Annotated in this window: 53 protein-coding genes, 2 tRNA genes and 1 pseudogene (2 of these 56 only partly in view); 36 read left to right on the plus strand and 20 right to left on the minus strand. The window is 66.4% G+C overall.

The annotated features are described in order from the left end of the window. From LK540_RS00265 to LK540_RS00290, 6 genes are all read right to left on the minus strand, one after another. Positions 1-76: the start of a branched-chain amino acid ABC transporter permease gene (locus LK540_RS00265; protein WP_374041301.1), read on the minus strand. The gene continues 977 nt to the left of window position 1, outside the view; the window shows 76 of its 1,053 coding nt (coding positions 1-76); its start codon is at positions 74-76; the stop codon falls past the left edge of the window. A 10-nt stretch (positions 77-86) separates the two neighbouring features. Continuing rightward, positions 87-812 (minus strand): ABC transporter ATP-binding protein, encoded by a 726-nt coding sequence (locus LK540_RS00270; protein ID WP_229434886.1) that lies wholly within the window; start codon positions 810-812, stop codon positions 87-89. After that, positions 805-1,596: an ABC transporter ATP-binding protein gene (locus tag LK540_RS00275; RefSeq protein ID WP_229434888.1), complete on the minus strand. Its 792-nt coding sequence runs from the start codon at positions 1,594-1,596 to the stop codon at positions 805-807. The genes LK540_RS00270 and LK540_RS00275 overlap by 8 nt, the downstream gene beginning before the upstream one ends. A 1-nt stretch (position 1,597) precedes the next feature. After that, the gene (locus LK540_RS00280) at positions 1,598-2,797 is read right to left on the minus strand and encodes a substrate-binding domain-containing protein (protein WP_229434890.1); all 1,200 of its coding nucleotides are present in this window, start codon (positions 2,795-2,797) and stop codon (positions 1,598-1,600) included. Between the two features lie 34 nt (positions 2,798-2,831). After that, positions 2,832-3,716, minus strand: coding sequence for an alpha/beta hydrolase (locus tag LK540_RS00285; protein WP_229434892.1), 885 nt, complete (start codon positions 3,714-3,716; stop codon positions 2,832-2,834). Positions 3,717-3,809: 93 nt separating this feature from the next. Next, entirely contained in the window at positions 3,810-6,098 is a 2,289-nt protein-coding gene (locus LK540_RS00290; protein WP_229434894.1) for a TonB-dependent receptor, read from the minus strand. Positions 6,099-6,391: 293 nt separating this feature from the next. Here LK540_RS00290 and LK540_RS00295 point away from each other — a divergent pair, with 293 nt between their 5' ends. The 12 genes and pseudogenes from LK540_RS00295 (at position 6,392) to LK540_RS00350 (ending at position 17,470) form a co-directional block, all read left to right on the plus strand. Further along, positions 6,392-7,285: a LysR family transcriptional regulator gene (locus LK540_RS00295; RefSeq protein ID WP_229434896.1), complete on the plus strand. Its 894-nt coding sequence runs from the start codon at positions 6,392-6,394 to the stop codon at positions 7,283-7,285. Between the two features lie 15 nt (positions 7,286-7,300). Continuing rightward, on the plus strand, positions 7,301-8,227 hold the full coding sequence (locus LK540_RS00300; protein ID WP_229434898.1) for a LysR substrate-binding domain-containing protein: 927 nt from the start codon (positions 7,301-7,303) through the stop codon (positions 8,225-8,227). Positions 8,228-8,430: 203 nt separating this feature from the next. Then, positions 8,431-9,894, plus strand: coding sequence for an SLC13 family permease (locus LK540_RS00305; RefSeq protein ID WP_229434900.1), 1,464 nt, complete (start codon positions 8,431-8,433; stop codon positions 9,892-9,894). 18 nt (positions 9,895-9,912) lie between these two features. After that, complete coding sequence (mdcA, locus tag LK540_RS00310; protein WP_229434902.1) at positions 9,913-11,580, plus strand: malonate decarboxylase subunit alpha; 1,668 nt, start codon at positions 9,913-9,915, stop codon at positions 11,578-11,580. 20 nt (positions 11,581-11,600) lie between these two features. Next, positions 11,601-11,915 carry a malonate decarboxylase acyl carrier protein gene (mdcC, locus tag LK540_RS00315; protein ID WP_229434903.1) on the plus strand — a complete coding sequence of 105 codons (315 nt, stop codon included), beginning with the start codon at positions 11,601-11,603 and terminating at the stop codon, positions 11,913-11,915. Next, entirely contained in the window at positions 11,912-12,817 is a 906-nt protein-coding gene (locus LK540_RS00320) for a biotin-independent malonate decarboxylase subunit beta (protein ID WP_229434905.1), read from the plus strand. The genes mdcC and LK540_RS00320 overlap by 4 nt, the downstream gene beginning before the upstream one ends. Continuing rightward, positions 12,817-13,545, plus strand: a complete 729-nt coding sequence (locus LK540_RS00325) for a biotin-independent malonate decarboxylase subunit gamma (protein ID WP_229434906.1) — start codon at positions 12,817-12,819, stop codon at positions 13,543-13,545. Before LK540_RS00320 ends, LK540_RS00325 begins: the two co-directional genes overlap by 1 nt. After that, entirely contained in the window at positions 13,529-14,374 is an 846-nt protein-coding gene (mdcG, locus tag LK540_RS00330; RefSeq protein ID WP_229434907.1) for a malonate decarboxylase holo-[acyl-carrier-protein] synthase, read from the plus strand. The genes LK540_RS00325 and mdcG overlap by 17 nt, the downstream gene beginning before the upstream one ends. Positions 14,375-14,460: 86 nt before the next feature. Further along, a pseudogene (gene mdcB / locus LK540_RS00335) lies at positions 14,461-15,321 on the plus strand (triphosphoribosyl-dephospho-CoA synthase MdcB); the annotation flags it as partial. Positions 15,322-15,593: 272 nt separating this feature from the next. After that, positions 15,594-16,526, plus strand: coding sequence for an ACP S-malonyltransferase (locus LK540_RS00340; RefSeq protein ID WP_229434909.1), 933 nt, complete (start codon positions 15,594-15,596; stop codon positions 16,524-16,526). 125 nt (positions 16,527-16,651) lie between these two features. Beyond that, positions 16,652-16,792, plus strand: a complete 141-nt coding sequence (locus LK540_RS00345) for a hypothetical protein (RefSeq protein ID WP_229434910.1) — start codon at positions 16,652-16,654, stop codon at positions 16,790-16,792. Between the two features lie 81 nt (positions 16,793-16,873). Next, positions 16,874-17,470 (plus strand): hypothetical protein, encoded by a 597-nt coding sequence (locus LK540_RS00350; RefSeq protein ID WP_229434912.1) that lies wholly within the window; start codon positions 16,874-16,876, stop codon positions 17,468-17,470. Positions 17,471-17,493: 23 nt separating this feature from the next. Here LK540_RS00350 and LK540_RS00355 read toward each other — a convergent pair whose 3' ends face one another. Next, complete coding sequence (locus tag LK540_RS00355; protein WP_229434914.1) at positions 17,494-18,648, minus strand: GNAT family N-acetyltransferase; 1,155 nt, start codon at positions 18,646-18,648, stop codon at positions 17,494-17,496. Positions 18,649-18,742: 94 nt separating this feature from the next. Between LK540_RS00355 and LK540_RS00360 the strand changes: the two genes are divergently transcribed. Together LK540_RS00360 and LK540_RS00365 are read left to right on the plus strand one after the other, a co-directional pair. After that, complete coding sequence (locus LK540_RS00360; RefSeq protein WP_229434916.1) at positions 18,743-20,800, plus strand: NAD(+) synthase; 2,058 nt, start codon at positions 18,743-18,745, stop codon at positions 20,798-20,800. Positions 20,801-20,827: 27 nt separating this feature from the next. Next, positions 20,828-21,166: a P-II family nitrogen regulator gene (locus tag LK540_RS00365; protein ID WP_229434918.1), complete on the plus strand. Its 339-nt coding sequence runs from the start codon at positions 20,828-20,830 to the stop codon at positions 21,164-21,166. A 206-nt stretch (positions 21,167-21,372) separates the two neighbouring features. Here LK540_RS00365 and LK540_RS00370 read toward each other — a convergent pair whose 3' ends face one another. From LK540_RS00370 to trxB, 4 genes are all read right to left on the minus strand, one after another. Next, positions 21,373-21,981, minus strand: a complete 609-nt coding sequence (locus LK540_RS00370) for a trimeric intracellular cation channel family protein (protein WP_229434919.1) — start codon at positions 21,979-21,981, stop codon at positions 21,373-21,375. Between the two features lie 100 nt (positions 21,982-22,081). Continuing rightward, positions 22,082-24,265, minus strand: a complete 2,184-nt coding sequence (locus tag LK540_RS00375; protein WP_229434921.1) for an ATP-binding protein — start codon at positions 24,263-24,265, stop codon at positions 22,082-22,084. A 182-nt stretch (positions 24,266-24,447) separates the two neighbouring features. Beyond that, positions 24,448-25,116, minus strand: a complete 669-nt coding sequence (locus LK540_RS00380) for a Smr/MutS family protein (RefSeq protein ID WP_229434923.1) — start codon at positions 25,114-25,116, stop codon at positions 24,448-24,450. Between the two features lie 123 nt (positions 25,117-25,239). Further along, positions 25,240-26,196 (minus strand): thioredoxin-disulfide reductase, encoded by a 957-nt coding sequence (trxB, locus tag LK540_RS00385; RefSeq protein ID WP_229434925.1) that lies wholly within the window; start codon positions 26,194-26,196, stop codon positions 25,240-25,242. A 195-nt stretch (positions 26,197-26,391) separates the two neighbouring features. Between trxB and LK540_RS00390 the strand changes: the two genes are divergently transcribed. The 6 genes from LK540_RS00390 to LK540_RS00415 all read left to right on the plus strand — a co-directional run bounded on the left by LK540_RS00390 (position 26,392) and on the right by LK540_RS00415 (position 33,130). Next, entirely contained in the window at positions 26,392-28,944 is a 2,553-nt protein-coding gene (locus LK540_RS00390) for a DNA translocase FtsK (RefSeq protein WP_229434927.1), read from the plus strand. A 132-nt stretch (positions 28,945-29,076) separates the two neighbouring features. Beyond that, a complete protein-coding gene (gene lolA / locus LK540_RS00395) occupies positions 29,077-29,715 on the plus strand; it encodes an outer membrane lipoprotein chaperone LolA (RefSeq protein ID WP_229434929.1) in 639 nt (212 codons plus the stop codon). Between the two features lie 200 nt (positions 29,716-29,915). Beyond that, a complete protein-coding gene (locus LK540_RS00400) occupies positions 29,916-31,226 on the plus strand; it encodes a replication-associated recombination protein A (RefSeq protein WP_229434931.1) in 1,311 nt (436 codons plus the stop codon). 121 nt (positions 31,227-31,347) lie between these two features. Further along, the gene (serS, locus tag LK540_RS00405) at positions 31,348-32,643 is read left to right on the plus strand and encodes a serine--tRNA ligase (protein ID WP_229434933.1); all 1,296 of its coding nucleotides are present in this window, start codon (positions 31,348-31,350) and stop codon (positions 32,641-32,643) included. Between the two features lie 108 nt (positions 32,644-32,751). Further along, positions 32,752-32,841: transfer RNA gene (locus LK540_RS00410), tRNA-Ser, on the plus strand. A 199-nt stretch (positions 32,842-33,040) separates the two neighbouring features. Beyond that, positions 33,041-33,130, plus strand: a tRNA-Ser gene (locus LK540_RS00415). A 71-nt stretch (positions 33,131-33,201) separates the two neighbouring features. On the opposite strand, the gene LK540_RS00420 is transcribed toward LK540_RS00415, so the two are convergent. Continuing rightward, positions 33,202-34,098, minus strand: coding sequence for a LysR family transcriptional regulator (locus LK540_RS00420; protein ID WP_229434934.1), 897 nt, complete (start codon positions 34,096-34,098; stop codon positions 33,202-33,204). A 160-nt stretch (positions 34,099-34,258) separates the two neighbouring features. Here LK540_RS00420 and LK540_RS00425 point away from each other — a divergent pair, with 160 nt between their 5' ends. The 3 genes from LK540_RS00425 (at position 34,259) to LK540_RS00435 (ending at position 38,382) form a co-directional block, all read left to right on the plus strand. Next, positions 34,259-35,035: a sulfite exporter TauE/SafE family protein gene (locus tag LK540_RS00425; RefSeq protein ID WP_229434936.1), complete on the plus strand. Its 777-nt coding sequence runs from the start codon at positions 34,259-34,261 to the stop codon at positions 35,033-35,035. A 133-nt stretch (positions 35,036-35,168) separates the two neighbouring features. Further along, positions 35,169-37,229, plus strand: coding sequence for a TonB-dependent receptor (locus LK540_RS00430; protein WP_229434938.1), 2,061 nt, complete (start codon positions 35,169-35,171; stop codon positions 37,227-37,229). 10 nt (positions 37,230-37,239) lie between these two features. Then, positions 37,240-38,382 (plus strand): DUF1624 domain-containing protein, encoded by a 1,143-nt coding sequence (locus tag LK540_RS00435; RefSeq protein ID WP_229434940.1) that lies wholly within the window; start codon positions 37,240-37,242, stop codon positions 38,380-38,382. 256 nt (positions 38,383-38,638) lie between these two features. Here LK540_RS00435 and LK540_RS00440 read toward each other — a convergent pair whose 3' ends face one another. Then, on the minus strand, positions 38,639-39,580 hold the full coding sequence (locus LK540_RS00440) for a class I SAM-dependent methyltransferase (RefSeq protein WP_229434942.1): 942 nt from the start codon (positions 39,578-39,580) through the stop codon (positions 38,639-38,641). 227 nt (positions 39,581-39,807) lie between these two features. Between LK540_RS00440 and LK540_RS00445 the strand changes: the two genes are divergently transcribed. The 5 genes from LK540_RS00445 (at position 39,808) to LK540_RS00465 (ending at position 44,950) form a co-directional block, all read left to right on the plus strand. Then, complete coding sequence (locus tag LK540_RS00445; RefSeq protein ID WP_229434944.1) at positions 39,808-39,984, plus strand: hypothetical protein; 177 nt, start codon at positions 39,808-39,810, stop codon at positions 39,982-39,984. Further along, positions 39,981-40,868, plus strand: a complete 888-nt coding sequence (locus tag LK540_RS00450) for a neutral zinc metallopeptidase (protein ID WP_229434946.1) — start codon at positions 39,981-39,983, stop codon at positions 40,866-40,868. The genes LK540_RS00445 and LK540_RS00450 overlap by 4 nt, the downstream gene beginning before the upstream one ends. Positions 40,869-41,067: 199 nt before the next feature. Continuing rightward, entirely contained in the window at positions 41,068-42,252 is a 1,185-nt protein-coding gene (locus LK540_RS00455; protein ID WP_229434947.1) for a zinc-dependent alcohol dehydrogenase, read from the plus strand. A gap of 9 nt (positions 42,253-42,261) precedes the next feature. Beyond that, the gene (locus tag LK540_RS00460) at positions 42,262-42,888 is read left to right on the plus strand and encodes a hypothetical protein (RefSeq protein WP_229434949.1); all 627 of its coding nucleotides are present in this window, start codon (positions 42,262-42,264) and stop codon (positions 42,886-42,888) included. A 244-nt stretch (positions 42,889-43,132) separates the two neighbouring features. Beyond that, entirely contained in the window at positions 43,133-44,950 is a 1,818-nt protein-coding gene (locus tag LK540_RS00465) for a M4 family metallopeptidase (protein WP_229434950.1), read from the plus strand. Positions 44,951-45,220: 270 nt separating this feature from the next. Here LK540_RS00465 and LK540_RS00470 read toward each other — a convergent pair whose 3' ends face one another. Together LK540_RS00470 and LK540_RS00475 are read right to left on the minus strand one after the other, a co-directional pair. Further along, the gene (locus LK540_RS00470) at positions 45,221-45,922 is read right to left on the minus strand and encodes a M23 family metallopeptidase (protein ID WP_229434951.1); all 702 of its coding nucleotides are present in this window, start codon (positions 45,920-45,922) and stop codon (positions 45,221-45,223) included. 67 nt (positions 45,923-45,989) lie between these two features. Beyond that, positions 45,990-47,027: a L,D-transpeptidase gene (locus LK540_RS00475; protein WP_229434953.1), complete on the minus strand. Its 1,038-nt coding sequence runs from the start codon at positions 47,025-47,027 to the stop codon at positions 45,990-45,992. A 124-nt stretch (positions 47,028-47,151) separates the two neighbouring features. On the opposite strand from LK540_RS00475, the gene LK540_RS00480 reads away from it, so the two are divergent. Further along, positions 47,152-47,469, plus strand: coding sequence for a 2Fe-2S iron-sulfur cluster binding domain-containing protein (locus LK540_RS00480; RefSeq protein ID WP_229434955.1), 318 nt, complete (start codon positions 47,152-47,154; stop codon positions 47,467-47,469). Here LK540_RS00480 and LK540_RS00485 read toward each other — a convergent pair. Beyond that, positions 47,435-48,367: an alpha/beta hydrolase gene (locus LK540_RS00485; RefSeq protein ID WP_229434956.1), complete on the minus strand. Its 933-nt coding sequence runs from the start codon at positions 48,365-48,367 to the stop codon at positions 47,435-47,437. The genes LK540_RS00480 and LK540_RS00485 overlap by 35 nt on opposite strands. A gap of 129 nt (positions 48,368-48,496) precedes the next feature. Between LK540_RS00485 and LK540_RS00490 the strand changes: the two genes are divergently transcribed. Then, the gene (locus tag LK540_RS00490) at positions 48,497-48,679 is read left to right on the plus strand and encodes a hypothetical protein (protein WP_229434958.1); all 183 of its coding nucleotides are present in this window, start codon (positions 48,497-48,499) and stop codon (positions 48,677-48,679) included. 7 nt (positions 48,680-48,686) lie between these two features. Next, positions 48,687-48,923: a hypothetical protein gene (locus LK540_RS00495; RefSeq protein ID WP_229434960.1), complete on the plus strand. Its 237-nt coding sequence runs from the start codon at positions 48,687-48,689 to the stop codon at positions 48,921-48,923. Positions 48,924-49,035: 112 nt separating this feature from the next. Here the strand turns inward: LK540_RS00495 and LK540_RS00500 are convergent, their stop codons facing one another. Further along, the gene (locus tag LK540_RS00500; protein ID WP_229434962.1) at positions 49,036-49,200 is read right to left on the minus strand and encodes a hypothetical protein; all 165 of its coding nucleotides are present in this window, start codon (positions 49,198-49,200) and stop codon (positions 49,036-49,038) included. A gap of 183 nt (positions 49,201-49,383) precedes the next feature. Here LK540_RS00500 and LK540_RS00505 point away from each other — a divergent pair, with 183 nt between their 5' ends. Then, positions 49,384-49,521: a hypothetical protein gene (locus LK540_RS00505; RefSeq protein ID WP_229434963.1), complete on the plus strand. Its 138-nt coding sequence runs from the start codon at positions 49,384-49,386 to the stop codon at positions 49,519-49,521. A 79-nt stretch (positions 49,522-49,600) separates the two neighbouring features. Next, positions 49,601-49,972 carry a hypothetical protein gene (locus LK540_RS00510; protein WP_229434965.1) on the plus strand — a complete coding sequence of 124 codons (372 nt, stop codon included), beginning with the start codon at positions 49,601-49,603 and terminating at the stop codon, positions 49,970-49,972. A 138-nt stretch (positions 49,973-50,110) separates the two neighbouring features. Here LK540_RS00510 and LK540_RS00515 read toward each other — a convergent pair whose 3' ends face one another. From LK540_RS00515 to LK540_RS00525, 3 genes are all read right to left on the minus strand, one after another. After that, a complete protein-coding gene (locus LK540_RS00515) occupies positions 50,111-50,314 on the minus strand; it encodes a hypothetical protein (RefSeq protein WP_229434967.1) in 204 nt (67 codons plus the stop codon). A gap of 86 nt (positions 50,315-50,400) precedes the next feature. Beyond that, positions 50,401-53,253: an EAL domain-containing protein gene (locus tag LK540_RS00520; RefSeq protein WP_229434969.1), complete on the minus strand. Its 2,853-nt coding sequence runs from the start codon at positions 53,251-53,253 to the stop codon at positions 50,401-50,403. A 124-nt stretch (positions 53,254-53,377) separates the two neighbouring features. Beyond that, on the minus strand, positions 53,378-54,163 hold the full coding sequence (locus LK540_RS00525; protein ID WP_229434971.1) for a fused MFS/spermidine synthase: 786 nt from the start codon (positions 54,161-54,163) through the stop codon (positions 53,378-53,380). A 123-nt stretch (positions 54,164-54,286) separates the two neighbouring features. On the opposite strand from LK540_RS00525, the gene LK540_RS00530 reads away from it, so the two are divergent. The 3 genes from LK540_RS00530 to LK540_RS00540 form a co-directional block, all read left to right on the plus strand. Beyond that, positions 54,287-54,562 (plus strand): hypothetical protein, encoded by a 276-nt coding sequence (locus tag LK540_RS00530; protein WP_229434972.1) that lies wholly within the window; start codon positions 54,287-54,289, stop codon positions 54,560-54,562. Between the two features lie 5 nt (positions 54,563-54,567). After that, positions 54,568-55,734 carry a diguanylate cyclase gene (locus tag LK540_RS00535; protein WP_229434973.1) on the plus strand — a complete coding sequence of 389 codons (1,167 nt, stop codon included), beginning with the start codon at positions 54,568-54,570 and terminating at the stop codon, positions 55,732-55,734. A gap of 278 nt (positions 55,735-56,012) precedes the next feature. Further along, a protein-coding gene (locus tag LK540_RS00540; RefSeq protein ID WP_229434974.1) for a hypothetical protein crosses the window boundary here: on the plus strand, positions 56,013-56,171 show its 5' end (the start). 840 nt of this gene lie beyond the right edge of the window; 159 of the gene's 999 nt are visible here — the first part of the coding sequence; its start codon is at positions 56,013-56,015; its stop codon lies beyond the right edge, outside the window.

The raw sequence follows: 56,171 nt of genomic DNA on the forward strand, positions 1-56,171 counted from the left end.
TCGGCAAGGGCGCATCGGCCTGCGGTGGCGGCATGGCAGCCGGTGCGGCCGGCGTGCGAGGGAGAGTAGCGCTCATGATAGAGGTCCTATTGGTGTGCGGCCAGCGACAGGCCGAGCAGGCGCTGTTGCAATGCGTCGTCGTTCGCCAGCGCCGCCATCGTGCCGGCGTGGGCCACGCGGCCGTCGTCCATCACGCTCACGGTGTCGCCGAGCGAGCGCACGAAGTTGAAGTTCTGCTCGACCAGCAGGATGGTGGTGTCGTGCTCCTTCAGCTCGCGGAAGGCGGCGATCAGGCTTTGCACGATGGCGGGTGCGAGGCCCTTGGTCGGCTCGTCCACCAGCAGCAGCTTGCGCGGCTCGACGATGGCGCGGGCGATCGCCACCATCTGCTTCTGGCCGCCCGAGAGGTTCCCCGCCGGGTAGTTCCAGAATTTTTTCAGGGCCGGGAAGAAGCCGAAGATCCACTCCACACGCGCCTCGTCCATCGGTCCGCTGCGCGCGGCCAGGTGCAGGTTCTCGCGCACGGTGAGGTCCGAGAACACGGCCATGCTTTCCGGGACGTAGGCGATGCCGAGGCGGGCGATGTCGGGCGTGGCCAGTTTACCGATGTCCTGGCCGTCGAAATGGATGCTGCCGGCGCTGGCCTTCCACAGGCCCATGATGGTGCGCAGGGTGGTGGTCTTGCCGGCGCCGTTACGGCCGAGCAGCACCGACAGGCCGCCGCGCGGGACCACCAGGTCCACGCCTTGCAGGATGTGGTACTGGCCGATGTGGGTGTGCACACCCGAGAGGCGCAACAGGGGTTCAGCCATGGGCAGCGGCGGGTTCGGTGTCGGGTGTTCCAAGATAGGCTTCCTGTACGATCTTCGATTGCATCACTTCATGCGGGTTGCCGTCCGCGACCAGGGTGCCGTTGTGCAGCACGATGATGCGGTCGGCCAGCTGGCGCACCACGTCCATCTTGTGCTCGACCAGCAGCACGGTTTTGGTGGTGTCGCGCTTGACCGACTGGATCAGTTCCAGCACCACCGGCACCTCGTCCACGCTCATGCCGGCGGTCGGCTCGTCGAACATCAGGATGCGCGGCTCCAGCGCCAGCAGGATCGCCACTTCCAGCTTGCGCTGGTCGCCGTGCGACAGCGAGCCGACGCGCGCCTCGCGCTTCGCCGACATCGCCACGCGCTCCAGGTAATGCTCGGCGCGCGCGATGAGTTCCTTGTGCCCGAACCACACCGAGAACATATTCATGCCCAGCCCGGCGCGGCTCTGTACCGCCAGGCGCACGTTTTCCATCACCGTCAGGTTCGGAAACAGATTCGTGAGCTGGAAGGCGCGCCCGATGCCCAGGCGCGTGCGGCGCGCGGCGCCGGCCTTGGTCACGTCGTGGCCGTCCAGCAGCACGCTGCCCGAGGTGGCCGGCAACTGGCCCGACACCAGGTTGAAATAGGTGGTCTTGCCGGCGCCGTTCGGGCCGACGATCACGGTCAGCGTGCCCGGATAAAAATCCGCCGTCACCGCGTTGACCGCGACGTGGCCGCCGAAGCGGATCGTCAGGTCGCGCGTCGACAGCGAAGGGGCTTGGTCGGTGGCCGCCATGTCAGCGCTTGTTCTTCACCGGCAGCGGCATGTCGGTGACCGGGATTTCGCGCACCAGTTCCAGCAAGTCCCACTCGTTGGCCTGGTTCTTCTTGATGCGGAAGTGGTACATCGATTGCAGCGCCTGGTGGTCTTCCTTGCGGAAGCTCATCTTGCCTTTCGGGGTGTCGAAGGACATGCCTTCCATCGCCGTCACCAGCTGTTCGCTGTTCCCGCTCGGGACCTTCGACAGGGCGGTGTAGACCGCGCTGGCCGCCGCGAAGCCGCCGGCCGTGAACATGTCGGGCGGGGCCTTGAAACGCTTCTGGTGCTCGGCCACCAGCCAGTCGTTCATCTTGTTCTTCGGGAAGGCGTAGTAGTAATAAATGGTGCCTTCGGTGCCGGCATAGTTCTTCCAGGTCTTCATCACCGGCAGGATGTTCCCGCCCGGCGCCAGGTGGATGCCATAGCGCTCGGGCTTCATGTCGGCCAGCTTGTTCATCGGGTTCGGGCCGGCCCAGACGATCTGCAGCACGCGCGGCTGCGGCTTGTCCTTCAGGGCGTCGAACAGGCGCTGGGTCGAGGCGGTGAAGTCGGTGGTGGTCATCGGCGCGTACTCTTCGTGCACCACTTTGGCCTTGCTGCCGGTAGCGGCCAGCGCTTCCTTGCCGGCCTTGATGGCGTCGCGCCCGAAGGCATAGTCTTGGGTCAGGAAACCGACGCTGCCCTGCTTCAGGGTGCTGGCCGCCGCCATCGCGTCCTGCATCGAGCTGCGCGCGGTGCGGAAGATGTACTTGTTCCACTTGTCGCCGGTAATCGCATCGGCCACGGCCGGCTCGATGATCAGCACCTTCTTGTATTCCTTGGCCACCGGCAGCATCGCCAGCGCCGAGCCCGACGAGGTGGTGCCGACCGCGATGTCGGCCTTGTCGTCGCCATAGGCCTCGGCCAGCAGGGTGCGGCCGAGGTCGGGTTTGCTCTGGTCGTCCTTGACGATGACCTTCAGCTTGCGGCCGTTGATTTCCATCTTGCCGCCGGTGAGGTATTCCAGGCCCATCATAAAGCCGGTCTCGGTTTCCTTGGCATAGGCCTCGAGGGCGCCGGTCTTGCCGGCGATGAGGGCGATCTTCAGGTCGGGGCCGGCGGCCAGCGCGCCGGGAACGGCGCTCACGGCAAAGGCGGCCACGATGGACATTGCGAGGGGTTTGATCAGGTGCTTCATGTTGTCTCCTGTCGATCTGATTTTCATTCTGTATTTATGGAAGCTGCGCCAAAAACCCGCGGATCGCGTCCAGCGCCGCCGGTTCGGTGAGCATCGGCGCATGGCCGACGTCCGGCACTTCAGCGTAGGCCATGGTGGGCGCGGCGCGGCGCATCCACGCCACCTGGTCGGGTTCGACCAGGTCGGACAGGGCGCCGCGCACCAGCAGGGTCGGACGGCGGTGCGCCAGGCGGCGGAAGGCCATGCGCGCCGCCAGCGAGGTCGGCTTGAGTTTACCCGTTTGCAAGGACAGCGCAATACGTGGGTCGTAACGCAGGGCCAGCGCGCCGGAGTCGTTGGCGGCAAAGGCGCGTTGTGCCCACTTGCCCCATTCCGCATCGGAGTTGCCGGGGAAGGCACAGGCGTTGATGTCCTTCAGGTAGCCGGCGGCGTCGTCCCAGGTCGAGAGTACGTTGCAGCGCCCCGCGTAGCCGGCGATGCGCGCCAGGCCTTTGGTGGACAGCACCGGGCCGACGTCGTTCAGCACGGCGCCGGCGATCAGGTCGAGGTGGCGCATGGCGAGCGTCATGGTGATCAGGCCGCCCATCGAGGTGCCGACGAACACGGCGCGCGCAATGCCGAGGTCGTGCATCAGCTTGACGACGTCGCCGGCATATACCACCGGGTTGTAGTTGGCCGGGTCGGGGTCGTAGGCCGAGTGGCCGCGTCCGCGCACGTCGAGCGCGATCACGCGCCGGCCCAGGAGCGCGATTTCCGGGGCCAGTTCGTCGAAGTCGGCCGAATTGCGGGTCAGGCCGTGGATGCAGATCACGGGCAGGCGTGCCGGAGCGGGTTCGGCCCCGGCCTGGGCGGCGTAGTCGCGTGCATACAGCGCCAGCCCGTCGCTGCTGTCAAAACGGAGAGGTGTGAAGTTCGGCACGCTGGCAAATCCTGTTGGTTCTTCGGGTGAGGGAAAAGAAGGCGTGGGCACCCGGGCCGGGCAGCGCCCGGATGCCCACGCAAGCGGAACGGTCTAGAAGCGGTACTCGAGGGTGGCCGAGACCGTGCGCGGGTTGCCGTAGAAGGCCGTCAGCGTGCCTTCGTTGCCGAGGGTCGGGAACAGGTAGCCGGCGGTCTTGTAGCGCTCGTCGTTCAGGTTCTTGCCGTGGATGCCGGCGCGGATCTTGCCGTCGGCGCGGGTCCAGACGATGCTCGCATCCCACAACTTGTACGAGTCCTGGTCGAGCAGGGACACGGTCTCGAACTGGTTGGTAGCGCCCTTGTACGACACGCTGCCAATCAGCGAGACCTTGCCGTTGTGGCCCATGATGGGCAGGGCGATGTCGTAGTTGGCGCGCAGGTTGGCCGAGTTCTTCGGCGTGTTCTGGAACACGCGCTGGTCGGCCACGTTCACGCCGGCGACGATGTATTCCTTGTAGTCGGCGTCGATGTAGCTGTACATGCCGGCAATCGTGAAGTCGCGCGTGATGTTGGCAATCGCTTCCAGCTCGACGCCCTTGATCTTGGCCTTGCCGGCGTTGGTGGTCACGCCGGCGAAGCTGTCGTCGCGGCCGTCGCCGTTGGTGTCGATCGCCACCGAACCCGGGATCTGCACGTCCTTGTAGTTGCTGTAGAACACGGCGGCGTTGGTGGTGATGCGCCCGCCATTGAAGGCCGACTTCAGGCCCAGCTCATAGGTTTCGATGGTTTCAGGCTCGTAGCCGGCGCGGGCCTGGGCTTCGGTCAGGCGGGTGCCGACCATGTTCAGGCGCGGATCGAAGCCGCCGCCCTTGAAGCCTTCGGAATACGAGGCGTAGACGTTGTGGTCGGCGTTGACCTTGTAGCCCAGAGCCACGCGTGGGGTGAATTTCTTGTCTTTGCGCTGCAGCGTACCGTTACGGAAATCGGTGTCGGTGCGGAACAGGATGGCGCCCGGGTTGCCCATCTCCGGCGAGCCGGCCAGGCCCAGGTAGATCTGGCGGTAGATCGAGGCGGTGCGCTCGTCGACCGTGTAGCGTCCGCCCAGCGACAGGCTGAAGGCGTCGGTGAAGTTGTAGCTGCCGTCGAAGTAGGCGGCCCATGCCTTGGTGTCGATGTCGCCGCTGGTGAAGGTCGAGGTTGGCGCGAGTCCGGCCAGCACGGTGTCGAACTTGTTGTAGGCGTTGGCGTCGATGTAGTACAGGCCGGCGACGCCCTGGATGCGCTCGCCGGTATAGGTGAGCTGGAATTCCTGGCTGAACTGCTTGTTGGTGTACAGGGCCGGCACTTCCATGTCGACCACGGGCAGGGCGTCGAAGTCGATCGGCGCGTACGACTTGTCCTTGCGGCTGGCCGTGATCGACTTGGCGCTGAACTGGTCGTTGAAGCGGTATTCCACCAGCGCCGAGACGCCGTGCGACTTGACTTCCTGGTCGTGGCCGAGGGCCTGGGTCAGGTTGGCGCGGGTATCGAATTCGTTCGACAGGATCGGCGCGCCGCTGGTGCGGCCGACCGTCAGGCGGTGACCGTTCTTCGGGTTCGAGTCGTCCTTCGTGCCGTCGCCGGCGATGCGGATGAAGAGTTCGGGCGTGGGCGTGAATTCGGCGGACAGGCGCAGCGCGGTGACGTCCTTGTCGTAGTTCTCGGCGCCGGTGTAAAGGTTGGTGCCGAAGCCGTCGCGCTTGAAGCGCGCCACCGTGCCGCCGATGCGGACGGTGTCGCTGATCGGGGTGCTGGCGGTGGCCACGCCGTCGAGCTGGCCGTAATTGCCGGCGGTGGCGCGCAGGCGCACGTCGGGTTTCGAGCCCAGTTTGCGGGTCACGTACTTGACCGCGCCGCCGATAGTGTTGCGGCCGTACAGCGTGCCTTGCGGGCCGCGCAGCACCTCGATGCGCTCGACGTCGTAGATGTCGGCCACGGCGGCCTGTGGGCGCGCCAGGTAGATGTCGTCGATGTAGATGCCGACGCCGGATTCGAAGCCGGCCAGCGGGTCGGCCTGGCCGACGCCGCGGATAAAGGCGGTGAGGGTGGAGTTGGTGGCGCGCGAGGCCTTCAGCGTGGTGTTCGGCAGCGCCAGGGCCAGGGCGGTCACGTCGGGTACGCCCTGCTTCGACAACTGGTCGGCGGAAAAGGCGGTGACCGAGACCGGCACGTCCTGCAGCGATTCCTCGCGGCGGCGCGCGGTGACGACCACCTTCTGGATGTCCGAGGCGGCTTCGCCGTCAGGTGCGGGTGCGCCCGAGGATTGCTGGGCGTGGGCAACGCCCAGTGCGCCGCTGGACAGGGCCAGCAGGGCGGCGGCGGAACGGTAGAGCAGCTTCTTTTTTCTATTTGTCAGACGCATCGTTGTCTCCTGTTTTTGGAATGGCGGCGCACGCTCGGCTCATTGCTCTTTCACGCACGGCTAGCAGTGTGCCTCGGTCCGGTTTGGCTGAAAAGATAACAATCCGCCCACCCTGTGTGCGAATTTGCACAAGGCCTCGCACCGGTCTGGTGCAGACCCGGCCTGCATGGCAGCGAGGGAAAATGCTGCAAGCGCACAATTTTCGTGCTCTGGCGGCGGATCGAGGGAAGTGATTGCAGGAGGAATGTGCACTGGTGCACAATAGGTCGTCTTGATATGAAATAAATATGCCGATGAACAGCCTGCCTGAGTGGACCGACCTCCGATTCTTCCTCGAGCTGGCGCGCGCCGGCACCTTATCCGGCGCGTCGCGCCGGCTGGACGTCGAGCACACCACGGTGGCGCGCCGCATCGACCGCCTGGAAAAGGAACTCGGCTCGACCCTGTTCGACCGCTCGCGCGAAGGCTACGAACTGACCGAGATGGGCCACGCGCTGCTGCCGCATGCCGAGGCGATGGAGGGCGCGGCGCTGGCCGCGGCCGAGCAGCTGGGCGGGGCCGAAGTGGCGGCGCACGGCGTGGTGCGCCTGGGCGTGCCGGAAGTCTTCGGCGTGAAGGTGGTGGCGCCGCTGCTGGCGGACCTGCTCGATGCCAACCCGGACCTGTCGATCGACCTGCTGGCGCTGCCCAGCTTTGCCAACCTCGCCAACCGCGAGGCCGACCTCGGCGTCATGCTCGACCCACCCACCACCGGGCGCTACATGGTCACGCGCCTGGCCTCGTTCCGCTTCTACCTGTACGCCTCGCCCGGCTACCTGGACCGGCATCCGCCGATCCGCCAGCAGTCCGACCTGGCCCAGCATTACTTCGTCGACTACGTGCAAGACCGCCTGGCCAGCCGCGAGCTGTCCTACATGGGCGAACTCGGTTTCACGCCGCGGCGGCGCCTGTGCTGCTCGGGCATGACGGCGCAGATCGAGGCGGCGTCGCTGGGCATGGGCCTGATGATGGCGCCGCCGTATGCCGTGCCCGACGACGGCAAGCTGGTGCAGGTGCTGCCGGGCTTCCATGCCGAGCGCTCGTTCTGGCTGGCCGCGCCGACCGACCTGTACCGGCTGCGCCGCGTGAAGGTGGTGTGGAACCTGCTGCGCGACTATGCCGACAGCCAGCCTTCGCTGTTCGTGTAGGTTGCGGGAGCGGCCATGCGCAGCCAGATCAGCGACGAGATCACCTTCCGCAAGCTCGAGATCCTGCTCGCCTACATGGAGGGCGGCAACCTGAACGCCGCCGCGGGCAAGCTCGACATCAGCGCCGTCAGCGTGCACCGCGCCCTGCATTCGCTGGAACAGGGCACCGGCTGCCAGCTGTTCGAGCTGAAGGGGCGCAACCTGGCGCCGACCGCGGCGGCCCAGGTGCTGGCCGAGGCCAGCCGCGAGGTCGTGGCCCTGATGGCCGAAGGCATCGCCGCCACCCGCCGCGCCGCCGGCTACTCGGCCGATTCCCTGAAAATCGGTTCGCTGTACTCGCTGACCACCAGCGCCGTGCCCGACGTCATCGTCGGCATCAAGCTACGCAAGCCGGAACTCGCGACCGAACTGGTGCTCGGCTCGAACGCCGACCTGCTGCACAAGCTCAGGCAAAACGCCATCGACGCCGCCCTGATCGCCGTGCCCGCACCCGAGCCGGACATCGAATCGATTCCGCTGTTCGAGGACGACGTGTTCTTTGCCGCGCCGGCGAATTCGCGCTATGCCGGGCTAACCGAGATCGACCTGCGCACCTGCGCGCGCGAGAAATTCGTCAGCCTGAGCGAGGGTTTCGCCACCTACCAGGGCTTCCAGGAAGCCTTCCGCATCGCCGGCTTCGAGCCGATCGTGACGATGCGCGTGGCCGACATCTTTTCGCTGATGAACCTGGTCAGCGCCGGCATCGGCTGCACCCTGCTGCCGGGGCGCATGCGCGGCGTGTTCGGCGACAAGGTGCAATTGATCCCGCTAACGCGCGACTACCCGGTGCGCCAGACCATCGGCCTGTCCTTCCTGCGGGTGCGCGAGCGCGATCCCAACCTGCTGGCGCTGGCAGCCGTCTGTCGCATGCTCAGGCACAAACCCGGCGCATCGGCCGGCTGAACTTCGCCGCCTGACGCCGCTCCAACACTTACGCCGACAGTAAACATCCTGCGCCGGCCGGAATTGATCCCGGCGGTATTCGGCGTTACCGTCACTGCTGACAAAAGAGCATGCCTTTCACAGGGGCTTCCCGTGGGGGCAATGCAATGGAGACGTTGGACCAAAGCGCCGCGCAGTCGGCGCGACACATGAAGGAGATGGCGGTGTCTTCTCATATGCTTTCCATTTATGCGCTGGCGCTCATGTTCGTGATCGCCACCATCCTGCCGATCAACATGGGCGTCATCGCCTTTGTCGGCGCCTTCCTGGTCGGCACCCTGGTGGCCGGCATGGGAACCAAGGCCATCATGGCCGGCTTCCCCACCGAACTCTTCCTCACCCTGGTCGGCATCACCTTCCTGTTCGCCCAGGCCCAGAACAACGGCACCATCGACTGGCTGGTGCGGCTGGCGGTGCGCGCGGTCGGCGGGCGCATCGCCGCCATTCCCTGGGTGATGTTCGCGATCGCGGCGGTGCTGACGGCGGTCGGCGCGGTGAGCCCGGCGGCGGTGGCCATCATCGCCCCGATCGCGCTCGGCTTCGCCGCCAAGTACGGCATCAACCCGCTGATGATGGGCCTGATGGTGATCCACGGCGCCCAGGGCGGCGGCTTTTCGCCGATCAGCATCTACGGCGGCATCACCAACAAGATCGTGCAAAAGGCGGGGCTGCCGATTTCCGAGCTGACCACGGCGTTCGTCAGCCTCGGGGTCAACTTCGGCGTGGCCCTGATCCTGTTCTTCGTGTTCGGCGGCCTGCGCCTGATGCGCCAGGCCCCGGCCGGCAAAGGCGGGGCCGGGCTGGGCATGCCGATTCCCGGCTATGGCACGCCGGTGGCGGTGGCGGCGCAGGGGCCGCAGATCTTCGACGAGGCCGAAGGCGAAGCCCTGACCGAGGAACGCCTGACGCGCAACCGCTCGCCGGAGTCGGTGAACGCGGTCAATCCCGGCGCGGGAGCAGGTGCAGCAGCAGGGGCGGGAGCCGCAGCGTCCGGAGCCGGTGCGGCCACCACCTCGGTCCTCACCGAAGACGTGCCGGTCACGGTGCAGCAGCTGGCCACGGTCGTCGGCCTGGCCGCGCTGGCGGTGCTGACCCTGGCCTACGAACTCGATATCGGCTTCGTGGCCATTACCATCGGCCTGCTGCTGTCGATGATGGCGCCGCAGGTGCAAAAGCGCGCCATCGGCCAGGTGTCGTGGCCGGAAATCATGCTCATCGTCGGCGTCAGCACCTATGTGGGCGTGATGCAGAAGATGGGCACGATCACCTTTGTCGGCGACAGCGTGGCCAGCCTGACCTCGCCGCTGGTGGTGGCGCTGCTGCTGTGCTTTGTGGGCGCCATCGTCTCGGCCTTTGCCTCGTCCACCGCCGTGCTGGGCTCGCTGATTCCGCTGGCCGTGCCCTTCCTGCAGGCCGGCACCGGGGTCGACCCGATCGGCTTCATCGCGGCCATGGCGGTGGCCTCGACCATCGTCGACGTCAGTCCGTTCTCGACCAACGGCGCGCTGGTGCTGGCGAATGCCCAAGGCATCGACCGCGACGTCTTCCTGCGCCAGCTGATGATCTACGGCGGCATCGTGACGCTGGTGGCGCCGCCCGTGGTGTGGTTGCTGTTCGTGGTGCTGTAACGATTCGAAAGGATGAAGATGGCTGACGTGGAAAACCGCTGGAACCGCCTGCAGGCCAATCGCAGCGCCCGATTGGCGCGGGCAGGCGAGGCCCTGGGCGACGGGCTGCAAGGCAAGCTCGTGCCGGCCGAACGCATCGCGGACCTGCTGCACGCGGTGCTGGAACCCGGCGACCGCGTCTGCCTGGAAGGGAACAACCAGAAGCAGGCCGACTTCCTCGGCAAGGCGCTGACGAAGCTCGACCCGGCGCGCATCCACGGCCTGCACATGCTGCTGTCGGTGCTGTCGCTGCCCGAGCACCTCGACGTGTTCGAGAAGGGCATCGCCGCGCGCCTGGACTTTTCCTTTTCCGGGCCGCAGGCGGGGCGCCTGGCCAAGCTCGCCGCATCGGGCAAGCTGAATATCGGCGCAATCCATACTTACCTTGAACTCTTCGGGCGCTACTTCGTCGACCTGACGCCGCGCGTGGCCCTGGTGGCGGCCGAGATGGCCGACCGCGAAGGCAACCTCTACACCGGGCCGAACACCGAGGATACGCCGGCCATCGTCGAAGCCACGGCCTTCAAGAGCGGCATCGTCATCGCCCAGGTCAACCAGGTGGTCGACAAGCTGCCGCGCGTGGACATCCCGGCCGGCTGGGTGGAATTCGTGGTGCAGTCGCCCCAGCCTTACTACATCGAACCGCTGTTCACGCGCGACCCGGCCCAGATTTCCGAAATCCAGGTCTTGATGGCGATGATGGCGATCAAGGGCATCTATGCAGAATACGAGGTCGAGCGCCTGAACCACGGCATCGGCTTCGATACCGCCGCCATCGAACTCATCCTGCCGACCTATGCGGCCAGCCTCGGCCTGAAGGGCAAGATCGCGCGCCACTGGGCGCTGAATCCGCACCCGGCGCTGATTCCGGCGATCGAGGCGGGCTTCGTCGAATCGGTACATTCCTTCGGTTCGGAACTGGGCATGGAAAACTATATCCGCGCGCGGCCCGACATCTTCTTTACCGGGCCGGACGGCTCGATGCGCAGCAACCGCGCCTTCTCGCAGGCGGCCGGGCACTACGCCTGCGACATGTTCATCGGCTCGACGCTGCAGATCGACTTGCAGGGCAATTCCTCGACCGCCACGCTGGGGCGTATCTCGGGCTTCGGCGGCGCGCCGAACATGGGGTCGGATGCGCGCGGGCGGCGCCACACGAGTCCAGCCTGGCTGAAGGCGGGGCGCCAGGCGCGCGAGGGACGCAACCTGGTGCCGCGCGGGCAGAAGCTGGTGGTGCAGATGGTCGAGACCTTCCGTGAGCACATGGCCCCGGCCTTCGTCGAACGGCTGGATGCCTGGCAGTTGGCCGAGCAAGCCAACATGGCGATCCCGCCGGTGATGATCTACGGCGAGGACGTGACCCACATCCTGACCGAGGAAGGCATCGCCAATTTGCTGCTGTGCCGCACCGAGGAAGAGCGCGAGCAGGCGATCCGGGGCGTAGCCGGCTACACGCCGGTGGGCATGGCGCGCGACAAGCGCATGGTGGAAAACCTGCGCGACCGGGGTATCGTCCAGCGGCCCGAAGACCTGGGCATCGACAAGCGCCTGGCCACGCGCGACCTGCTCGCCGAAAAGAACATGAAGGGCCTGGTGCGCGCATCCGGCGGGCTGTACGAGCCGCCGAAGCGCTTCCGGAACTGGTAAGCCGCATTCAAGGAAAACATATGGAGACGTTGCATTTTCGTTTCGACGCCGGCAGCAGGCCGCTGCCCGGCGCTCCCCAGCTGGTGGGCGTAGTCAGCTCGGGCAACCTCGAGGTGCTGATCGAAGCGGCGGCCCTGAACGGCGGCTGCGAGATCGAGGTGCGCACCGCGGCGAATGGCTTCGGCGCCACCTGGGAAGCCGTGATGCGCGACTTCCACGCGCGCTGGCAATTGATGGATACGCGCATCTGCATCAACGACATGGGCGCGACGCCGGCGGTGGTCAGCCTGCGCCTGGACCAGGCCGTGGAATCGGTGACCGGAGGCCCGCCGTGAGCAGCTATCTTGAACTGAGCGCGCGCGGGCGCATCCCGCATATCTTCGACGCCGGATCGTTCGAGGAATTCCTGCCGCCGGCGGCGCGCGTCGTTAGCCCGCACCTGGCCCAGCTCGACGCGCCGGTGTCGTTCGATGACGGCGTGGTGGTCGGGCGCGGCCTGCTCGATGGCCGGGTCGTGTTCGGTGCGGCCCAGGAGGGCGGCTTCATGGGCGGCGCGGTGGGCGAGGTCCACGGGGCCAAGCTGGTCGGCATGCTTGGGCGTGCGGTGAGCGAGGGCGCGCATGCCGTGCTGCTCCTGCTCGAATCGGGCGGGGTGCGCCTGCACGAGGCGAATGCCGGGCTGATTGCGGTGTCCGAAGTCATGCGCGCCATTCTCGACGTGCGCGCGGCCGGCATCCCGGTGATCGTGGCCGTTGGCGGCGCGAATGGCTGCTTCGGCGGCATGGGCATCGCCGCGCGCTGCGCGAACACCGTGATCATGTCGGAAGAGGGGCGGCTCGCGATGTCGGGGCCGGAGGTCATCGAAACCGCGAACGGCGTCGAGGAATTCGATTCGAAGGACCGGGCCCTGGTCTGGCGCACCACCGGGGGCAAGCACCGCTATCTGCTGGGCGACTGCCAGGTGCTGGTGGCGGACGATACCGATGCCTTCCGCGCGGCGGCCATTGCGGCCATCGCGGATGCGCGCGGCGGCGCGGCACTCACGCTGGCGGCGCTGGAGGCCGAGCAAACCATGCTGGAGCGGCGCATCCGCGACTTCGGCGATGCGGCCGACCCGCTGGAGGTCTGGCGCCGGCTCGGCGTACCCGAACCGGCGGCCGTGCCCATGCTCGAAGCCGACGCCTTTCTCGCAATCGCCGCGCGGCATCGCGCCGGCCCCGGCACAGGAGAAAACTGATGGATTGGCAGACCCTCGCAAACAACCTGTTCCCGGGCGGGCACGACATCGTCGAGCGCGACAACTTTTTATCCGGTACCGGCCAGGCCGGTGCGCCGGCAGGTTCGCAAACCGTGGCGGTGATCGGCACCACCGAACACGCGCCGATCGGCATCGAGATCGCCCTGGCCCAGGCCCAGGCCGTGCTGCGCACGGTGCGCGAGCATCCCGGGCGGCCCATCCTGATCCTGGTCGACACCCAGGGCCAGCGCCTGCGCCACCGCGATGAAATGTTGGGCATTAACAGCTACATGGCCCACCTCGGCAAGTGCATCGACTTCGCGCGGCGCCAGCGACACAAGGTGCTGGGGCTGGTGTACGACCAGGCCTTGTCGGGCGGCTTCATCACCAGCGGCCTGATTGCCGACGCCTGCTTCGCGCTGCCGCAGGCGACCATCCGCGTGATGGGCCTGCCGGCCATGGCGCGCATCACCAAGGTGCCGGAAGAGCGCCTGACCGAACTGGCCAGGGAGAATCCCGTGTTCGCACCCGGCGCCGCGAACTACCTGCGCATGGGCGGCTTGCAGGCGCTGTGGGAACACGAACTGGCTGCGGCGCTGGTGGAGGCGTTGGCCAGTGTCGACGCGGTCGACCGGCGCATGCTGCTCGGCCAGGAACGCGGCGGACGGCACATGGCGCAGGCGGTGGCGCAGGCGGTGCGGACGGGTGGCGATGTTCGCCCGGCATGACCTGGCCTGGCTGAATGCGGAGGGCTGGCGCCAGGTGCTGGCTGCTGCCGCAGCGGACCACGTGCAGGCAATCGCGGCATGGCAGCGCGCCGACTGGCCGCTAATCGTGCGCCGGGCGGACGTGGACCAGGCGCCCGGCGAGGTCGCACTCGGACTGGCGCTGCCGCCAAGACCGGAAGATGGGCGCAAGCTGCGCATTCCCTGCCGTGTGCACGCGTCGGGGGTGCGGCGCTGGGCAGCGCCGCTGCCGCTGGCGCAGCTTGTCGCGAACCTTGTCACGCAACCTGTCGGGCAACCTATCGGAAAGCCAGCCGGGCAACCTATCGGAAAGCCAGCCGGGCAACCTATCGCGCAACCTATCGCACAACCTATCGCACAACCTATCGAGCAGCCTGTCGCGCAGCTTGCCGCGCATCTTACTGCGCATTCGGCCAATATTCCGCCGCCCTGGCGCGGCGCTCTGGCCTCGCTGGCGGCGGACGCGGCCGGGCAGGGAATCGCGCTGCACGTCTATGGATCGGCTGCGCTGCAGGTGCTGACCGGCCAGGCCTATTTGCGCGATACATCGGACATCGATCTGCTCGTGCAGCCGCGCGACCGGGCACAGCTCGATGCCGCCCTGGCGCTGCTATGCTCCCACGCAAACGTCTTGCCGCTCGACGGCGAGATCGTCTTTCCCGGCGGTCGCGCGGTGGCATGGAAGGAGTGGGCCGCGGCGCGCCGGGGCGCACCCGGAACCCGCGTGCTGGTGAAGGAAATGGCACGCGTTTCGCTGGTCCAGCCGGACGTCCTGCTGGCGATGCTGAAGGAGGCGACATGCTTGAACTGAGCCTGGACGCACAGATCGACCCAAGGATCGGCCCGGGAAGCGATTCGCAACCTGGCGCGAGAGCGGTCCCGGTTCGCAGCCGCGCCATCGCCCAGGTTCCGGACCGCGCCGCCGCGCGCGCGCTGCCCGGCCAGGCCGCTTTTTGCCAGGCCATCGCCCGCCACGCCGTGCGCAGCCTGTACGCCGAACTGGCGCTTCATCCGAAACCTGGCCTGGTCTCCCTTGTCGACAACGGCAGCCACGACGACATGACGGCCGCCACCTTCATGCGCAGCCTGTTCGCCTTGCGCCACTATTTCGCCCACATCACCCGCGCCGGCATGCAGGATGCGCCGTTCGCAAGCTTGCGGCGCCTCGGCATCGATGCCGAGGCCAGGATGCTGCGCGCCACCGGCGGCATCAACACCCACCGCGGCGCGGTATTCTGCCTGGGCCTGCTGTGCGCCGCCATCGGCAATTGCCGCGCGCGCGGCATCGCACTCACACCCGGGGCCATCCGCGCCACTCTGCTGATGCGCTGGGCCGGCGCCCTGGCGGCCCACCTCGACCCCGGCACATCGGACTCGCACGGGACACAAGCGGCGCGGCGCCATGGCGTCGGCGGCGCGCGCCAGGAAGCGGCGCTAGGCCTGCCTTCGGTATTCGAGCTGGCCCTGCCGGTGCTGCGGTCCACGCTGGCGGCCGGACGCGGCCTGCGGCGCGCGCGCGTGGACGCGCTGTTCGCCCTGATGGCGCACATCAGCGACACCAACCTCTACCACCGCGGCGGTGAAGAGGGCGCCGCCAGCGTGCGCCGTCATGCCCAGGACTTCATGGCGCGTGGCGGCACGGCCAGCGATGACTGGGAAGCGCAGGCACTGGCCTGCCACCGCGCCTTCGTGGCGGCGCGCCTGTCGCCAGGCGGCGCGGCCGACCTGCTGGCCGCCGCCTGCCTGCTGCATGCCGTTTGCCCCGCGCCGGACGCCAGCCCGATGCGCGAACCCGGCAGCTTGGGCGACGCGCAGGTATCGCAGAAAGCTCTCCCCGCGCGCCACGCCTGCCTAGCGCAAGAAGCTGTGCCGAGATGCGATGTCTGCCTGGCGCAAGGAGCTGTGCCGAGATGCGACGCCTGCTTGGTGCAAGAGGCTGTGCCGACGTACGACGCCTGCCTGGCGCAAAAAGCCGTTCCGACACGCGATGCCCGCCTGGCGCACGAAGCCGGCGGCGAGGTCGCCTGAGCATGCGCAACCGGCTCGCCCTGCTGTGTCCCGGCCAGGGAGCACAAGGCCCGGCCATGTTCGACATGGCGCGCAGCGATGCCGCCACCGCCGCACGGCTCGATGGCTGGCTCGCGGGTGCCGGCCTGGATCAGCCGCTTGAGACCATCCTGGCCGACCCCGGCCTGCTGTTCGCCAACCGCATGGCCCAGCCGTTGATCGTGGCCGCCAGCCTGGCTACCTGGACCGCGCTGGGCAGCATCGCCGCGCAGCCGGCCATCGTCGCCGGCTACAGCATCGGCGAATTGACGGCCCATGCCGTGGCCGGGTCGCTGGCGCCGGGCGACGCCGTGCGCCTGGCGCGCCAGCGCGCCGGCCTGATGGACGCCTGCCTGCAGGGAGCGCCGCCCCAGGCGCTGGTGGCGCTCTCGGGCATCGCCGGCAGCAGCGCCGAGGCCATCGCCCGCGCGCATGGCTTTTATCCCGCCATCGACACCGCCGAAGACAGCCTGATCGTCGGCGGCCCGCTGGACGCACGCACGGCGCTGGTGCAGGCCGTCGCCACGGCCGGTGGCCGCGCCAGCGCCTTGCCGGTCGAAGTGGCCTCGCACACGCCCTTCATGGCGGGCGCCGTCGCGCCATTTGCCGGGCTGCTGCGCGCGCAGGGCTGGCGCGCGCCGCAGGCGCCGGTCATCTCGGGCATCGCCGCCGAGCCGCTCCACGCGGCCGACAAGGCCATCGACCATTTGTCGCGCCAGCTTGCCGAACCCATCCGCTGGCGCGAGGGGATGGACGCTTTGGCCGAGGGGGGCGTGACGGTGGCCCTGGAACTCGGCCCCGGCGCCGCGCTGGCGCGCATGCTGGGGGCACGCCACCCAGGCATCGCCTGCCGCTCGGTGGCCGACTTCCGCTCGCTCGACGGCGTGCGCACCTGGCTGGGAAAACATATCGAATAGCCTATTCACCTCACGGATACCTGACATTGCGAATCGGAATTGGATGTTCCGCCGCATCCCCCGTATAACGGTAGGATTGTCATCCAGGCGCCCGCGTTGCGGCTGCGCCGCCAGGGAACCGTGAAATGAAAACGCTGTTGAACACCATCGCCACCCGCCTGCTGGCCCAGGCCCATGCCCGCGCCGAACTCGTCATGCACAAGCAGGCCGCAGCGCGCGCGCCTTATCGCGAACACTACGCCGCGAACGCCGGCGGCTGGAACTGAAACTCGCCTCGGCGGCGAGTGATTGAAGTTGTAATAAATACATAATCATGGCAGGATCGTCTCCACTTCACTGGAGACGCCATGACGCTTGCCCAGCCCGCCGGCAGTACCCCTGATCCCGCCACCACGGCTGTCGCCCAGCGCGACATGCGCACCGGCTACCTGGGCGGCGCCCCCGGCGTGCTGGTTTCCGGTTCGGTCTGGGCCGTGGCCGCCTGCGTCGCCGCCTGGCTCTCGCCGCAGCGCGCCATCTGGGCGCTGTTTGTCGGCGGCATGTTCATCCATCCGATCGCGGTGCTGTGCACGCGCCTACTCGGCGCCCCGGGGCGGCACAGCCCCGGCAATCCGCTCGGCCCGCTGGCAATGGCCACCACGTTCTGGATGATCGCGATGCTGCCGCTTGCCTACGGCATTGCGCTCTGGCGCATCGAGCTGTTCTTTCCCGCGATGCTGCTCGTGATCGGCGGGCGCTATCTCTGTTTTCACACGCTCTACGGCAACCGCCTGTACTGGGTCCTTGGCGCCGTGCTCGGGCTGGCCGCGTATGGCCTGGCGGCCCTGCATGCGCCGCCGGCGCTGGGCGCGGCAGCCGGCGCGCTGATCGAGATCGTGTTCGCCTTCGTGCTGCTGGCCGACGCCTGGCGCGAAGCAGCCGCCCTGCGCACCGCCTCGGCCTAGCGCCGCCTCGGTCTAGCACCGCCTCAGCCGGCCGCGTTGCGGAAGGGGTTGCGCTCGTTCAGCTCGTCCATGTAGTCGTCGATCCCGCCCGCTTCGCGTTCGAGGAAACGTTCGATCGCATCTGCGAACGACGGGTGCGCCAGCCAGTGCGCCGAGAAGGTGCGGGTCGGCAGGAAGCCGCGCGCCATCTTGTGCTCGCCCTGGGCCCCGCCCTCGAACACCTTGATGCCTTGCTCGATGCAGAATTCCAGCGGCTGGTAATAGGCTGCCTCGAAGTGCAGGCAGGGCACGTGTTCGATCTCGCCCCAGTAGCGCCCGTACAGGGTGTCGGCCGTGTGGATCACGAGCGAGGCCGCGATCGGCCGCCCTTCGCGTTCGGCGATCACCAGCAGGATATTTTCCGGCATGGCGGCGCCGATGCGGCGGAAGAAGTCCAGGTTCAGGTAGGGCGTCGAGTAATGCGCCGCATAGGTGTGGCGGTAGCAGCGGTTGAAGAAACGCCATTCGTCATCCGTGATGTCGGCTCCGCGCACCCGGCGCATCAGAACGCCGGCTTCCTTCACCTTGCGCCGTTCGGCGCGGATGTTCTTGCGCTTCTTTTGTTCCAGCGTCGCCAGGAAGGCGTCGAAGTCGGCGTACTCATCGTTCAGCCAGTGGAACTGCACGCCGCTGCGCAGCAGGAAGCCGGCCTCCTGCAGCTGGCGCGCGTGCTCCTCGGGCGGGAACAGGATGTGGGTCGACGAAACCTCGGTGGCTTGCTGGGTCGCGCACAGCACCTCGATCAGGGCGGCGCGGGCATCGCTGTCGCGCGCCAGCAGGCGCGGTCCGGCCACCGGCGTGAACGGCACGGCCGACAGGAGCTTCGGGTAATACTCCAGGCCGTGGCGCTGGTAAGCGTCGGCCCAGGCCCAGTCGAACACGTACTCGCCGTAGGAATGTCCCTTCACGTACAGGGGCAGGGCGGCGGCCAGGTCCTCGCCATCGTACAGCGCGATGTACTGCGGCTGCCAGCCGGTCTCCGGGCAGGCGCTGCCGGATTCGTGCAGCGCGTGCAGGAAGGCATACGACAGGAAGGGATTGGCTTCGCCCTGCAGGGCCAGCAAGCCATCCCAGGCGGCCTGGCCGATTTCGGACAAGGATGAAACGATATGCGTGCGATAATTAAAAGTGGCGTTCAAGATGACGTCCAGACTGTTTCCATAACCAGGAGAGGGGTGGGCCGATGTGCCGGGCCGGGCCTTGCACACCGCTTGCCATGCGAAAGACTACGAGATGAACAAGCCATTCTATAACCTCTACTCGCACCAGTTCGCCCGCGTGGCGGTTGCCATCCCGCGTTGCCGCATCGCCGACCCGGCCTACAACGTCGAGCAAACCCTCGCGCTGGCGCGCCAGGCGGCCGATGAAGGCGCGGCGCTTGTCGCATTCCCCGAGCTGGGGCTGTCGGCCTACAGCTGCGAGGATTTGTTCCACCAGCGCGCGCTGCTCGACGCCTGCGAAGCGGCCCTGGCCGCCGTGGTCGAGGCGTCTAACGCTTTGCCCGTGGCGATGGTAGTGGGCCTGCCGCTACGGGTCAATCACCAGCTGTTCAATTGTGCGGCCGTGGTCGCGAACGGCCGCGTGCTCGGCCTGGTGCCGAAAAGCTTCCTGCCGAACTACGGCGAATTCTACGAATCGCGCCAGTTCTCGAATGCCGACAGCGCGAACGTCGATTGCGTCGAACTGTTCGGCGAGATGATTCCTTTTGGTGCGAACCAGGTGTTCGAGGTCGAGAATTTGCCGCTGCTGCGCTTCCACGTCGAGATCTGCGAAGACGTCTGGGTGCCGGTGCCGCCGTCCTCGTTCGCGGCGATGGCCGGCGCCACGGTGCTGGTCAATTTGTCGGCCTCGAACGTATTGGTGGGGAAAAGCACCTACCGCCACCAGCTGGTCAGCCAGCAGTCGGCGCGCTGCATGGCGGCCTACCTGTACACCTCGGCCGGGCGCGGCGAGTCGACCACCGACATGGCCTGGGATGGCCAGTCGCTGATCTACGAAAAGGGCGAATTGCTGGCCGAGTCGAAGCGCTTCCTCGACGAGTCGCACATCATCTTTGCCGACGTTGATTTGGAGCGCCTGTCGCAGGAGCGCATGCGCGCCACCACCTTTGCCCAGTCGGCGGCGCGCCATGGCGCCGAGGTGGCGAAGTTCCGCGTGCAGCGCTTCAGCCTGGCGCTGCCGCTGGAACGCACGCTGCCCTTGCAGCGCGAGATCGAGCGCTTCCCTTATGTGCCGGCCGACCGCGCCCTGCGCGACGAGCGCTGCACCGAGGTCTACAACATCCAGGTCCAGGCCCTGATCCAGCGCCTGTCATCGAGCGGCATCCAGAAGGTGGTGATCGGCGTCTCGGGCGGGCTGGACTCGACCCATGCGCTGCTGGTCTGCGCCGCCGCCATGGACCGCCTGGGCCTGCCGCGCACGAACATCCTGGCCTATACCATGCCGGGCTTCGCCACCAGCGGGCGCACCCTGAGGCAGGCGCACGACCTGATGCGCGTGGTCGGCTGCTCGGCCCAGGAAATCGACATCCGCCCGAGCTGCATCCAGATGCTGAAGGACCTGAACCACCCGTTCGCCGAAGGGAAGGAACAGTACGACGTCACGTTCGAGAACGTGCAGGCCGGCGAACGCACGAATCACCTGTTCCGGCTCGCGAACCACCTGGGCGCGATCGTGATCGGCACCGGCGACCTGTCCGAGCTGGCGCTGGGCTGGTGCACCTATGGCGTGGGCGACCACATGTCGCACTACAACGTGAACGCCAGCGTGCCCAAGACCCTGATTTCGCACCTGGTGCGCTGGGTGGCCGAGACCGAGTCGGTGGTGGCCGGCGGCACCGAGGTGCTGCTGAACATCCTCGGCACCGAGATCAGCCCCGAGCTGGTGCCGGGCAAGGAGGGAGCGGATGGTAATACACAGCCGGCCCAGGTGACCGAGAACGTGATCGGGCCCTACGAGCTGCAGGACTTCAACCTGTACTACATCCTGCGCTACGGCTTTGCGCCGACCAAGGTCGCCTTCCTCGCGTATTCCGCCTGGCGCGCGCGGCACGAAGGCCGCTGGCCGGACGAACACGGCGCGCGCAACGAGTACGACCTGGCCGCGATCAAACGCAACCTCGGCATCTTCCTATGGCGCTTCTTCAAGACCAGCCAGTTCAAGCGCACCTGCGTGCCGAACGGGCCGAAGGTCGGCAACGGCGGCTCGCTGTCGCCACGCGGCGACTGGCGCGCGCCGAGCGATTCCGAGGCCACGGTGTGGCTCGACGACCTGGCGAAGATTCCCGACTGAATACCCATTGTTGAACAAGGAGCAGACATGAAACAGATCACCTGCGTGATCAAACCCTTCAAACTCGACGAAGTGCGCGAGGCGCTGGCGGACGTGAACGTCACCGGCCTGACCGTCACCGAAGTGAAGGGTTTCGGGCGCCAGAAGGGGCATACCGAACTCTATCGCGGCGCGGAATACGTGGTCGACTTCCTGCCGAAGGTGAAGATCGAAGTCGTGGTCGACGATGCCATCACCGACCAGGTGGTGGACGCCATCATCAAGGCCGCGCGTACGGGCAAGATCGGCGACGGCAAGATCTTTGTGCAGGACGTGCAGCAGGTGATTCGTATCCGTACTGGCGAAACCGGGCCGGACGCCGTGTAAGGTGTTGTAGGGTGGGCTCTCGAGCCCACGCAGTGTCAGCGGTAAATACCATGCGGCGTCACCGGGTACGCCGCATGACCTGGCGTCCCGGAAGATGTTTCGGCACATTGTTGCCGTACCGCGTGGGCTCGAGAGCCCACCCTACAAAGGCGCGGTATCGAAGCGCCGCCCGTCAGGTCAAGTCATGCAAGAGCAAAATGCATGGTTCAGCGCCCCATCTGGATATCGAACTTCCAGGTAATCAAGCGCAGCGCACTGATGAACAGGGCGCTGGTCCACAGCGCGAAGTCGTGCGATACCTCGGTGTAGATACCCATCATCAAGAACATCCAGTTGCCCAGGAAGGCGCACAGGGCGTAGGGTTTGCCGTCCCTGAACACCATCGGCACTTCGTTGCAGACGATGTCGCGCAGCACGCCGCCGAAAATCCCCGTGATCACGCCCATCATCGAGGCGATGAAGATCGGCATGTTGGCGTCCAGCGCGGCCGAGGTGCCGGCAATCGAGAACAGGCCCAGTCCCACGGCATCGGCGATCACGATCAGGCGTTCCGACACGATGTGGCGCAGGGTGCGGATCAGCGGCGAGGCGATCAGGGCCAATACGAAGATGGCGATCGCGTATTCCTGGTGCGTGACCCAGAACAGTGGGCGGCGGTCGAGCAGGATGTCGCGCAGGGTGCCGCCGCCGAAGGCGGCGATGAAAGCGACGGTGAACACCCCCACCAGGTCCATGCGCTTGCGCCGTGCTTCGATGAATCCGGAAAAGGCGCCGACCAGGATTGCCACGATTTCGATGAACTTGATGAGGGTCATGCAAGGAGTGCGCAGTTGGACTGTTGCTAGCCTAACATGCAGCGGGCTCCTGCGGTAGGGAGCGCGTGCGGGGCCCGCCCTGCACGCGCACACCGGCGCCTCAGGTCGGCCCGGCCCGCTCCATCTCGGCCAGCGGCAGGCGCACGCCGAACACGACTTGCCCGTCCTGGTGGCGGTAGGCGATCTCGCCTTCGTGCTCGCGCACGATCTGGGCCGCGATGTACAGTCCCAGGCCCATGCCGGTGCGGTTGCGCGGGTTGTGCAGCGAGGTGCGCTTGAAGGGATTGAACATCGAGGCCGCCACTTCCGGTGCGATCGGCGCGCCGGCGTTGGCCACGGTCAGCTCGGCCCAGCCGTGGTCGACGGACAGGCTGGCCACGATCGGCCGCCCGACTTCGCCGTGGTGGCGCGCATTGCTCAGCAAATTGGTCAGCACCTGGGCCAGGCGGCCGCTGTCGGCGCGCACGAACACCGGCCCCGGATTGGCGAACACGTAGTCGATGGTCGGGTAGGCCAGGCGCGATTCGTCGATCACGTCCTCGGCCAGCGCGGCCAGGTCGAGCGGCGCCAGCACCATGCCCAGGCCCATGCCGCCGTCGATGCGGCTCATGTCGAGCACTTGCCCGATCAGGCGCTGCATGCGGTTGCTGGACGACTGGATGCGCCGCGCCAAAGTCGGCTGGGTGCTGCCGCGCTCGAGCAGGGTGCCGGCCATGTTAATCGAGTGCAGCGGGTCGCGCAGGTCGTGCCCGAGCATGGCGAGCAATTGGGCGCGCGTGGATTCGGTCTGGGCGCGCCGCGCGTTCGAGGCGCGCAGCAGTTCGGATTGCGTCAGGCGTGCATTCGACAGCACGGCCAGCTCCCAGGGGTGCGAGCGGCCGCGCACGGTTTCGTGCCAGGCGTCGAACGAGCCGCGCGGCGTCAGGCGCGCGCCGAGCGGGCCGATCTGGATCGTCTTTTCCGGACGGCCGCCCCAGGACACGTGTTCGATCTGCTCGGTGCGCAGCAGCAGGCACCAGCCGCCGCCGGGCGGATCGAAGGGCAGGGCCAGCATGCCGACCCACTTGCCCAGGCTGCCCTGCACTTGCGCCGGCCATTCGTCGAGCGCATCGAAGGTCACGATGTCGCTGGCTTCCTGCGGCAGGGCGCGCACGATGGCTTCGGCCGTCTCGCGCTCGATCGGGCCGTGGCTGAACACCTTGCCGTTGTGGACCGCCACCAGCGCCTGCGAACGGGTCGCAGACATCAGGTCCTGCGCGTGATGGGCCAGGGCGTCGAGCGGCTCTTCGTCGATCAGCAGCGACTCGACCAGGGCGGTGCGCACGCTGGCCGATTGCTCGACCAGTTCGGCGTCGGCGCGCGCCTCGATGCTTTGCACGGTCGAGGCCAGCACCTGGGCCAGCACGTCGGCCGCCATGCGCAGCGCATGCGGCACCTGCTTCGGCGTCATGTGGTGGCAGGCGAGCAGGCCCCAGAGGCGGCCATTGATGACGATCGAGACGCTCATCGAAGCCTGGATGCCCATGTTCTGCAGGTATTCCACATGGATCGGCGAAACGCTGCGCAGCACGCCGAAGCTCATGTCGAGCGGCGCGCCGCCGGGCGCACCCAGCAGCGGCACCGGCTGGTAGCCGATGTCGGCGATCATGCGCAGGGTGTTCAGTACATACAGGCGGCGCGCCTGGGCCGGGATGTCGCCTGCGGGATAGCGCTGGCCGAGGTAGGGGACCAGGTCGTCGTGGCGCGCCTCGGCCACCACGTCGCCGCTGTCGTCTTCGCGGAAGCGGTAGGCCATCACGCGGTCGAAGCCGGTGAAGTCGCGCACCTGGCGCACTGCCGTTTCCAGCAGGCCCTCGATGCTGCGCTGGCGCCGCACGCGCTCGATCGAGCTGTGCGCGCGCACGGCGAACAGGGCGACTTCGTCGGCCGGCACGTCGCGCGACTCGAATTCGGCCACGATGCGGCCGTTCGTGCCATGCACGATGGCGTCGAAACCGCGGCCGTCGACCATCACCGCCGCCACCATCGGCGCGCATTCGCCTTCACCTACGGCGTCGGCGCACTCGGCAATCAGTTCGGCGCAGGCGGCAGGCAAGGGGAGTTCGGTATAGGAGCGGCCAAGTTGCAGGGCGGCCAGCAGCCCGGCGGGCACGTTCGCGCTCCAGCCTTCGACAAGACCCTGCGTATCCATGAACACGAGGAAGCCGTGTGGTTGAATCGATCCCGGAACGTGGATGGGTTCTTCTGCGCAGTTCGCCAGGTCTGCCTGGGCGGGCACAGGCATCGGGACGGCCTGAATCGACTTCAATGTATTCCCTTCTATTTAGGGGGGCTGGACAGCTACGCTGGCATTCTACAACGCGACGTCGACGGGGAGCGCACCGGTTTGTTTCACGATAGTACTAAAAACGGAGAAGGCGCGCCGGATGAGGCTATTCTGACACAAGCTAGTGTCAATACGGAAATTCAGCGATCCAGCGCCGGCTTCAACAGCACGACCAGGGCGCCATGGCCGCCGTCGGCGCGGTTGGCCACGCAGAAGGCCACCACTTCGTCCTTTTGCACCAGCCAGCTGTGCACCACCGAGCGCAGCACCGGCTCGCCGTTCGGCGAACCGTAGCCGATGCCGTGGATGATGCGCACGCAGCGCACCCCGCGGCGCATGCTGCGGCGGATGAAGTCGCCCACCTGGCCGCGCGCGACGTCGCGCGTCATGCCGTGCAGGTCGAGCTCGTCCTGGATGGGCCAGTGGCGCTTGCGTAGTTTTTTTACAACATCCGGGCCGACGCCCTCGCGCGCATAGCTGAGGGTGGGGTCGTCGTCGAGCAGGCCGTCGACGTCGAACAGGTCCGACAGTGATTCCTGCAGCACCAGGGCGTCGTCTTCTTCCTGGCTCAGGCGGCGCTGCTCGGGCGTAGCGCGCAGCAGCGCTTCCTGCACCGGGCGGTAGACGTAGCGGTCCGATTCCGGCAGCTTCGTCACGCCGTCCATGGCGCCGCGAAATTCCACGGCGCGTTCGCGCGCGATGCGCTCGCGCCGCTCACGGGCGGCCTGTTCGATGGCGCGCACGCGTTCCTCTTCCTTGAGCTGGTCGCGCAAGGATTTCAGGTCGGCAAAGTCCTTCATGCCTGCCATCGTCAGTTTCGTCCTTCCATTAACGTGTGTGAAAAAGACGCCAGGGCAAGGCGCGTCGTCGAAGACAGTACGAATGTACGGCGAGACGATGCAACGCAGCCATGGCGTTTTTTTCGCGCACGTTTATTCGCCCAGGGCTTCCAGGTAGCGCTGCGCATCCAGCGCGGCCATGCAGCCGGTGCCCGAGCTGGTGATCGCCTGGCGGTAGATATGGTCCTGCACGTCGCCGGCGGCAAACACGCCCGGCACGCTGGTGGCCGTGGCCATGCCTTCGGTGCCGCTGCGGGTCTTGATGTAGCCGTTGTGCATGTCCAGCTGGCCCTCGAAGATCATGGTGTTCGGCTTGTGGCCGATGGCCACGAACAGGCCGTGCACGGTCAGTTCCTTGTCGGCGCCGTTGTCGGTCGACTTCAGTTTCAGGCCGGTCACGCCGCTGTTGTCGCCGACCACCTGGTCCAGGGTGTGGTTCAGTTCCAGTGCGATCTTGCCTTCGGCAACCTTGGCCATCAGGCGGTCGACCAGGATCGGTTCGGCGCGGAACTTGTCGCGGCGGTGGATCAGCGTCACTTTCGAGGCGATGCCGGCCAGGTACAGGGCTTCCTCGACCGCGGTGTTGCCGCCGCCGATGACCGCCACTTCCTGGTTACGGTAGAAGAAGCCGTCGCAGGTGGCGCAGGCCGAGACGCCGCGGCCCATGAAGGCTTGTTCCGATTCCAGGCCCAGGTACTGGGCCGAGGCGCCGGTGGCGATGATCAGGGCGTCGCAGGTGAATTCGTGCGAGTCGCCGACCAAGCGGATCGGCTTTTCGTTCAGGTAAGTCGTGTGGATGTGGTCGAACACGATCTCGGTGTTGAAGCGCTCGGCGTGCTGCAGCAGGCGCTGCATCAGCTCCGGGCCCTGCACGCCGAGCGGGTCGCCCGGCCAGTTTTCCACATCGGTTGTCGTCATCAGTTGACCGCCTTGTTCGACACCGGTGACCAGCATCGGTTGCAGATTGGCACGCGCGGCGTAGACGGCGGCGCTGTAGCCGGCAGGACCGGAACCGAGGATCAGGACTTTGGCGTGTTTCTTAGTGGTCATGAGAGCAGAGGAAATGATGTGGAAAATTGGAAACTGGGGGCGGGACGCGCAGAATCAAGACAGCGATTTCGTCGTCGAATACAACGCAGATTATAGACGATGATGCGCACAAGCATGAATGATGAGGCCGTCTTGGCAATATATGCCTTAGAATGGCTGGATTCCGCTATCGCGAAGATGAATGCACCACGCAGCATGAGCAAGAAGAGTTCCGCCCCTCCCTCGAATGTCCCCCGCAATACGGCCGGCCGCGCTCCGCTGCCGGGCAGGCTTGCGCGCCTCCTGCTGGAAGCGCGCTGGATCGCCATGGCGGTCGCCTTCCTGTATTTCGTCCTGATCCTGCTGAGCTACAACAAGGCCGATCCGGGCTGGTCGCACGCGAACACCGTGCCGCAGATTGCCAATCTCGGCGGCAAGGCCGGCGCCTGGCTCGCCGACTTGCTGCTGTTTATCTTCGGCTTTTCCGCCTGGTGGTGGGGCGGCCTGTTCCTGCGCGCCGTCTGGCGCGGCTACCGGCGCCTGAAAGACACCGATCCGGCCCCGCGCGAACCCGAGCACCAGGACGAATTCATCATCCGCTGGATCGGCTTCGCCCTGATGTTCGCCGGCAGCGTCGGCCTGGAATACCTGCGCATGTGGTCCTGGGACGTCGATCTGCCGCGCGCCCCGGGCGGCGTGCTCGGCCAGCTGCTGGGCCACGCTTCGCAGGTCGCCTTCGGCTTTACCGGCGCCACGCTGCTCCTGCTGCTGCTGTTCGGCCTGGGCTTTTCGCTGTTCTTCCAGGTGTCCTGGCTGGCCGTGGCCGAGCGCATCGGCGAGTCGGCCGAGATGACGCTGGACTGGTTCCGCCGCCGCATGGAGGCCGGCGAAGACCGCCGCCAGGGCGAAGCCGCCGCTGTCAAGCGCGACGAAGCGGTGGTCACCGAACGCGCCCGCCACGTGGAGAAGCAGCCGGCGCCGGCCCTGCGCACCGAGCCCCAGCTGGAACTGAGCAAGGCGGCCGCATCGGCCCCGGCGCGCCCGGCCATGAAGGAGCCGCGCCTGGAGCCGGACGAGGTGCCCGAATACATCGACCTGGACGAGGACTTTAGTAGCAGCCCGCCTCCGGCCGCGAAGCCGCCGCGCACGCCGGCCCCGGCCGCTGTCGGTGCCGAGCCGGTCCTGGCGCCGATCAAGATCGAGCCGCAAATGATGTCGGTGCCGAAAGGCGAGCGCGCGGTCAAGGAGCAACAGACCCCGCTGTTCCGCGACTTGCCAGGCGACTCGACCCTGCCGCCGCTGGCCCTGCTCGACGAAGCGCCGCCGGCCCAGGAAACCGTGGCCGTCGACGTGCTGGAATTCACGAGCCGCCTGATCGAGAAAAAGCTGTCGGACTTCGGCGTCGAAGCCGCGGTCGTGGCCGCCTATCCGGGCCCGGTCGTCACGCGCTACGAAATCGAGCCGGCCACCGGCGTGAAAGGCAGCCAGATCGTCAACCTGGCGCGCGACCTGGCGCGTTCGCTGTCGCTGACCTCGATCCGCGTGGTCGAGACCATTCCCGGCAAGAACTACATGGCGCTGGAACTGCCGAATCCGAAGCGCCAGATCGTGCGCCTGACGGAAATCGTCGGCTCCAAGGTCTACAACGACTCCGCCTCGAACCTGACGGTGGCGCTGGGCAAGGATATCGCCGGCAAGCCGGTGGTGGCCGACCTGGCCAAGATGCCGCACCTGCTGGTTGCCGGTACCACCGGCTCCGGTAAGTCGGTGGGCATCAACGCCACCATCCTGTCGCTGCTGTACAAATCCGACCCGGCGGACGTGCGCCTGATCCTGATCGACCCGAAGATGCTGGAAATGTCGGTGTATGAGGGCATCCCGCACCTGCTGGCGCCGGTGGTGACCGACATGCGCCAGGCCGGCCACGCCCTGAACTGGGCCGTGAACGAGATGGAGCGCCGGTACAAGTTAATGTCTAAATTGGGCGTGCGTAACCTGGCCGGCTACAACGCCAAGATCGCGGAAGCAACGAAGCGGGAAGAGCACATTCCGAATCCATTCTCGATCATGCCCGACAATCCCGAGCCGCTGGAAAAGCTGCCGACGATCGTCATCATCATCGACGAACTCGCCGACCTGATGATGGTGGTCGGCAAGAAGGTGGAAGAACTGATCGCCCGTATCGCCCAGAAGGCGCGTGCGGCGGGGATCCACCTGATTCTTGCGACCCAGCGCCCGTCGGTCGACGTGATCACCGGCCTGATCAAGGCGAACATCCCGACCCGCATCGCGTTCCAGGTCTCGTCGAAAATCGACTCGCGCACGATTCTCGACCAGATGGGGGCCGAAACCCTGCTCGGCATGGGCGACATGCTGTACATGCCGCCGGGCACCGGCCTGCCGGTGCGCGTGCACGGCGCCTTTGTCTCGGACGACGAAGTGCATCGAGTTGTAAAACATCTTCAATCGATGGGCGAGCCGAATTACATTGAAGGCATCCTGGAAGGCGGCACGATGGAAGAGGGCGGCGCCGGCGGCGATGCCACGGCCGGCGAGGGCGGCGGCGAGTCCGACGCCATGTACGACCAGGCGGTGCAGGTCGTGCTGAAGAACCGCCGCGCGTCGATTTCGCTGGTCCAGCGCCACCTGCGCATCGGCTACAACCGCGCTGCGCGCCTGCTCGAGCAGATGGAGCAGAGCGGCGTGGTCTCGCCGATGCAATCGAACGGCAACCGCGACATCCTCGTGCCCGCCACCAGCGCCGAGTAACCAAGCCGGTACTTTGAAGTCCATCCAACCGGGCGGTTTGCATGCCGCCTTCGTAGGGTGGGCCGGGCCGCGCAAGGCACCTGTGCCCACGCGGTCGTGCCCATGCACACCCCAACGCAAAAAAGGACCACGATGAAGAACAACACGAAAACGACTATCGCCACCCTGATCGCCACCGCCACCCTGGCCCTGGCCGGCACCGCCCACGCCGCCGCATTGGACCAATTCAAATCCTTCGTCTCCGGCACCAAATCCGCCAAGGGCGAATTCACCCAGCAACAGCAACGCAAGTCCACCAACGGCAAGGCCACGCCTGCCTCGAGCGGCAGCTTCGTCTTCGCCCGCCCCGGCAAGTTCATCTGGACCTACCAGAAGCCCTACGAACAAGTGCTGCAGGCCGACGGCGACCAGCTCTACATCTACGACAAGGACCTGAACCAGGTCACCACCAGGAAGCTCGGCAACGCATTGGGTTCCTCGCCGGCCGCCATCCTGTTCGGCAGCAACGACCTGGAAAAGAACTTCACCCTGTCCGAAGCCGGCACGCGCGACGGCCTGGAATGGCTGAACGCCGTACCGAAGGCGCGCGACACGACCTTCGAACAGATCAGCATCGGCCTGCGCGACGGCATTCCGCAGGCAATGGAACTGAAGGACACCTTCGGCCAGACCTCGGTGCTGAAGTTCACCAATTTCCAGCGCAACCCGTCTCTGGGCGCCCAGCAGTTCAAGTTCGAGATGCCGAAGGGCGCGGACGTCATCAATAACTGACGCGCCTAGCTGTAGCCTGCCATCCGAAGCCGCTCCTGACCGGGGCGGCTTTTTTCATGGGTGGGCCAGGCTTGCATCAAGCGTGCGAGGGCGCCCGGCATGCGTGCACTTCGCGGCGTGTGCAGGCATCGGCTACACTAGCTGCATGCACAACCATTCGCACTATTTCGCCGTTCCGGCACCCGTTCGGGGAGCGCCGCATGGATGACCTGTTCAAGCACGAACCCGCGGCCCCGCTGGCCGAAGCCCTGCGTCCGCGCACCATTGATGAAGTGATCGGCCAAAGCCACCTGCTCGGCCCCGGCAAGCCGCTGAACCTGGTGTTCAAGTCCGGCAAGCCGCACTCGATGATCCTGTGGGGCCCGCCCGGCGTCGGCAAGACCACGCTGGCGCGCCTGACGGCCTACGCCTTCGACTGCGAATTCATCGCCCTGTCCGCTGTGTTGTCCGGCGTGAAGGACATTCGCGCCGCCGTCGAGCAGGCCGAGCAGTACCTGGCGCGCGGCAAGCACACGATTTTGTTCATCGACGAGATCCACCGCTTCAACAAGTCGCAGCAGGATGCCTTGCTGCCCTTCGTCGAGTCCGGTCTCGTGACGCTGATCGGCGCCACCACCGAGAACCCCTCGTTCGAAGTGAATTCGGCGCTGCTGTCGCGCTCGCAGGTGTACGTGCTCAAAGCCTTGAACGACGACGAAATGCGCCAGCTCCTGAAGCGCGCGCAGGAAAGGGTGCTGAAGCACCTGACGTTTGACGAGGTCGCGGTGAATACCCTGGTCGGCTATGCCGACGGCGACGCGCGCCGCTTCCTGAACCTGCTGGAGCAGACCAAAACCTCGGCCGAGACTTCTGGCATCACCACCATTACCGGCGAGTTCGTCGACAACGCGCTGACCCTGAATTCGCGCCGCTTCGACAAGGGCGGCGACAATTTCTACGACCAGATCTCGGCCCTGCACAAGTCGGTGCGCGGTTCGCATCCGGATGCGGCCCTGTACTGGCTGTGCCGCATGCTCGACGGTGGCGCCGATGCTAAGTACCTGTCGCGCCGCATCGTGCGCATGGCCTGGGAAGACATCGGCCTGGCCGACCCGCGCGCGCTGCAGATCGCGAACGACGCCGCCACGACCTACGAGCGGCTGGGCTCGCCCGAGGGCGAACTGGCGCTGGGGCAGGCCGTGATCTATCTCGCCATTGCCGCGAAGAGCAACGCCGGCTACAACGCCTTCAATGCGGCCATGGCGTTCGTGCGCAAGGATAAGTCGCGCGAAGTGCCGGTGCACCTGCGCAATGCGCCGACCAAGCTCATGAAGGAGCTGGGCTACGGCCACGAATACCGCTATGCGCACGACGAGCCGAACGCCTATGCGGCCGGCGAAACCTACCTGCCGGACGGCATGCCCGAGCCGCGCTGGTACCAGCCGGTGCCGCGCGGGATCGAGGCCAAGGTGGCCGACAAGCTGGCCTTCCTGCGCCAGCTCGACGCCGACGCGCAAGGCGAAGAAAGTTGAGGGAAGGGGGCGCGCCCGCCGCCCTTAGCAAGCTCATCCATTACGCGCGTAAATCACGCTTTGGAAACGCTGTCCCCTTGGTACAATTGCGTTTTCGACATACGCCTCGCAGAAGCCGACAATGATAGATATCCAACTCCTCCGCAAAGACATCGACAACGTCGCCGCCCGACTGGCGACCCGCAAGTTCCAGCTCGACGTGAACGCCTTCAACGCCCTGGAGGCCGAGCGCAAGGCCATCCAGATCCGCACCGAAGAGCTGCAGGGCAAGCGCAACTCGCTGTCCAAGCAGATCGGCATGCTCAAGGGCAAAGGCGAAGACACCACCGCCGTGATGGCCGAAGTGGCCGGCCTGGGCGACGAACTGAAGGCCAACGAAGTCTCGCTGGCCGACGTCCAGCGCAAGATGGCCGAGTTCATGGAAGCCATCCCGAACCTGCCGCACGAATCGGTCCCGGCTGGCCAGGACGAAACCGGCAACGTCGAAGTGCGCAAGGTCGGCACGCCGCCGGCTTTCGAGTTCGAAGTGAAAGACCACGTCGATATCGGCGAAAAGCTGGGCCTGGACTTCGACACTGCCACCAAGCTGACCGGCTCGCGTTTCTCGGTGATGAAGGGCGGCATCGCGCGCCTGCACCGCGCGCTGGCCCAGTTCATGCTGGACACCCACACCGACAAGCACGGCTACACCGAGTGCTACACCCCTTACATGGTGAATGCCGATTCGCTGCGCGGCACCGGCCAGCTGCCGAAGTTCGAGGAAGACCTGTTCTCGGTGAAGAAGGGCGGTGCGGAAGGCGAGGGCGAGACCTTCTACCTGATCCCGACCTCGGAAGTCTCGCTGACGAATATCGTGCGCGACGAGATCGTGCCGCTCGACGCGCTGCCGATCCGCATGACCGCGCACACGCCGTGCTTCCGCTCGGAAGCGGGCAGCTACGGCCGCGACACGCGTGGCATGATCCGCCAGCACCAGTTCGATAAAGTCGAGCTCGTTCAGGTGGTGCATCCCGAGCAGTCGTACGCGGCGCTGGAAGAAATGGTCGGCCAGGCCGAGTTCATCCTGCAATCGCTGGGCCTGCCTTACCGCGTGATGTCGCTGTGCACCGGCGACATGGGCTTCGGCGCGGCCAAGACCTACGATCTGGAAGTCTGGCTGCCGGCGCAGAACACCTACCGCGAGATTTCCTCGCTGTCGAACACGGAATCGTTCCAGGCCCGCCGAATGGGCGCGCGTTTCCGCAATGCCCAGAACAAGCCTGAGCTGCTGCATACGCTCAATGGTTCGGGCCTGGCGGTGGGACGTACGCTGGTGGCGGTGCTGGAGAACTTCCAGCAGGCCGATGGCAGCGTGGTCATTCCGGAAGTGCTGCGTCCGTACATGGGCGGCCTGGAGCGCCTGGCAGTGGCTGCCTGAATGTCGAAAGGGGAGGGGTGATTCGTTTGAAACGAATTAGCTCTTCCGTTTTCGGTAGAGGCTGGCTATAATGCATGTCTCTTGCAGCGACCACGCCGCAATGAAGTAGGAGAGGTGGCAGAGTGGTCGAATGTACCTGACTCGAAATCAGGCGTACGGGTGACCGTACCGTGGGTTCGAATCCCACCCTCTCCGCCAAGTATTGAGCGAAAAAGGCTTCCGAAAGGAAGCCTTTTTTGTTTTCCGTGTCCCGTCCCTGTCATATCGTTTCCGTTCGCTGAGGCTGCCGACCCGTCGAAAAAGAAACTTTATGCTCTCGACATCTTTCTTCTTCCACAAACGGAAATGACCCGCTATAATGCGGCCTCGCTTGTAGCGACCGCAACGCACCGAATAAGGAGAGGTGGCAGAGTGGTCGAATGTACCTGACTCGAAATCAGGCGTACGGGTGACCGTACCGTGGGTTCGAATCCCACCCTCTCCGCCAGTAGTAGCAAAAGGGCTTCCGAATGGAAGCCCTTTTTGTTTCTGGCTACTTCACTTGGTAGATGGCGTCGCTCACCCTGCATCTTGCTTGAACCACTCGACTAGAAAGTCGATAAACGCCGTTACCTTCGCCGACAGATTCGCCCGTTCCGGATACACTGCAAACACATCCGCGCTCGGCAATTCCCAGTCCTCCAGCAGCGGCACCAGCTTCCCCTCGGCCAAGTGAGAGTGAATGTCCCACTCCGAGCGCATTAAAATGCCGAACCCGGCCAGCGCCCACAGCACACCCGTCTCGCCATCGTTCGTACTCAGGACGCCGCGCACCTTTACCGTTTCTTCCTTGTTCCCGCGCACGAAGTGCCAGGTGCCGAACGCGGCCGCGGTTTCGCGCAGCACGATGCAGTGGTGGTGTTGCAGATCGCGCGGCTTGCCAGGGATGCCATGCTCACGCAGGTAGTCCGGCGAAGCGCACAGTACTCTCCGGTTGGCGAGGATACGCCGCGCAACCATGCGCGAGTCCGGCACGGTGCCGAACCAGATGCCGAGGTCGAAGGCCTGGTCCGCCAGCTTGGCAGGGCGGTCGGTGAGGTCGAGCTGGACGTCGACCTGCGGATAGCGCCGCGCGAACGCGATGATGGCCGGCGCGATGTGCCGGCGACCGAAGCCGAAGGTGGCATTCACTCGCAGCAGTCCCTTGGGGACGGCACGGCTGCTCGAGACGGACTGTTCCAGTTCCTGCAGCTCCGACAGCAGGCGCGCCCCCGTCGCCAGGTAGACCTCGCCCTCATGGGTGACGCTGATGCGGCGCGTAGTGCGGTTCAGCAGGCGCACACCCAGGCGCTTTTCCAGTGCCGCCAGGCGGGCTGTGATGGCCGGCGGCGTCACACCCCATTCGCGCGCCAGCGCAGCCAGCGAACCCCGCTTGACCAACTCGACAAAAAAGGCCAGGTCGGAAACACTGTCCATTATTCAGTTTGATTTAAGAATGGATAAAGTTGCAGTTTATTATGAAAGTGGAGCGAATGGTTACACTGTGGTCTGCGGCAGGGCGGCATGACGCTGATCCATCCGCAGTACTCATGAACTTTTGCGCTGCCCGTGCCAGGGTAGGGCGCCCATTGCACCAATGACGAACATCCTGCCTGCCATCCTCCTGAACACCGCCCTCGGCGCCGGCTTGGGTTTTGCCGGCGGCCTGCTCGGCATCGGCGGCGGCCTGATCGCGATTCCCGTGCTGGCCTGGCTATATGGCATGGACCAGCACCTGGCCCAGGGCACGGCCCTGGTCATGATCGTGCCGAACGTGTTGATCGGCTTTTTCCGCTACCACCAGAAACACCGCATCGATTTGCGTGCGGTGGCCGCGATCAGCGTGTTCTCGATGGTGGCGGCCTACGTGGCAGGGCGCCTGGCCAGCGGCATCGATTCCGGCGTGCTGCGCATCGCCTTTGCCCTGTTCCTGATTGCGCTGGCCCTGTACTTCGGTAGCGGCGTGCTGCGCCGCGCGCGCGGTGGCGCCGAGGCGCCGGCCCCGGCGCCGCGCCAGATGACGCGCTCGGCCTTGCCCCTGCTCGGCATTGCCAGCGGCGCCATGTCGGGCATCTTCACCATCGGCGGCGGGCTGGTGGTGGTGCCGGCCCTGGTCAGTTTGTTCCGCATGGAGCAGACCCGTGCGCAAGGGACGGCGCTGGCGCTGGTGGTGCCGAGTTCGGCCATCGCCTTGTTTGCGTATGCCCAAGGGCAGCACGTGGCGTGGGACGTGGGCGTGCCGATGGCGGTCGGCGGCATCGCCAGCGTGTCGGCGGGCGTGGCGCTGGCCTACCGCTTCCCCGCGGCGCGTTTGCGGCTGCTGTTTTGCGCGGTACTGCTGGTCACCGCCGGGGCGATGCTGGTGACCGGGTAAGCTCGCCATCTTTTCTTGATATCAAGAATGCGTTATCATTTAGATCGCCGCGGTCGCGATGCCTTCCTTGCATCCGCCATTCCGATCCACCCACGCATGCCGGCAGTACCGGCGCCGGAAAGATTCCTGGTTCATGAAACGCAAGCTCCTGCCACTGGTCCTGTTATCGGCTTTTCCCTTCTCGACCCATGCCAACGAGATTGCCGGGACCGGGGAGCCCTCGACGGTGATGGGCGAGGTGCGCATCAGCGCCGCGCGCAATGCCGGCGCCTTGCTCAGCAACCGCATCCTGACCTCGGTCGACGTGCTGGGCAGCGAACAGATCGAGGACAAGACCGTCGGCAACAGCTGGGAACTGGTCGGCCAATTGCCCGGCGTGCAGCTGACGGAATTTCGCATGGGCGCCGAATCGGGCAAGGCGACCTTCCGCGCGTTTAACGGCGAGGGCTACATCAACGGCATCAAGGTGCTGATCGACGGTATCCCGAGCAATGTGAACAGCGGCAACCAGCGTTTCATCGACATGGTGTTTCCGCTCGAGATCGACTACATCGAGGTGGTGCGCGGCACCAACGATCCGCGCTACGGCCTGCACAATATCGGCGGCAACATCAACCTCGGCACGCGCCAGGGCGGCAACTACACTGACAGCCGCTTGACGGCCGGCAGCTTCGATACGCGCGAGCTGCAATTCGCGCTGGGCCGCGAGAGCGGCGGTTTCGCCCAGAATTACTTCATCGCGAAGCAGGACAGCGGCGGCTACCGCGCCCAGAGCGACTCCGACAAGTATTCGCTCGGCGCCAAGTGGTTTTTCACATCCGACGACAAGCGCCTGAAGACCGGCCTGGTACTGCGCACCTACCGCCACGATGCGGAAGAACCCGGCTTCCTGACGGCCCGGGAAATGGCCGAGGACCGCGACCAGTCGCCGCGCAAGAACGCCAATGATGTAACGGACCGTGAGATGAAGCACGCCAGCGTCCATCTCGACTGGCAGATTACGCCCGACGTCTTCCTCAGCAACAAGGTCTACTTCAACGATTACCAGGACGACCGCCGCGTCACCTTCACCAGCAACCCGGCCGGCACTGCGCCGCGCCAGCGCCGGCTGTGGGACGAGGAGCAGGTGGGCCTGCTGAGCACGCTGACCTTGCGCCTGGACGAGCGCGCCACCATCGAAACCGGCGTTAACACCGAGCGCCAGGATAACCGCTACGGCCGCCTGCGTTACACCTACGCCGTGCCGAGCGATTTCACGACGCCGGCGCAGATCCAGAACGACGACCGCTATTACCTGAACAATGTCGGCGCCTATGCCCAGGCCATCCTGAAAGTCGGCGACACCCTGAAGATCGTGCCGGGCTTCCGTGTGGACCGCTTCACCGGGCACATGCCGCTGAAGGATGGCAGCACGCTGGGCTTGCAGGAATCCGGCTGGATCAAGCAGCCGAAGTTCAGCATGGTCTACAGCCCTTTGCAGAACCTCAGCGTGTACGGCAACTGGGGCTGCACCTTCCAGGTGCTGACCGGTTCCGGCGCGCCGGCCTACCTGGCGCCGGGCCAGGCGCGCTTTGCGCCGTCGATCAATACCGGCAAGGAAGTCGGCGTCAAGTTCAAGCCCGCCGCGCAAACCGAACTGCGCCTCGCGGCCTGGCGCCAGGATGCGACCGACGAAGTGGCCAACATGCCTGCAACCGGCACCACGGTCGGCCTGGGCGAGACGCGCAGGGAGGGTCTCGATTTGCAGATATCGAGCAAGCCGACCGACAAGCTCGGCCTGTGGTTCTCGCACTCGCTGCAGAAAGCCGAAGTGATGCGTGCGTTCACGGCCGAGGGCGTGTCGCTGGCCGGCAAGGAAGTGTTCGCCACGCCGCGCACGATCACGAATGCGGGCGCCGAGTACCGCGTGTCGGATAAGTGGCGCGCCGGTCTGCAGGGGCGGGCGCAGGGCAGCTATTTCATCGACAACCTGAATGCGCAAGGCAAGTTCGGCGGCTTCGTGCTGTTCGATGCCAACGTGCGTTACACGATTTCCGGGCGCGCCAGCATCGACTTCCAGGTCAAGAACCTGGCCGACCGGCGCCATGCCTACGCGTGGTACGACAATTTCTTCTGGCCAGCCGCCGATGCCCAGGCGATGTTCGCGCCCGGACCGGGCCGCGCCGCCTACCTGTCGTTCAACCTGAAACTGTAAGGGCAGGCAGATGCAGACACTACCAATCCACGCCCAGCGCCGCATCCTCAGCATCGACGCCCTGCGCGGCCTCGTCATGGTCTTCATGATGGTGGACCACGTGCGCGAGACCTTCCTGCTGCACCTGCAGGTGTCCGATCCGATGGACGTGTCAACGACGCCGGCGCCGCTGTTCTTCTCGCGCCTGATCGCCCATTTGTGCGCGCCGGTCTTCGTTTTCCTGACCGGGCTGTCGGCCTTCCTGTATGCGTCGCGCCAGGCCGACGGCCCGCGTGCGGCATCAAGCTTCCTCGCCAAGCGCGGGCTGTTCCTGGTCGTGCTGGAACTGACCGTGATCAATTTTGCCTGGACGGCGACCTTCCCGCCGAATGTGGTCTACCTGCAAGTGATCTGGGCCATCGGCCTGTCGATGCTGGCGCTTGCCGCCCTGGTGCATCTGCCGCGCGCAGCCCTGATCGCACTCGGTTTCGCGATCGTGGCCGGGCACAACCTGCTCGATGGGCTGCACTTCGCCGCCGGTCACCCGCTGCACGCCATCTGGGCCGTGCTGCACGACCGCGGCTGGATCGACATATCGGAGACATTGCGCCTGCGTACTTCGTACCCGGTGCTGCCCTGGATCGGTATCATTTGCCTGGGCTATGCCTGTGGCCCCTGGTTTGCCCAGGGCTGGGCGGCGCCGGATCGCCAGCGGCGCCTGCTCACCTGGGCCGCAGGTGCGCTCGGCGTGTTCGTGGCGCTGCGCGCGCTGAACGTGTATGGCGACCGGCCGTGGATCGCAGGCGCCTCGAGCGGCGAGACCCTGATGAGCTTTTTCAACGTGACCAAGTACCCGCCTTCGCTGTTGTTCGCGGCGCTGACGCTGGGCATTGGCTTATTGTTGCTGGTGCTGCTAGAGCGCAAGGACGGGCGCCTGACCGCATGGCTGGCGGTGCTGGGGTCTGCACCGATGTTCTTCTATATCCTGCACCTGTACGTGCTGCAATTGCTGGCACGCGGGTTGGAGGCGGGCGGCAGCGCGCCGCGCATGGATGGCGTGTGGCAGGTATGGGGATTGACGGCCGTGCTGACGCTGGCGTTGTATCCGGCAGTGCGCGCCTTTGCGCGCTTCAAGGCCCGGCGGCGCGACCTGGCCTGGCTCAAGTATTTGTAGGGCATCTGGCGGACCCGGCCTGATGCCGAGGCCGGCGCCCGAATGCGGGAGGGGCGGGTGGGGAGGCCCGTCCAGGCCCCTGTATCAAACCGTCTCGTTCCGCACCCTCATTCGTTCTCTTTCTCTCTCTTTTCGTACTTGTCGAAATGGCAGGGAGAAAAAGAGATGAAAAGAGAAGGAATGAGAACGCCAAAAGAGACACCTTGGCAGATGGCGGGATCTGCATGCCCCCCACCGGCGCCTTATCCAGGCAGGCTCATCCGCGCATGGTCGCGTGCAGCCACACCGCCGCGATCCGCTCCACGTCCTCGTAACCCTCGCAGTCGAGCTGCCCGCCGAAGATGTCCGGGTCGAGTTCCTCGTAACGCCAGCCGGGACAGCATGCGTCCAGCCGCGGCCGGACCGTGTCCAGGAACTCGTCGTGCCCGTCGACGATCGCGATGCCCGTGTACAGCAGCAGGGTCCCGCCCGGGCGCAGGCGTTCCAAGGCTGCCTCGACGATATCCACCGACAGCGCCGCGCCGTGCATGCCGCCGCCATGGCGGTAGCGCAATTCCGACGGGTCGAGGATGTAGGGCGGGTTCGATAGCACCAGGTCGAAGCCGCCGTCCAGGTCCTTCAGCAAATCGCTGTGCAGGGTCGGCACGTTGGCGGCGCCGGCCAGGCGCGCGTTGACGGCGGCCAGGCTTAGCGCGAACGGGTTGATGTCCGCGCCCACCGCTTCGCAGTCCGGGAAGCGGCAGCCGACCTCGATGGCGCCGGCGCCGCTGCCGGTGCCGATATCGACCGCGCGGCGTGGCGGCGCGATGCCTTCCATCGAGCGCTTCAGGGCGGCGACATAGCGGTAGGTGTCGGGGCCGAAGAACACGGCATCGTCTTCGCGCGTGGGAAACGCGGAATGGAAATACAGGCGCTCGCCGACCGTCGAGGCGCGCACGGTGGCGCACAGGTGGCCGTCGCGCTCGCGCAGCACGCCGGCGCGGCGCATCAGGGCCAGCATCTCGCCCGGCACGGTGTCTTCCGTAAAGGGCCGGCTCCAGCCGAACACGCCGCGCAAATCGCCGGCGCGTGCGTTGCCCTCGCGGCCGTTCACGCGGCGGTGGCTGGCGGGAGTGATGGTGACGAAGCGGTAGCCTGCGCGCTGCAGGGCCTGGCCCAGCTCGAACAGGGCGTCGGGGTCGTGGAGGGAAGAGGTCATGCCACGAGCATCAAGGATTCGCTAGGGCTACTCTGTACGCTAACGCACATAGCGTACACTGCGCCTGCCCGCACGCCATGGAAGAGCTATGTGAATGCCCGAACATACTGGCGCGCCGGGGCCGTCCATACTGCTACCATGGCCAGGCCGGCAGGAAGCCGGCTGCACCACCGGCCCCACGCATCCAGCACACGCATCCAGCACAAGTATTCAGCACAAGGACCATCATGAAGCCACTGTTACCGGACCAGGAACACGCCCGCATCGACCGTGAAGTCGAGCGCGAACGCAACGAACGCCACCTGAACGACGAGGCCCGCGCCGGCCTCGCCGTCGACGAGGAATTCCGTCTCAAGGATGCGCGTGAGAGCATGAATTCCAGCAACCTGCGGCGGTCGCGATGAAGTGGGAAGGCGGACGCGAAAGCGATAACGTCGAGGACCGCCGCGGCGAGGGCGGCGGTGGGGGCGGGTTCGGCGGCTTCGGCGGGCGCTCGATCGGCCTGGGCACGGTGGCGATTGCCCTGGTGGCATCGATCTTCTTCGGCGTCGACCCGCGCGTGGTGCTGGGCCTGCTGGGCGGCGGCGGCGGCGGCCCTTCGCCGCAGGTGCAGCAGCAGCGCCAGGCCGATGCGCCGAAGGCCACCGACCGCGAATCGCGTTTCGTGGGCACCGTGCTCGCCATGACCGAAGATGCCTGGACGCCCTTGTTCAAGGAGCAGGGTGGTACCTATAAACCGCCGCGCCTGGTCTTGTTCGAAGGCCGGACCGACACCGCCTGCGGCGCCGGCAACAGCGCCACCGGGCCTTTCTATTGCCCGCCCGACCAGACCGTTTACATCGACCTCAGCTTCTTCCGCCTGATGCAGGAGCGCTTCAATGTCGCCGGGGAATTTGCCCAGGCTTACGTGATCGCCCACGAAGTCGGCCACCACGTGCAGAACCTGCTCGGCGTTTCCGACCAGGTGCACAACGCCCAGCAGAGCGCGTCCGAAAAGCAGGGCAATGCGCTGTCGGTAAAGCTGGAACTGCAGGCCGATTGCCTGGCTGGCGTCTGGGCCTACCACGCCAACCAGAAACAGGCCATCCTGGAAAGCGGCGACGTCGAGACCGCGCTGGCTGCCGCCACGGCGATCGGCGACGACGCCCTGCAGCGCCAGTCGCAAGGCACGGTGGTGCCGGATTCGTTCACCCACGGCAGCTCTGCGCAGCGGGTGCGCTGGTTCCGGCGCGGCATCGACAGCGGCGACGTCCAGCAGTGCAATACCTTCGACGCGCGCCAACTGTAAGGCGGCGCGATGCAGGACGCTGCCATGCGGAATCGGTGCTTTCCTGATGTGAATAAAATATGCAAATAGATGGGTTATCCCAACAAATATTTGCATAAACTATCCTGAGGGTAACGTACGCGTTGGTGTTTTGGCATAAGCTTGGAAGAACTGATATGTCCGCATGGCCGCGGGCATCGCACACTTTCGAGGAGGTAGTATGCTGGCAATGAATTACCGCGGACCTTACCGCGTTCGCGCCCAACACAAGCCCGACCCCGTGATCGAACACCCGGGCGACGCCATCGTGCGCGTGACCCGCTCCTGCATCTGCGGTTCCGACTTGCACCTGTACCACGGCATGGTGCCCGACACCCGCGTCGGCCATACCTTCGGCCACGAGTTCATCGGCATCGTCGAAGACGTGGGCTCCGGTGTGCAGAACCTGAAGGTCGGCGACCGCGTGCTGGTGCCGTTCAACATCTTCTGCGGGTCTTGCTTCTTCTGCCAGAAAGAACTCTACGGTAATTGCCACAACACGAATGCGCAGGCTACCGCGGTCGGCGCCATCTACGGTTACTCGCATACCGCCGGCGGTTACGACGGCGGCCAGGCCGAATACGTGCGCGTGCCGATGGCCGACGTCGGTCCGATGGTCATCCCCGACGACATCGTCGACGACGACGCCGTCCTGCTCACCGACGCCCTGCCTACCGGCTACCAGGCTGCCGAAATGGGCAGCATCAAGGAAGGCGACACGGTCGTCGTGTTCGGCGCCGGTCCGGTCGGCATCTTTGCCGCCAAGTCGGCCTGGCTGTTCGGCGCCGGCCGCGTGATCGTGGTCGACGAGCTTGAGTACCGCCTGGAATTCGTCAAGCGCTACGCCCAGTGCGAGGTGGTGAACTTCAAGGACGTGGGCGACATGGCGCTGCACATCAAGAAGATGACCGACTGGCTCGGCGCCGACGTCTGCATCGACTGCGTCGGCGGCGACGCTGCCGGCAGCGTGGCGCAGACCGTTACCGGCCGCCTGCTGAAGATGCAGGCCGGCGCCGCCACCGTCCTGCACTGGTGCATCAACTCGGTGCGCAAGGGCGGCAACGTGTCGATCGTCGGCGTGTACGGTCCGACCTTCAACGCCGTGCCGATCGGGAACGCCTTGAACAAGGGCATCACCATGCGCATGAACCAGGCCAGCGTCAAGCGCCACCTGCCGCGCCTGATCGAGCATATCCGCGCCGGGCACATCGATCCGAAACAGATCATCACCCACCGCATTCCGCTGGAAGAAGTGTCGGACGCGTACCACATCTTCTCGAGCAAACTGGATAACTGCATCAAGCCGATCCTGATCCCGCCGCGGGCCCACGAGGTGCGCGCGGTGACGGCAAGCGTTGCGAAATAAGGAGCCGACATGGAAAGCCGTACCGACATCAAGCAACACGACGACCACCAGGGGCATACCCACGATCTCGACCAGCCCTGCCACCACGGCCACACGACCGAGGTGCAGCCGCAACTGCGCGCCGTCCGCCCGACCCGCGACCAGATGAGCCACATCAAGGGCTGGGGTGCCGACCTCGACCGCGAAAACCGTCCCGGCGTGCCGATGGAGCGCACCCCGCCGCGCTACACCCCGGCCGACATCGCCGAGCCTTCGCCGCAGCCGCAGAACGTCGAGGTGCTGGTCTCGACCGAGCGTCCCGGCATCACCCAGCTGTTCGGCACCGGGCAACCGCCGTCGGGCGTGTCGGGCATGATCCGCCGCGCCGCCTTCAGCATGACCGAAAGCGACATCCGCCGCTGGCTGCTGCTGCTGGCCGCCGACCGGGTGCAGGTGGTCGAGGGCGTGGTCGACGACCTGGCCCACGGCCACGTGCCGAACATCCTCGGCGAGATGGGCATCAAGTCCGAGTGGCAGTACAACAAGGCCGGGCTGGCGAAGAAGGTGGCGATTGCCGGCGCCATCGGCGCGGCTGCCTATTTCCTGCTGAAACGCGGCAAGGAAGAGGAGACCGATCGCTTCGACCGCTGGGATTGAGCGCGGCACCTGGTCTGGCGCGGACTGGTCTGGATTGCCTGAGCCAGCCTGAGCCAACCGAGCCGGGCCGGGCAGCCCGAGCAGCCGAGCACACTGAGCAGCTAGAGATGACGCCCCGTCCGTTGCGTGCAAGCGCAACCGGCGGGGCTTCTTGCGTTTAAGCAATAGACAAATATCAGCCTCGTCCACACTTCGAGATTGACCGGTTCGCCTGTGCGGCCGGCGCAATTCGAATGGAGACGAGATGCGTGTTCAACCAACCCTGTTGGCCAGCGCGCTGGCCACCGTATTTGCCAGCGCAGTGGGCGCCCTGTTCGCGAGCGGCGCCGCCGCCGCGCCAATGATGAGCGCGCCCAAAGCAGTCTCGGCGCAAGCAAACGCGGCGCTGGTCGGCAGGCTGGCGGCCGGACGCGGCGCGCGCGGGCTCGACAGTAACCACGGCTTCGCCATTACCCGGCAGCATCCGGGCGTGCAGGGCACCCAGGTGGTGCGCGCCGCCCACACCTACAAGGGCTTGCGCGTCTTCGGTTCCGAGTCGGTGGTGGTGCTCGACGCGACCGGCGCCATCGTCTCGGAAGTGGCGTCGGAGCGGCGCCTGCACCTGGGCCGCGGCAATGCCAACCGCCTGCGCCCGATGACGGCCGACTTCAGCGTCAGGCCGGCCATCTTTTCCAAAGCGGCCATCGATGCGGCGCTTGCCGCGACAGCGCCGGCCAGCGCCGCCACGGCCGGGGCGCCGGCGCCAGCCGCCACCCACGTGGCGCCGCCCACCGCCGAACTCCTGATCTACCCGGTGATGCGCACCGAGCGCACGCCCGGCGCCGCCGACAAGCTCGAAGCGGAACTGAACGCCGTCGACGTGGTCGAGGTGGTCGACCACTACGAACTGGCCTACCTGGTGCGCACCCGCATGCAACAAAACGGCAGGCCGCTGTACTTCGATACGATCGTCAGCGCGAAGGATGCCCACATCATCGACCGCTGGAACATGGTGCAGAGCGTGATCGGCATCGGCAAGAGCCAGTACAACGGCGAAGTGCCGATCAGCACTACCCTGAAGGATGGCAGCTACAGCATGCTCGACCCCGAGCGCGGCACCGGCGGCGCCCACGGCGCGATGGCCATCACCAACGCCGATAACAGCAGCAACGCCGGCAAGATGTACACCAATGCCAGCAACACCTGGGGCGACGGCAAGCAGTACGTGCGCGGCGGCTCCACCACGAACGAGAACGGCCAGACCGCCGCCGTGAACGCGATGTGGGGCCTGATGAACACCTACGATGCGCTGAAGAACGTGCTCGGCTGGCAATCGCTGGACGGCCGCAACACCGCCACCTATATCGCGGTGCACGTCAACAACGCCTACGACAATGCCTATTACAGCGACACCTGCGCCTGCATGTTCATCGGCGACGGTTCCAGCTTCACCAGCCTCGGCTCGATCGACGTGATCGGGCACGAGATGGGGCACGGTGTGACGGCCGCCACCTCGGACCTGGTGTATTCGGGAGAATCGGGCGGGCTGAACGAATCGAGTTCCGACATCGGCGGCGAGATTGTCGAAGCCTACGCGCGCGCCGGCGGCAAGGGCGAAGCGATCCCGAACGGCGGCAACGACTGGATGCTGGGCACCGAGATCAGCCGCGAACAGACCCCGCTGCGCTGGATGTACCGGCCCAGCAAGGACGGCAGCAGCCCGGACGCCTGGAGCACCGCGCTGCGCCGCCTCGACGTCCACTACAGCAGCGGGCCGAACAACCGCATGTTCTACTTCCTGTCGCAGGGCTCGAAGGCGGAAAAGGATGGCGATTACTACAGCAAGTACCTGGTGAAATCGCCTGGCGCCATGACCGGCATCGGCACCGACAAGGCCTTCAGGATCTGGTTCAAGGCGAATACCACCAAGTTCACATCGAGCACGAATTACGCCGGGGCGCGCGAGAAGATGGTCGAGGCGGCGCAGGAACTGTATGGCGTGGCGAGTGCCGAGGCGATTGCCGTGCAGCGGGCGTATGCCGCCATCAATGTCGGCGCGGATGTGGATGAAGTCGGTCCGTGAACCACGTAGCGGCCATTCCATCGCCAACGCCAACCGTACGGTGGGCACGCCGTGCCCACGCAGTTACGTGCTCATCTCCCGGACACGTGCCGTGAAATGTCGCTCGCACGGTAACACCAGGCCACGAAACATCTTCGGCTTTCGGACGCCGCGCGAGCGATCCGTCGCTGCACGTGGCCAACCGCAGACGCCCGTAACCGCGTGGGCACAGCGTGCCCACCGTACGAACATCGTCATCGTCATCGCCGGAGCACGGTGCAGCGCCCGGCTTCAATCCCCCAGCATCGGATACGGATTAACCGGCGTCCCTTTCCACCACTGCTTCTCCGCCGTCAGCGCCACCACCGCGAAATGCAAATGCGGCGCGTTCGGATCGGCATTCCCGCTTGCCCCCACGTAGCCGATCAGGTCGCCGCGCTTGAGCTGCTGGCCTTCCTTGATGCCGTCGGCATAGCGCTGCAGGTGGGCATAGTAATAGGCGTGCTTCTCGCTCGGGTCGAACTGGTACAGCGTGATCCCGCCCGGCTTGCTGTTGAAGAGCTTCACCACGCGCCCGTCGCCCGCCGCGCGTACCGGGGTGCCGGTCGGCGCCATGATGTCGAGCGCCTCGTGATGGCGTTCCTGGCCGCGCGGCTGGTCGAAGGTGTCGGTAAGCTGGGCAAAGGCGACGCCCTCAACCGGCACCAGCAGCTTGCCGGGCATGTTGCCGTCGGCCGTCAGTTCCGGCGCCGACGGCGTGCCGGTCGAGGCTTGCGGGGCAGGGCGGATCGGCAGGTCGGCCTCGAGCAGGTCGGTCTGCACCACGGGATTATCCGGCGTGCCCGTGCCCGCCGCGGGTGCGGCCGGCGGCGCGGGCAGGGCGCCGCCATCGATGACGAAAGGATCGGGCGCATCCGCGATCTGGCGCAGGTAGACGAACAGCCCACCTGCGCCCACCAGCACGCCCAGCAAGAATGTGACCAGCCATCTCATGCCCTACCTCCTCGACGAAACGCCCGGCGCCGCGCGCCGGCTGCGGTGATACTAGCCTGCTTTGCCCTTACTGCTGCAGCACGACGTCGGTGCCGGCCCCCACCACCTGGGCCACCGTGGCGGCGCTCCAGTTGGTCAGGCGGATGCAGCCGTGCGACTCGGTCTTGCCGATGAACTTCGGCACCGGCGTGCCGTGGATGCCGTAGTGCGGCTTGGACAAGTCGATCCAGGCCACGCCTACCGGATTGTTCGGGCCGGCGGCGACGGTCGCCTTCTTGTGGCCCGGGTCGGCGTCCCAGAACAGTTTCGGGTTGTAGTTGTAGGTCGGGTTCGGGAACACGCCCTCGATCTTCCAGTTGCCGACCGGGAGCGGGTCATGCTCGCTGCCGGTCGAGGCCGGGAACTGGGCGATCAGGCGGTCGGCGCCGTCGAACAGCATCAGCACCTTGCGGCTGTCGCTGACCACCACCTTGGCCGCCTGCGGCAATGGGGCGCCGCCGTGCACGGCCGGCACCAGGATCTGTTCGCCGGCGCGGGTGAAGTCCTTGCCCGGGTTCAGGCGCGCCAGCAGGTCCGGGCTGGCATGGAATTTCTCGCCCAGCCCTTCGAGCGGCGAGGCATAGCCCAGCTTGTCGAGCTTGGACTTCTCCATCATGTCGTCGGGAATCTTCACGAAGGGGCCGTCGACGTCTTCGCCGGTCAGCACATAGGCGGTGAGGGTGGGCGTGGTGTCCTGGTTCAGCAGGTTCCAAGTGGCGTCGTCGAGCTTGCCGCTGGCTTCGAGGTTGCGGGTCTTCTGGAAGCTGGCCAGGGCCTGGCGCATGTTCGAGCCGTATTCGCCGTCGATTTCGCCGGGCGAGAAGTACAGGCGGTCGAGCAGGACCTGGGCGCGCAGCAGGCGCTCGAATTCGGCGCGCGCGGCGGCGGCATCGGCTTGCAGGGGCTGGCCCGGCTGGACGGCGGCGGGTGCTTGCGCGCCTGCCTGCGCACCTGCTTGAGTAGCGGTCGGCATGCCGGGCTGCGGCGCCGAAGCGACCTGGGCGCTGGCAAGGCTGGCGGCGCCGGCACAAGCGGCGAGGAAAAGTGGGGCGATGATTTTTTGCATGGGGCACCTGCGTACGTACTGAAAGAACCCCCAGCGTAGGCGCGCGGCATTTTCCGGTCTGTGCGGAAACGTACTGAGGCATTGCCACCGCGGCGAAGCGGCCCCCGGCGTTACAATCGGGCGTATGAGCCACGACGCCACTTCCCATCCTACGCCGCCCGGCACGATCACGCTGCAACCGCTCCACTGCACTTTCCCGACAAACGGCAAGACCATTTTGCAGGCGGCCGAGGCCGCCGGCTTCGCGCTGCCCAGTTCCTGCCGCAACGGCACCTGCCGCACCTGCATCTGCCGCCTGGAGAGCGGCGCGGTGCGCTACCTGGTCGAGTGGCCGGGGCTGTCGATCGAGGAAAAGCGCGAGGACTACCTGCTGCCCTGCGTTGCCGTGCCGGTCGGCGACGTGGTGGTCAAGGCGCCTTTGGCGAAGCCGGCTGCGCGCTAGCCGGCGCGGCCGGCTTCGATGGTGCAAGCGCGCGCTCGATGGCGCCCAGCACCTGCGGCCAGGCCGGGGAAGTCGCTGCCACCTCGTCATAGTGGCTGGCGCCCGGCAGAATCACTACCTCGGCGCGGTCGCCGGCAGCCTGTGCGCGCGCCGCATAGTCGTGGGCCACGCGCGGCGGCGAAATCGTGTCGAGCTCGCCCGTCACCAGGATCGTGTGGCTGCCGTTGGGCAGCAGTTCGGCGGCATTCGTGTCGGCATACACGTCGGGCCTGCCCTTGCTTGGCGTGCCGGCCAGTTCCGGCGTATCGCGGCCGCAATTTGCCTTGATCAGTTCGCGCTCGCGGCGCAGATCGGCCAGGCCGCCCAGGCTGACCACGGCCCGCACCGGTAGCATCTGCTTGCGGTGCAGCACGCTGCCGGCCGGGATGCGTTCGCGCCCGGCAATCCACTGCACCAGCTGGCCGCCGGCCGAGTGGCCGACCGCCACCACGCGCCCGAGGTCGAGCCGGTGGGCGCCGGCCTGGGCCTGCAGGGTGTCGAGGGCGGCATGCATGTCCTGGTACATGCCGGGATAGCCGCCGCCGGCTTCGTCGACGCGCCGGTATTCCACGTTCCACACCGCGATGCCGCGCTCGCGCAGCGCGCCGGCCATGTTGCGCAGCTGGGTGATGCCGCCGAACTTGGCCGTCCAGCAGCCGCCGTGCACCAGCACCGCCACCGGGAAGGGGCCGGCGCCTTGCGGCAGGAACAGCTCGGCATACTGCGAGGGGGCGGGGCCGTAGGCGACGTGGGCGTCCGGCGCCGGGCCGCTCAGGGCCATGTAGTCGGCCAGCTGCATCGGGGCGGCGCTGGCCGCTGCGGGAAGGACGGCGGAGAGGATCAGGGAACGCAGCTTCATGGTCGAATTGATGGGGAGAAAACGCCACTATACCGGGGTTTCACGCTCGCGCACGATTGAAAACCCTTGTGGTTCTTCCATGCTAGTCTGCGCCAGACGTCAACGTTTTCACAACCACGGAGGACCATGATGAGCCAATCGAAATCGGGCGGCAGCCCGCAGAACAAGCAGTCGGACAACCTGTCGGAAGAAGACCTGCAGAAGAAACGCGCCGGCAAGGAAGACAAGAGCAGCCACGACGACAAGTCGCGCGTGCGTGCCGGTACCGGCGAAGGCGCCGGCGGCGGCGCCAAGCAGAAGCAGAACCACTGAAAACGGCATGAGCCGGTGCCCGGGCAACGCGCTTGCGCTGTCCGGCGCCATGACAACAGAAAGGACGATGATGGACATCACCGACCCGCGCGCGGACCGCGAGACGCTGCGCGCCCACTCGACGCCCGATCCCGAGCAGACCCCGACCCCGCCGACGATTCCGGTTCCCGACGACGTGCCCGATCCGGCGCACGCCCCGGTCGAGGAACCCGTGATCCCCGATCCGCCGATCCGCGCGCAATAAGAATCGCAATAAAAATCGCAATACAGCCGCAGTAGAAACAGCAAGGGCGGGTTCGACCCCGCCCTCTACCAACTTGGCCCTGTCCCGCACAGGCCTTGTTTTGCCTCTCGTCTTACTTCCCGTCCTGCTTCTCGTCCGACTTCAGGGGCGGGATTTCCTTGATCATTTCCTCGGTTTCCTTTTCGCCCGGTGTTTTCTCGCCGCTGCCGATATCGTCTTCGTGCAGGATGGCGCCGCCTTTGGCTGCCGGGTCGGTGGTCTGGTGACGTGTGTTCATGCTGTGCTCCTTTGCTTGCGAATGTTGGAACAATCCTAACAGTCGTAGCGCGAGACCGGCGCGCGCCATCGATCATGTTGTAATTCACACAAAGTTACAAATATGTTCGGTGCCGAACGTTCCCTGTTTATGGATTTTTTTATAATATCCATTCACAGATGATCGAATTTCGGAGTAACACAGATGGGCAATTCCCTGCACAACAAGATTTACCTCGGCCGCAACCGCGGCTTCACCTCGCGCCGCTTCCAGGGCGTGCTTGCCGTGGCCGGCATCGTCGGCGCCGGCCTGGTCTGGATCGCCCTGCGTTCGCTGCGCTGAGCCGCCAGCCGATCGCCAAGGTTGCCCCCGGGCGTCGCGGCGGTTACCATGACGGCCGCAACGAACCTTGAAAGCGGCAATGAAGAACGAAAAACTGACGACCGACGAATACAACGCGCTGGGAATGATCCGCGGCGGCGTGGCCAGCGACCGGGTGAATGCCTGTGTCGGACGCAACGCCAAGCGCCTCGCCGGCCTGAAAATGGTGGCTTACGCCCGCAATGGCCGGCTCGAGCTGACCGAAAAAGGCGAGCAGGTGCTGTTCCTGCGCAGCTGCGTCGAGGCGCTGAAGGCGCTGACGCAGGACCCGGCAGCCGCCGTCGGCGCCGATGTCGCCGGTTTTCTGATGCGCAAGAATCACATCGCCGAGCGCGAAGAAGGTGGTTTCAGCGTGACCGCCAAGGGGCAGGAATCGCTGGCGGATATCCTGGCGCAGGAACCGCGCAGCTGAATGGCTTGAGGAGTAGGTTCCAAGGGGCAGGCTCCAAGGGGCAGGCCTTGAAGGGCAAGCTATGCAGGGGCGGGCTGGAAGCCAGCCCTGTTCGCATGTCACGCGGCGCCCATGCCCACGCGTGAGCGTGACACCAGCTTACCCGCGCCGGCGCCGGTGCGGATACACCAGCGTGCGCACCGCAATCTCCGCCGGCACGTTCATCGCCGCCAGGAATTCCGCCGCCCGCTGCAAACCCAAAGTCGGGACCGACGCCACCGCCTGGTTCACCAGGTCGCGCGTGCGCAGGTCGGTGCGCACCACCCGTGCCTGTGCCGCCGGGCGGGTTTCGAGATCTTCCATGTTCATCCACTCCACGTTGCTACGGAAAAGCGCAATTCTAGTGGAATGATGTAGAAATTTCTACATAGATATAATTATTCTACGGCTTAAGCCGCAGCCGGCTCCGCTTCCGGCGCCGGCCCGATCTCGCCGGGCTGCAAGCCGCGTCCTTCGACCAGCAATTGCTCGAACTCGGCCGCCGGCAGCGGGCGGCTGAAGTAATAGCCCTGCATTTCGTCGCAGCCGTGGCGGCGCAGGTAGTCGAGCTGCTCGCCGGTCTCCACGCCCTCGGCGATCACCGCCAGTTTCAGGTTGTGGGCGAGGGCGATGATCGAGGTCACGATGGCCTCGTCGTTGGCGTCGCGCGTGATGTCGGCCACAAAACTACGGTCGATCTTCAGCACGTCGATCGGGAAGCGCGACAGGTAGGACAGGCTCGAGTAGCCGGTGCCGAAGTCGTCGATCGACAGGTTCACGCCGAGCGCCTTCATGCGATGCAGCAGCTCGACGGCCGGCGTGACGTCGCTCATGAACAGGCTTTCGGTGAGCTCGATTTCCAGGTACTTCGGCTCCAGGCCGGTATCGACCAGCACCCGTTCCAGGCCCTCGATCAGATCCGGTGCGCTGAACTGGCGCGCCGACAAATTCACCGCCACGCGCAGCTTGTCGAAGCCGGCATCCTGCCAGGCCTTGTTCTGGGCGCAGGCGGTGCGCATCACCCAGGCGCCGATCGGCACGATCAGGCCGGTTTCCTCGGCGATGCTGACGAAACGGCCCGGCGGCACCATGCCCAGTTCCGGGTGCTGCCAGCGGATCAGCGCTTCCATGCCGCAGATCTTGCCGGTTTTCATGTCCAGCTGAGGCTGGTAATACAGCACGAATTCGTCGCGTTCGAGGGCATTGCGCAATGCGCCTTCGATGCGCACGCGTTCCAGCGATTCCTCGTTCATGGCCGGGGTATAGAACTGGAAGTTGTTGCGGCCCAGTTTCTTGGCGCGGTACATGGCGATGTCGGCATGCTCGATCAATTCGTCAGCGCCCGTGCCTTCGCTCGGGAACACCGACACGCCGATGCTGCAGGTCACGAAGAATTCCTTGGTGCCGAGCATCACCGGCTGGGCCACCGCGTCCATCACGCGCTGCACGATGTCCGGGCTCAGGGTCTGCTCGCCGTGCTCGGACAGGATCACCACGAATTCGTCGCCCGACAGGCGCGCCACGGTATCGAGGTCGCGCAGCGAGGAGCGCAGGCGCGCCGCCACCGTCATCAGGAGCACGTCGCCGGCCTTGTGGCCCATGCTGTCGTTCACGAACTTGAAGCGGTCGAGGTCGATCAGCATCACCCACACCGGGTTGCCGCTGCGGCCCGCATAGGCCACGGCCTGCTCCAGGCGGTCCTGCAGCAGCGAACGGTTCGGCAGGCCAGTCAGCACGTCGTGCTGGGCCACGTGGTGCACGCGCTGCTCGGTCAGCTTGCGCGCCGTGATATCCGAGCCGGTACCGCGGTAGCCGCTGAAGTTGCCATGTTCGTCGAAGACCGGCTGGCCGCTGACCAGGAACCAGCGCGTGTCGCCGTTGTCGTCGGCCAGCTGGTACTCGAAGTTCGCGAACGCCTCGCGCGCCTTGACCTGGGCGATGTGGGCCCGTCCGGCCTCGCTGTCTTCCACGCCGGCCAGGGCTTCCCAGCGCGTCTTGCCGAGCAGGCGGTCGACCGCGACGCCGGATTTTTCGGCAAAGCCGCCGGTGATCGTCGTGAAGCGCAGGTCGCGGTCCTGTTCCCAGTACCAGTCCGAGGACATCGCCGCCAGCTGGCGGAAGCGCTGTTCGCTTTGCTGCAGAGCCTTTTCGGTGCGTTCGCGCGCCACCATGTCGTCGACCAGGCGCCGGTTGGTGCGCTTCAGGTCGGCGGTGCGCTTGCGCACCAGCTGCTGCACGAGACGGGTACGTACGCTGGAAGCCTGCACCCAGGCCGCGCTGAGCAGGCTGAGCAGGATACCGCCGGCCAGGATCGCCAGCGAGGCCAGGTGGTCGGCGGCGAAGGGGCGCGGCATGGCGGTGACTTCCACCAGCCAGGGGCGGCCGGCCACGTCCAGGGTGCGCGCCAGGCTGGAACGGTGCTGCGGCGCCAGCCAGGCGGCCATGGTGTCCTGCGGCAGCGGCGCGTCGTCGGCGCGCGTGCTGAAGACCAGGTTGGCCGGCTCCGGGCGCGCCGAGGCGTACACCGACATCACGATCTGCCTGTCGCCCAACAGGTTGGCGGCAGCCAGGACGCTGCTGACCAGTTCGCGCGCGCGCACCACCACGCCGGTGTCGCCGACCAGCTTGCCCTGGCTGTCGAGCACCGGCATCACGATCTGGAAGCTGGGCTGGGGCTGCGGGTCCTGGATCAGCGGAAACAGGGCGGTGGCGGCGGCGCGGCCGTCGGCCTGCGCGCGCGCCAGCGCCTGGCCGAACTGCGGACGCACGCCCACGTCGAAGCCGAAGGCGGCTTCGTTGCCGCGCATCGGTTCCAGGTAATGGACGATGTGGTAGCGTGCGCGCCGCTCGGCCGGCACGCGCCGGCTGTCGCGCACTTCGCCGATCACCGTGCCCGGCACGATCCGCCCTAATTCGGCCTCGACCGCGGGGCGCTCGGCGTCATCGACCACGCGGTGGAAATTGAAGGCCTTGATGAAGGGGTGGCGCGCCAGCAGCGGCGAGGTGAAGTCGTGGAACTGCTCGCGCGTCACCGGCGCGCCGAGGGCGAACAGCTGGTTGGTGACGGTCGCCACCTCGACTGCGTCGTGCAGGCCCTGGCGCACGGTGGCCACGCGCTGGTCGGCCCGCTGGCTGAAGGAGAGGGCGAGGTTGTCGTATTCGAGGTGGCTCACGCCCACGAACAGCGCGCACGAGGCGGCCAGGCCGGCCCCGAGGGTCAGGACGCTTGCGCGGGTGAGGGAAAACGACAGGCGACGCACCATGTACTGTTCCAGGAAAAATTTGCTTGCCCAAAGGCACCAAAGCCCGGAAGTGTGTCATAGTTCCGCGCTTTTCGCCAACCACTTCCGTGCCCGGAGAGGTAGCGGGCGGCGCCTGTCGTCAGGATCAGACAGGACGGCGTGCCAGCCAGGCAACCACGGCGCGCGCCAGCAGGCGGTTCAGCCAGGCCAGGCGCAGGCCGCGGCTGCTTGTCAGGCTTGTCAAGCGCGCATGGCGCCGCACGGCAAATGCCGCCGCCGAGCCTGGCGCCGGCCGGCGCGGCGCGCGCAGGGCGAACAGGATGTGGTTGTTGCCGGCAATGCCGGCGAACTGGCAGACCCGCTCTTCGAAGGCTGCATGGATGCGCGCCTGCAGCGCCGCATACTGCGGGTCGTAGCTGAGCAGGTTGGCCACCAGCACGCCACCGTCGCGTAGGGCGCGGCGGCAGGCCGCGTAAAAGCCGGCGCTGCCGAGTTCCGGCGGCATGCCGGCAGCGTCGAAGCCGTCGACCAGGATCACGTCGCAGCTGGCCGGCGCGGCGGCGATGAAGCGGGCGGCGTCGGCGTGCACGATGCGCAGGCGCGCGTCGTCGGGCGGCACGTGGAACTGCTCGCGCAGGGCGATCACCTCGGCGCTGATTTCGAGCACCGTGATGCGCGCCTGCGGGAAGTGGCGGTAGCAAAACTTGGCCAGCGAACCGCCGCCCAGGCCCACCATCACGATATGGCGCGGCTGCGGCACGAACAGGGCGAAGCACATCATGGCGCGCGAATAATCGAGCACCAGGGCGTCGGGGCGCGACAGCAGCATCTCGCTCTGGATATCGCCGGGCACGAATTCCAGCGTGCGGCGGTCGCCGACGGTGCGCACCAGGGGCGGCAGGGACGGTGCCGGATCGGATTCGGAAGGCATGGCGCCAGTATACCGAGGCGCGCCGGCGCCGGGCAGGGCAGGCGGGCGCCGAGCGGGCAGGGCGTCTTGTTTGCAAGCATTAAATTCTGATAAGCTGGTCCATGCCCTCACACGGAGTTCTTCATGTTCCTGGATCACCCGACGATCACCGCCACCAACAGCTTGACCGAGCCCGACCGCATCGAGCGGCTCAACCGTGTGTACGGCTACGCGATGGCGCTGGCCGACAGCGAGGGCAACGCCGGCTTCGTCGAGCGGCTGACCCAGCTGCACGACCACAAGGGCACCCTGATCGTGTTCTGGAACGAGGCCCCGGGCGAGCACGACCGCAGTTGCTGGGAGCGTGCCTGGGCCAGCCGGGTCGGCGACGGCACGGTCAACGTCGAACACGAATTCTGAATCCCATGATGAACCTCGATTCCACCACCATGGTGCTGGTGCTGGCACTCGGCAACCTGGCCCTGTGCAGCCTGCTGTTCTTCTTCGACTATGGCGCCGCGCGCAGCCCAAGCCTGGCTAGCTGGGGCCTGTCGCGCCAGGTCCAGGCAGCGGCCTGGGTGCTGCTGGCGCTGGGCGGGGCGCGCGTGCTGCCCGAGCCGCTGGCGCTGCCGGCCGGCTGGGCGCTGCTGATCGGCGGCGTCGCGCTCGAAGCCGGGTCGCTGTGGGAAGCGGCGAACCGCCCGCGCTGGCGGCGCGCCATGGTGCCCCTCGCCGTGGCCGCGGTGCTGGTGTTCCTGGTCTGCTACCTGATCGACGACATCGGCTTGCGCAACCTGGCCGCCTTGCTGCTGCTGGGCGGTTTTTACCTGCTGGCCGCCGCCGCCCTGGCCCAGGACTGGCGCCAGGCCGGCATGCTGCAGCGTGTGCTGGCCATCGCCATCGCGCTGCTGGCGCTGGTGGTCGCCGCGCGCGGCCTGCTGGTGCTGGTCATGCCCGACGGCTGGCGCTGGCTCTCGCACGAGCTGCTGCGCCAGCTCTCCAGCGCGGCGCTCTACCTGCTGATGCTGGCCGGCGCCTTTGGCTGCCTGCTGCTGGCGCGCGAACGCCTGCAGGCCGAGCTGGCGCGCCGCGAAACCGTCGACACCGTGGCCGACGTGCCGAACCGGCGCGGCTTCTTCGCCATGCTGGCGCCCTGGATGGCGCTGGCGCGCCGCCCCGGCCTGCCGACCGCGCTGGTGGTGCTCGACCTCGACGGCTTCAAGCGCGTCAACGACGGCTACGGCCACCCGGCCGGCGACGTCGTGCTGCGCCATGTCGCCGCCCTGTGCAAGCGCCAGCTGCGCGACAGCGACCAACTGGCGCGCCTGGTCGGCGGCGAGTTCGCGCTGCTGCTGCCGCGCACCGGCGCCGTCGAGGCGGCCCTGGTGGCCGAACGCATGCGCGCCGCCATCGAGACCACACCGGTAAAGACCGAACGCGCAATGATCTCGATGACGGCCAGCTTCGGCGTGACCACGATCCGCGCCGACGACAGCAATGCGATCCTGCTGCAGCGCGCCGGCGAGGCGATGCGGGCGGCCAAGGCGGCGGGGCGCAACCGGGTGATGCAGGCGGAAGAGGGCGGGGCCTGAGCATTCTGGACAAGCGGACACGCATTTAAGCCGCGTGGGCACAGGGCGCCTGGCGCGGCCCACTCTACGGGTATGCGTCCGGGTCCGCATCGGTGTTTCGGTCCGCCGGCGTCACCGATGCAGGGCGCCCGTGCCCGCGCGTTCATTGACGCATGCCGCAACCCACCGGGCGTGATCCCGACGCTGTCACAAGCGCCGCGCCCTCCGTCATCTCCCCGTCACAAACCCCCGGCATACTGCGTGCTTACTTGTCAACGCGCCTGTCAACACGTCCCCTGATGACCCATCCGCCCGCCGCAGTGCCCCTGTACGCCGCCGTGGAACTCGGCTCGGACAGCTTCCGTCTGCACGTGGCCAGCGTCGAGGCGGGCCGGGTGCGCGTGGTGGCCACCCTGAGCGAACCGGTGCGCCTGGGCGCCGAACTCGAAGCCGGCGGC

It is taken from the genome of Massilia sp. IC2-278, assembly GCF_020708045.1.
In the GTDB taxonomy this organism is placed as follows: Bacteria; Pseudomonadota; Gammaproteobacteria; order Burkholderiales; family Burkholderiaceae_D; genus Telluria.

Coding starts and splice junctions, on each gene's coding strand:
- LK540_RS00270 (WP_229434886.1), bottom strand. CDS start 812: ATGGCTGAACCCCTGTTGCGCCTCTCGGGTGTGCACACCCACATCGGC.
- LK540_RS00275 (WP_229434888.1), bottom strand. CDS start 1,596: ATGGCGGCCACCGACCAAGCCCCTTCGCTGTCGACGCGCGACCTGACG.
- LK540_RS00280 (WP_229434890.1), bottom strand. CDS start 2,797: ATGAAGCACCTGATCAAACCCCTCGCAATGTCCATCGTGGCCGCCTTT.
- LK540_RS00290 (WP_229434894.1), bottom strand. CDS start 6,098: ATGCGTCTGACAAATAGAAAAAAGAAGCTGCTCTACCGTTCCGCCGCC.
- LK540_RS00295 (WP_229434896.1), top strand. CDS start 6,392: ATGAACAGCCTGCCTGAGTGGACCGACCTCCGATTCTTCCTCGAGCTG.
- LK540_RS00300 (WP_229434898.1), top strand. CDS start 7,301: ATGCGCAGCCAGATCAGCGACGAGATCACCTTCCGCAAGCTCGAGATC.
- mdcA (WP_229434902.1), top strand. CDS start 9,913: ATGGCTGACGTGGAAAACCGCTGGAACCGCCTGCAGGCCAATCGCAGC.
- mdcC (WP_229434903.1), top strand. CDS start 11,601: ATGGAGACGTTGCATTTTCGTTTCGACGCCGGCAGCAGGCCGCTGCCC.
- LK540_RS00325 (WP_229434906.1), top strand. CDS start 12,817: ATGGATTGGCAGACCCTCGCAAACAACCTGTTCCCGGGCGGGCACGAC.
- mdcG (WP_229434907.1), top strand. CDS start 13,529: ATGTTCGCCCGGCATGACCTGGCCTGGCTGAATGCGGAGGGCTGGCGC.
- LK540_RS00340 (WP_229434909.1), top strand. CDS start 15,594: ATGCGCAACCGGCTCGCCCTGCTGTGTCCCGGCCAGGGAGCACAAGGC.
- LK540_RS00345 (WP_229434910.1), top strand. CDS start 16,652: ATGAAAACGCTGTTGAACACCATCGCCACCCGCCTGCTGGCCCAGGCC.
- LK540_RS00350 (WP_229434912.1), top strand. CDS start 16,874: ATGACGCTTGCCCAGCCCGCCGGCAGTACCCCTGATCCCGCCACCACG.
- LK540_RS00360 (WP_229434916.1), top strand. CDS start 18,743: ATGAACAAGCCATTCTATAACCTCTACTCGCACCAGTTCGCCCGCGTG.
- LK540_RS00365 (WP_229434918.1), top strand. CDS start 20,828: ATGAAACAGATCACCTGCGTGATCAAACCCTTCAAACTCGACGAAGTG.
- LK540_RS00370 (WP_229434919.1), bottom strand. CDS start 21,981: ATGACCCTCATCAAGTTCATCGAAATCGTGGCAATCCTGGTCGGCGCC.
- LK540_RS00375 (WP_229434921.1), bottom strand. CDS start 24,265: ATGCCTGTGCCCGCCCAGGCAGACCTGGCGAACTGCGCAGAAGAACCC.
- LK540_RS00380 (WP_229434923.1), bottom strand. CDS start 25,116: ATGGCAGGCATGAAGGACTTTGCCGACCTGAAATCCTTGCGCGACCAG.
- trxB (WP_229434925.1), bottom strand. CDS start 26,196: ATGACCACTAAGAAACACGCCAAAGTCCTGATCCTCGGTTCCGGTCCT.
- LK540_RS00390 (WP_229434927.1), top strand. CDS start 26,392: ATGAGCAAGAAGAGTTCCGCCCCTCCCTCGAATGTCCCCCGCAATACG.
- lolA (WP_229434929.1), top strand. CDS start 29,077: ATGAAGAACAACACGAAAACGACTATCGCCACCCTGATCGCCACCGCC.
- LK540_RS00400 (WP_229434931.1), top strand. CDS start 29,916: ATGGATGACCTGTTCAAGCACGAACCCGCGGCCCCGCTGGCCGAAGCC.
- serS (WP_229434933.1), top strand. CDS start 31,348: ATGATAGATATCCAACTCCTCCGCAAAGACATCGACAACGTCGCCGCC.
- LK540_RS00420 (WP_229434934.1), bottom strand. CDS start 34,098: ATGGACAGTGTTTCCGACCTGGCCTTTTTTGTCGAGTTGGTCAAGCGG.
- LK540_RS00425 (WP_229434936.1), top strand. CDS start 34,259: ATGACGAACATCCTGCCTGCCATCCTCCTGAACACCGCCCTCGGCGCC.
- LK540_RS00430 (WP_229434938.1), top strand. CDS start 35,169: ATGAAACGCAAGCTCCTGCCACTGGTCCTGTTATCGGCTTTTCCCTTC.
- LK540_RS00435 (WP_229434940.1), top strand. CDS start 37,240: ATGCAGACACTACCAATCCACGCCCAGCGCCGCATCCTCAGCATCGAC.
- LK540_RS00440 (WP_229434942.1), bottom strand. CDS start 39,580: ATGACCTCTTCCCTCCACGACCCCGACGCCCTGTTCGAGCTGGGCCAG.
- LK540_RS00445 (WP_229434944.1), top strand. CDS start 39,808: ATGAAGCCACTGTTACCGGACCAGGAACACGCCCGCATCGACCGTGAA.
- LK540_RS00450 (WP_229434946.1), top strand. CDS start 39,981: ATGAAGTGGGAAGGCGGACGCGAAAGCGATAACGTCGAGGACCGCCGC.
- LK540_RS00455 (WP_229434947.1), top strand. CDS start 41,068: ATGCTGGCAATGAATTACCGCGGACCTTACCGCGTTCGCGCCCAACAC.
- LK540_RS00460 (WP_229434949.1), top strand. CDS start 42,262: ATGGAAAGCCGTACCGACATCAAGCAACACGACGACCACCAGGGGCAT.
- LK540_RS00465 (WP_229434950.1), top strand. CDS start 43,133: ATGCGTGTTCAACCAACCCTGTTGGCCAGCGCGCTGGCCACCGTATTT.
- LK540_RS00470 (WP_229434951.1), bottom strand. CDS start 45,922: ATGAGATGGCTGGTCACATTCTTGCTGGGCGTGCTGGTGGGCGCAGGT.
- LK540_RS00475 (WP_229434953.1), bottom strand. CDS start 47,027: ATGCAAAAAATCATCGCCCCACTTTTCCTCGCCGCTTGTGCCGGCGCC.
- LK540_RS00480 (WP_229434955.1), top strand. CDS start 47,152: ATGAGCCACGACGCCACTTCCCATCCTACGCCGCCCGGCACGATCACG.
- LK540_RS00485 (WP_229434956.1), bottom strand. CDS start 48,367: ATGAAGCTGCGTTCCCTGATCCTCTCCGCCGTCCTTCCCGCAGCGGCC.
- LK540_RS00490 (WP_229434958.1), top strand. CDS start 48,497: ATGAGCCAATCGAAATCGGGCGGCAGCCCGCAGAACAAGCAGTCGGAC.
- LK540_RS00495 (WP_229434960.1), top strand. CDS start 48,687: ATGAGCCGGTGCCCGGGCAACGCGCTTGCGCTGTCCGGCGCCATGACA.
- LK540_RS00500 (WP_229434962.1), bottom strand. CDS start 49,200: ATGAACACACGTCACCAGACCACCGACCCGGCAGCCAAAGGCGGCGCC.
- LK540_RS00505 (WP_229434963.1), top strand. CDS start 49,384: ATGGGCAATTCCCTGCACAACAAGATTTACCTCGGCCGCAACCGCGGC.
- LK540_RS00510 (WP_229434965.1), top strand. CDS start 49,601: ATGAAGAACGAAAAACTGACGACCGACGAATACAACGCGCTGGGAATG.
- LK540_RS00515 (WP_229434967.1), bottom strand. CDS start 50,314: ATGGAAGATCTCGAAACCCGCCCGGCGGCACAGGCACGGGTGGTGCGC.
- LK540_RS00520 (WP_229434969.1), bottom strand. CDS start 53,253: ATGGTGCGTCGCCTGTCGTTTTCCCTCACCCGCGCAAGCGTCCTGACC.
- LK540_RS00525 (WP_229434971.1), bottom strand. CDS start 54,163: ATGCCTTCCGAATCCGATCCGGCACCGTCCCTGCCGCCCCTGGTGCGC.
- LK540_RS00530 (WP_229434972.1), top strand. CDS start 54,287: ATGTTCCTGGATCACCCGACGATCACCGCCACCAACAGCTTGACCGAG.
- LK540_RS00535 (WP_229434973.1), top strand. CDS start 54,568: ATGATGAACCTCGATTCCACCACCATGGTGCTGGTGCTGGCACTCGGC.